General features: G+C 46.8%; 44 protein-coding genes (1 of these 44 running past the window's edge). 35 read left to right on the top strand and 9 right to left on the bottom strand.

Annotated features, from left to right (window positions below; genetic code table 11):
* Positions 1–62: 62 nt before the first annotated feature.
* A complete protein-coding gene (locus B5F34_RS11640) occupies positions 63–2,174 on the bottom strand; it encodes a BT4734/BF3469 family protein (protein ID WP_087339140.1) in 2,112 nt (703 codons plus the stop codon).
* Between the two features lie 238 nt (positions 2,175–2,412).
* Here B5F34_RS11640 and B5F34_RS17375 point away from each other — a divergent pair, with 238 nt between their 5' ends.
* The 23 genes from B5F34_RS17375 (at position 2,413) to B5F34_RS11755 (ending at position 27,102) form a co-directional block, all read left to right on the top strand.
* Positions 2,413–2,658, top strand: a complete 246-nt coding sequence (locus B5F34_RS17375) for a hypothetical protein (protein ID WP_140393002.1) — start codon at positions 2,413–2,415, stop codon at positions 2,656–2,658.
* Positions 2,659–3,061: 403 nt separating this feature from the next.
* Positions 3,062–4,624, top strand: a complete 1,563-nt coding sequence (locus B5F34_RS11645; RefSeq protein ID WP_087339143.1) for an ATP-binding protein — start codon at positions 3,062–3,064, stop codon at positions 4,622–4,624.
* 434 nt (positions 4,625–5,058) lie between these two features.
* On the top strand, positions 5,059–5,496 hold the full coding sequence (locus B5F34_RS11655; RefSeq protein ID WP_087339149.1) for a hypothetical protein: 438 nt from the start codon (positions 5,059–5,061) through the stop codon (positions 5,494–5,496).
* A 328-nt stretch (positions 5,497–5,824) separates the two neighbouring features.
* Positions 5,825–7,621 carry a Coenzyme F420 hydrogenase/dehydrogenase, beta subunit C-terminal domain gene (locus B5F34_RS11660; protein ID WP_087339152.1) on the top strand — a complete coding sequence of 599 codons (1,797 nt, stop codon included), beginning with the start codon at positions 5,825–5,827 and terminating at the stop codon, positions 7,619–7,621.
* A 27-nt stretch (positions 7,622–7,648) separates the two neighbouring features.
* The gene (locus B5F34_RS11665) at positions 7,649–7,882 is read left to right on the top strand and encodes an acyl carrier protein (protein ID WP_087339155.1); all 234 of its coding nucleotides are present in this window, start codon (positions 7,649–7,651) and stop codon (positions 7,880–7,882) included.
* Positions 7,879–8,628: an SDR family oxidoreductase gene (locus B5F34_RS11670; RefSeq protein ID WP_087339158.1), complete on the top strand. Its 750-nt coding sequence runs from the start codon at positions 7,879–7,881 to the stop codon at positions 8,626–8,628. The genes B5F34_RS11665 and B5F34_RS11670 overlap by 4 nt, the downstream gene beginning before the upstream one ends.
* A gap of 5 nt (positions 8,629–8,633) precedes the next feature.
* Positions 8,634–9,680 (top strand): ketoacyl-ACP synthase III, encoded by a 1,047-nt coding sequence (locus B5F34_RS11675; protein ID WP_087339161.1) that lies wholly within the window; start codon positions 8,634–8,636, stop codon positions 9,678–9,680.
* 53 nt (positions 9,681–9,733) lie between these two features.
* Positions 9,734–9,961 (top strand): phosphopantetheine-binding protein, encoded by a 228-nt coding sequence (locus B5F34_RS11680; RefSeq protein ID WP_087339164.1) that lies wholly within the window; start codon positions 9,734–9,736, stop codon positions 9,959–9,961.
* Positions 9,958–11,178 carry a fatty acid--CoA ligase family protein gene (locus B5F34_RS11685; RefSeq protein ID WP_087339167.1) on the top strand — a complete coding sequence of 407 codons (1,221 nt, stop codon included), beginning with the start codon at positions 9,958–9,960 and terminating at the stop codon, positions 11,176–11,178. Before B5F34_RS11680 ends, B5F34_RS11685 begins: the two co-directional genes overlap by 4 nt.
* Positions 11,175–11,897 carry an SDR family oxidoreductase gene (locus B5F34_RS11690; RefSeq protein ID WP_087339170.1) on the top strand — a complete coding sequence of 241 codons (723 nt, stop codon included), beginning with the start codon at positions 11,175–11,177 and terminating at the stop codon, positions 11,895–11,897. Before B5F34_RS11685 ends, B5F34_RS11690 begins: the two co-directional genes overlap by 4 nt.
* 105 nt (positions 11,898–12,002) lie before the next feature.
* On the top strand, positions 12,003–12,122 hold the full coding sequence (locus tag B5F34_RS18085; protein ID WP_343224315.1) for a hypothetical protein: 120 nt from the start codon (positions 12,003–12,005) through the stop codon (positions 12,120–12,122).
* A gap of 1 nt (position 12,123) precedes the next feature.
* Complete coding sequence (locus B5F34_RS11700; RefSeq protein ID WP_087339173.1) at positions 12,124–13,050, top strand: aldo/keto reductase; 927 nt, start codon at positions 12,124–12,126, stop codon at positions 13,048–13,050.
* 210 nt (positions 13,051–13,260) lie between these two features.
* Complete coding sequence (locus B5F34_RS11705) at positions 13,261–14,793, top strand: polysaccharide biosynthesis protein (RefSeq protein ID WP_087339176.1); 1,533 nt, start codon at positions 13,261–13,263, stop codon at positions 14,791–14,793.
* 62 nt (positions 14,794–14,855) lie between these two features.
* Positions 14,856–16,004, top strand: coding sequence for a polysaccharide pyruvyl transferase family protein (locus B5F34_RS11710; protein WP_204245603.1), 1,149 nt, complete (start codon positions 14,856–14,858; stop codon positions 16,002–16,004).
* 8 nt (positions 16,005–16,012) lie between these two features.
* Positions 16,013–17,167 carry a UDP-N-acetylglucosamine 2-epimerase (non-hydrolyzing) gene (wecB, locus tag B5F34_RS11715; protein WP_087339181.1) on the top strand — a complete coding sequence of 385 codons (1,155 nt, stop codon included), beginning with the start codon at positions 16,013–16,015 and terminating at the stop codon, positions 17,165–17,167.
* A 97-nt stretch (positions 17,168–17,264) separates the two neighbouring features.
* Positions 17,265–18,332 carry a glycosyltransferase family 1 protein gene (locus B5F34_RS11720; protein ID WP_140393003.1) on the top strand — a complete coding sequence of 356 codons (1,068 nt, stop codon included), beginning with the start codon at positions 17,265–17,267 and terminating at the stop codon, positions 18,330–18,332.
* A gap of 184 nt (positions 18,333–18,516) precedes the next feature.
* Complete coding sequence (locus tag B5F34_RS11725) at positions 18,517–19,527, top strand: O-antigen ligase family protein (RefSeq protein ID WP_140393004.1); 1,011 nt, start codon at positions 18,517–18,519, stop codon at positions 19,525–19,527.
* 6 nt (positions 19,528–19,533) lie between these two features.
* A complete protein-coding gene (locus B5F34_RS11730) occupies positions 19,534–20,412 on the top strand; it encodes a glycosyltransferase (RefSeq protein ID WP_087339189.1) in 879 nt (292 codons plus the stop codon).
* 56 nt (positions 20,413–20,468) lie between these two features.
* On the top strand, positions 20,469–21,581 hold the full coding sequence (locus tag B5F34_RS11735) for a glycosyltransferase family 4 protein (RefSeq protein WP_239448933.1): 1,113 nt from the start codon (positions 20,469–20,471) through the stop codon (positions 21,579–21,581).
* Positions 21,574–22,656 carry a DUF1972 domain-containing protein gene (locus B5F34_RS11740; protein ID WP_087339192.1) on the top strand — a complete coding sequence of 361 codons (1,083 nt, stop codon included), beginning with the start codon at positions 21,574–21,576 and terminating at the stop codon, positions 22,654–22,656. Before B5F34_RS11735 ends, B5F34_RS11740 begins: the two co-directional genes overlap by 8 nt.
* A 130-nt stretch (positions 22,657–22,786) precedes the next feature.
* Positions 22,787–23,014, top strand: a complete 228-nt coding sequence (locus B5F34_RS11745) for a hypothetical protein (RefSeq protein ID WP_087339272.1) — start codon at positions 22,787–22,789, stop codon at positions 23,012–23,014.
* A 415-nt stretch (positions 23,015–23,429) separates the two neighbouring features.
* Positions 23,430–24,509 (top strand): Wzz/FepE/Etk N-terminal domain-containing protein, encoded by a 1,080-nt coding sequence (locus B5F34_RS11750; RefSeq protein WP_087339196.1) that lies wholly within the window; start codon positions 23,430–23,432, stop codon positions 24,507–24,509.
* A gap of 274 nt (positions 24,510–24,783) precedes the next feature.
* Positions 24,784–27,102 (top strand): SLBB domain-containing protein, encoded by a 2,319-nt coding sequence (locus B5F34_RS11755; protein WP_162609331.1) that lies wholly within the window; start codon positions 24,784–24,786, stop codon positions 27,100–27,102.
* A 99-nt stretch (positions 27,103–27,201) separates the two neighbouring features.
* On the opposite strand, the gene B5F34_RS11760 is transcribed toward B5F34_RS11755, so the two are convergent.
* From B5F34_RS11760 to B5F34_RS11770, 3 genes are read right to left on the bottom strand one after another with little or no spacing between them, the layout of a single operon-like run.
* Entirely contained in the window at positions 27,202–28,386 is a 1,185-nt protein-coding gene (locus B5F34_RS11760) for a class I SAM-dependent rRNA methyltransferase (RefSeq protein ID WP_087339202.1), read from the bottom strand.
* Between the two features lie 29 nt (positions 28,387–28,415).
* Positions 28,416–29,051, bottom strand: a complete 636-nt coding sequence (locus B5F34_RS11765; RefSeq protein WP_087339205.1) for a 3'-5' exonuclease — start codon at positions 29,049–29,051, stop codon at positions 28,416–28,418.
* 13 nt (positions 29,052–29,064) lie between these two features.
* Entirely contained in the window at positions 29,065–29,631 is a 567-nt protein-coding gene (locus B5F34_RS11770; protein ID WP_087339274.1) for a DUF5063 domain-containing protein, read from the bottom strand.
* A 368-nt stretch (positions 29,632–29,999) separates the two neighbouring features.
* On the opposite strand from B5F34_RS11770, the gene B5F34_RS11775 reads away from it, so the two are divergent.
* Both B5F34_RS11775 and B5F34_RS11780 read left to right on the top strand, forming a co-directional pair.
* Positions 30,000–30,530 carry a methylated-DNA--[protein]-cysteine S-methyltransferase gene (locus B5F34_RS11775; RefSeq protein WP_087339210.1) on the top strand — a complete coding sequence of 177 codons (531 nt, stop codon included), beginning with the start codon at positions 30,000–30,002 and terminating at the stop codon, positions 30,528–30,530.
* 407 nt (positions 30,531–30,937) lie between these two features.
* Positions 30,938–31,567 carry a cytidylate kinase-like family protein gene (locus tag B5F34_RS11780; protein WP_087339213.1) on the top strand — a complete coding sequence of 210 codons (630 nt, stop codon included), beginning with the start codon at positions 30,938–30,940 and terminating at the stop codon, positions 31,565–31,567.
* 89 nt (positions 31,568–31,656) lie between these two features.
* Here B5F34_RS11780 and B5F34_RS11785 read toward each other — a convergent pair whose 3' ends face one another.
* A complete protein-coding gene (locus B5F34_RS11785; RefSeq protein ID WP_087339216.1) occupies positions 31,657–33,321 on the bottom strand; it encodes a putative transporter in 1,665 nt (554 codons plus the stop codon).
* Positions 33,322–33,612: 291 nt separating this feature from the next.
* Between B5F34_RS11785 and mutA the strand changes: the two genes are divergently transcribed.
* The 7 genes from mutA to B5F34_RS11820 all read left to right on the top strand — a co-directional run bounded on the left by mutA (position 33,613) and on the right by B5F34_RS11820 (position 48,078).
* Complete coding sequence (gene mutA, locus B5F34_RS11790; RefSeq protein ID WP_087339219.1) at positions 33,613–35,484, top strand: methylmalonyl-CoA mutase small subunit; 1,872 nt, start codon at positions 33,613–33,615, stop codon at positions 35,482–35,484.
* A 30-nt stretch (positions 35,485–35,514) separates the two neighbouring features.
* Positions 35,515–35,913, top strand: a complete 399-nt coding sequence (locus tag B5F34_RS11795; protein ID WP_204245604.1) for a GxxExxY protein — start codon at positions 35,515–35,517, stop codon at positions 35,911–35,913.
* Between the two features lie 88 nt (positions 35,914–36,001).
* Positions 36,002–38,149, top strand: coding sequence for a methylmalonyl-CoA mutase (scpA, locus tag B5F34_RS11800; protein WP_087339222.1), 2,148 nt, complete (start codon positions 36,002–36,004; stop codon positions 38,147–38,149).
* Between the two features lie 797 nt (positions 38,150–38,946).
* Entirely contained in the window at positions 38,947–39,846 is a 900-nt protein-coding gene (locus tag B5F34_RS11805) for an AraC family transcriptional regulator (RefSeq protein ID WP_087339225.1), read from the top strand.
* A 365-nt stretch (positions 39,847–40,211) separates the two neighbouring features.
* On the top strand, positions 40,212–42,410 hold the full coding sequence (locus tag B5F34_RS11810; protein WP_239448934.1) for an alpha-L-fucosidase: 2,199 nt from the start codon (positions 40,212–40,214) through the stop codon (positions 42,408–42,410).
* A 46-nt stretch (positions 42,411–42,456) separates the two neighbouring features.
* Entirely contained in the window at positions 42,457–45,474 is a 3,018-nt protein-coding gene (locus B5F34_RS11815; RefSeq protein WP_087339228.1) for a glycoside hydrolase family 2 TIM barrel-domain containing protein, read from the top strand.
* A gap of 465 nt (positions 45,475–45,939) precedes the next feature.
* On the top strand, positions 45,940–48,078 hold the full coding sequence (locus B5F34_RS11820) for a DNA topoisomerase 3 (protein WP_087339231.1): 2,139 nt from the start codon (positions 45,940–45,942) through the stop codon (positions 48,076–48,078).
* A gap of 19 nt (positions 48,079–48,097) precedes the next feature.
* Here the strand turns inward: B5F34_RS11820 and B5F34_RS11825 are convergent, their stop codons facing one another.
* Both B5F34_RS11825 and aroC read right to left on the bottom strand, forming a co-directional pair.
* A complete protein-coding gene (locus B5F34_RS11825; protein WP_087339234.1) occupies positions 48,098–49,459 on the bottom strand; it encodes a dipeptidase in 1,362 nt (453 codons plus the stop codon).
* Between the two features lie 98 nt (positions 49,460–49,557).
* Positions 49,558–50,634, bottom strand: a complete 1,077-nt coding sequence (gene aroC, locus B5F34_RS11830; protein ID WP_087339237.1) for a chorismate synthase — start codon at positions 50,632–50,634, stop codon at positions 49,558–49,560.
* A gap of 764 nt (positions 50,635–51,398) precedes the next feature.
* Between aroC and B5F34_RS11835 the strand changes: the two genes are divergently transcribed.
* From B5F34_RS11835 to B5F34_RS11845, 3 genes are all read left to right on the top strand, one after another.
* On the top strand, positions 51,399–52,736 hold the full coding sequence (locus B5F34_RS11835) for a DUF4925 domain-containing protein (protein WP_087339240.1): 1,338 nt from the start codon (positions 51,399–51,401) through the stop codon (positions 52,734–52,736).
* A gap of 286 nt (positions 52,737–53,022) precedes the next feature.
* Positions 53,023–55,290, top strand: a complete 2,268-nt coding sequence (locus tag B5F34_RS11840; RefSeq protein WP_087339243.1) for a RelA/SpoT family protein — start codon at positions 53,023–53,025, stop codon at positions 55,288–55,290.
* Between the two features lie 25 nt (positions 55,291–55,315).
* The gene (locus B5F34_RS11845) at positions 55,316–57,076 is read left to right on the top strand and encodes a DUF4091 domain-containing protein (RefSeq protein WP_087339246.1); all 1,761 of its coding nucleotides are present in this window, start codon (positions 55,316–55,318) and stop codon (positions 57,074–57,076) included.
* Between the two features lie 85 nt (positions 57,077–57,161).
* On the opposite strand, the gene B5F34_RS11850 is transcribed toward B5F34_RS11845, so the two are convergent.
* Complete coding sequence (locus B5F34_RS11850) at positions 57,162–57,578, bottom strand: MerR family transcriptional regulator (protein WP_087339248.1); 417 nt, start codon at positions 57,576–57,578, stop codon at positions 57,162–57,164.
* A gap of 45 nt (positions 57,579–57,623) precedes the next feature.
* On the bottom strand, positions 57,624–57,671 hold the final stretch of the coding sequence (locus tag B5F34_RS11855) for a M23 family metallopeptidase (protein ID WP_087339251.1). It continues 921 nt past the right edge of the window; the window shows 48 of its 969 coding nt (coding positions 922–969); the start codon falls outside the window, past its right edge — the gene reads right to left on this strand; the stop codon is at positions 57,624–57,626.

Below are 57,671 nucleotides of genomic sequence, written 5' to 3' on the forward strand. Positions count from 1 at the left end.
CGCTCGGGATGACAGAATGATAGTGTCGGAAGAGTTCTCGGACAATCTCCCCCATGGTTCAGTCATAAGCTCCCCCCTCGGGGGGAGTTGAGGGGGCCATGGGGGGAGTTGAGGGGGCTTTGATTGCCTTTTTTGCGCGATTCAATCTCACCGTCGCTCACTTCTTTCACGAGATAACCCCGTTTGCCACCGTCCCTCACGGGTTTGAATCCTAACTGCGACATGACGTGGCCTATTCTGACGGGGCTGAGGGGTTGGCGTAACCCGGTATTGATGCGTTGCAGGATCTGCGCATTGCTCAAAAACACGCCGGGTTCTCCCGTTTCGGGCACCTGATAGTATGTCAGGATGAGGTCCCGCTCCAGGCAGGGCACCTCAAAATGCCGGTTGTGTTCATTCAACTGGTGGATTTCCTTTTCCTCCAGCCAGTATCTGAATCCGTTTTCAGACAGATATTTTGCCTGTGCGTAGATAGCCGGATAGTCCAGAGGATGTTTGTAGGGGTTGTCTATATGTTCCACTTCGAAAGGCATCCAGCGCCGGTTTCCGGTCAGGTCGGTCAGGAAGTGCGGGTTGTTGCCCGTTCCGCAGAGGCTGGCAATGTGCGGCCGGTTTTCCTTGTAGTGCGCGTAGGCGGCACGTTCGTTGATGTGCAAGGTGGTAGCGAGGGCCTTGAGCTGGTTCAGTTCGCGGTCATTCATCTCGTCCAGTTCTTCTAAGCAGACCACGGCAAACTCGGCCAGGGTGAGCAGGTCGTCTTTATTGATGCTCCGGCTGTTGCTTTTCAGATAAAAATAACGTTTCAGTTCGGGGGGAAGCAGATTGTTGAGCCAGGTGCTCTTGTAGATGCCCTGTTGTCCCACGAGCACCAGTATTTCGTGATTCACTACGCGGTCGTCGGTCAGTGCGGCTACCATGGCCACCATCCATTTCTTGAAGAACAGCGGGAACAGTTCTGCTCCTTTGCTGACGTGTACCTGTGCGGCAAGGGCGGCGATGTGGTCGGTTTGTCCGTCCCATTCCGGTAGGGAATCCATATAGGCGGAAAACGGGTTGTAGAGTTCTCTAAAGTCCGATTCGATGACAGCCCGGATGTCCGTAATGCGTACCTGGCATACCTCGGTAGACATTTTCCTCCAGAGGCTGTTGACATCCCGGTCTGTCAGGTCTTCGAAGTGGTTGCTTCCTGCGGGTGCCATTTCATATTTCCCGGTGATGATGTTCTTGCGGAAACGCCCCTGGGTTTGGAGAAACGCCATTATCTCGGTTACGGGCAGGTCCTCATTCCGGTTGCTGCGGCGGCTTTTCAAGTGCAAGGTAGCATGTTCGGCTGTGTTCTGGTAACACGAATGAAAAATGCCTGCCACATCGCCGTCATAGTCTGCAAACTGCTGCACCGCCCATTCGGTGGCAACCTGTTGCGGTATGCCGTATGCATTCATCAGATAGCCTGTCCGCATGATGTATTCATTGTGCCGGTGTGCTTCATACACGATATTTTCGGCTTTCAGTTGCCGTCCGATGGCACGTACCACAGCTTCCATTCTCTGTTTCCCTTTATGTGGAGCACGGGGAGTGCCGACACTCACTGTCACCTTAAAAGGTTCCGCATCCGGTCTGAACCATACATCGGGGTCGTGAGCCAGTCCGCTTAACCGGGTGATGTTTTTGCACTTCTCGTCGTAGGCGAGACCGGTCAGTTGGGCATAATAGCTGTTCATCTGGCTGAAGGCCGCTGCGTAGAGGGTTGAAGGCGAGATGCGCACATCATTGACGGCAGGCACGTACCGGCTGATTACGCGGATGCCTTCCCCTCCGATGGTGATATAGGCCAGGAGGGTATGCGGGTCGTTCCGTATCTGTTGCACGCAGGCTGCCAGCATGTCTTCATCCACATGGTCGAAGTCGGCAAGGCACAGTCCGGTTTCAGCACAGATGTGGTTTTTGGTCTTTCCGCCTTCAAAGCGGACGGCCACGGCAAAGCAAGGGCAGGACGACTTCTCGTTTCGTGCCGCCTTGTCGTTGTGCTGCTTGCGGTAATACCGGTATCGTTCGGTGTGTTCGGCCACGCTGGCCTGGTGTCTGATCATCTCTACGATGTTTTCGAGTGTCTCTTCTGCGGGGCAGATGTCCTGATAGCCTTTAAACAGGCTGAGTTTGTTGGATGTAATCATACGTTTTGTTTCGATTGTATTCAGTTAACATTGCAAAGATGCAAAGGGGATTTAATCCCTGCAAATGACTGTTCAGACAAGATTGGACAGTATTTTACATAAGTTCACTCTTCTTGTGTTTTTGTTGCATTATAAAAGCCCGCAACTTCCCTGCCGTCGGCGCCGGCTCCTCCACGGGACACCGTCTGCCTGCGAAGGATTTGCGGTCATTTGTAAAATTTTTAACAACAAAAACATCATGAAGGAAATGAAAGACGAACCAACAGAAGACCAGTCATTAACCCCGAATGCCCACACCGGTCTGGGCGATTTCATAGCTTGGCTACAGAAGAACATCCCCATTGACCACAGCCTGTTGAGTGGTATCTGCGTAGCCCGGCGCAGCGGCATAAGTCGTACAACATACGTCGCTGTAAAAAAGGGACCCTGTTGCGTGCACTTCCCTATCGCAAGGTGCTCTGCATTTACCGCGACACCCTGCTGAGTTTGGACGAAAGGCAGCAGTTGGAGGTTTTTCGCCGCTGGCTCCAATCCTTGGATGAGATTGAGCCTTAGGAGTTTAAGGTAAACTCTGCACTGGCGGCGTGACAGTTGTGACAGTACTTTTATAACTTTTTTACGCGTATGTACGCGAGAAACGTTTTTATAATCTTATATTACGTATATACGCAGAGAAAGTTGCAAAACCACTGTCACGTCTGTCACGGACGGCACGGTTCTTTCATGTAAAAAGAGCACGTAAAGGGTTAGCACGCTCAAACTTAGGGTTAGCACGCTAAACCTTAGAGTTAGCACGCTAAACCTAAGGTTTATGTGAAAAAAAAGATTGGTCGTCTCAACCGTTTTCATTATCTTTGTGCTACAAAATCCGAAAAAACTTCAGTAGTATGGAACAGCCAAGGCGTTACCCCATAGGGATACAGACATTTTCCGAACTTGTAAACAAGCATTATCTGTACATTGACAAGACGGAATACGTGTACCGCATGGCACACGGCGATTCCAGCTACCTGTTCCTGAATCGTCCGCGCCGTTTCGGCAAGTCGTTGCTTACGAGCACGCTGCATGCCTATTTCGAAGGCCGGAAAGAATTGTTCAAGGGTTTGGCAATCGAGCAGTTGGAGACGGAATGGACACCGTATCCGGTGCTGCATTTCGACATGAGTCTGAGCAAGCATGCGGACCGTGACATGCTGAACCGTTACCTGCACAGCATACTGGAGGATAATGAGAAACGCTTGGGGATTGAACCGCGCGACACGGTAGATGTAAACGTCCGGCTGAAGAACCTGATTATGGATACCTGCGCGAAAACCGGCCGTCAGGTAGTGGTTCTCATTGACGAATACGATGCTCCCTTGCTGGACGTGATGCACGAAGAGAAAGACCTTCCCGTGCTCCGCAACGTCATGCGCAATTTCTACAGTCCGCTGAAAGGCTGTGACCCTTACCTGCGCTTCGTGTTCCTGACGGGTATCACCAAGTTTTCCCAGCTGAGCATTTTCAGCGAACTGAATAACATCCAGAACATCAGCATGCTGCCCGAATATGCCGCCGTCTGCGGCATCACGCAGGAAGAGATGGAAACGCAAATGGACAAGGACCTGGATGTGCTGGCTTCCCGCCTGGAACTGACCCGCGAAGAGACACTGCAACAATTGAAGGATAACTATGACGGCTACCACTTCACGTGGCCCTCGCTAGACATCTACAATCCCTTCAGCTTGCTGAACGCCTTCAGCGAAGGACGTCTGAACTCTTACTGGTTCGGCAGCGGCACGCCCACCTACCTGATTGAGATGCTGAAACGTTTTGATGTATCCCCTTCCGAAATAGGTGGTCGTGAAACGATGGCAGAAGATTTCGATGCCCCCACCGAGCACATGACCGACATTACCCCGCTGCTCTACCAGAGCGGTTATCTGACCATTAAGGACTACGACGGTTTTTCCGGGCTGTTCAACCTGGATATACCCAACCGGGAAATCCGCATCGGCCTCTACCGGAGTCTGTTGCCGCACTACATTCAGGGCAGCAAGATACCGGGCAACACCGTGATTGCCAAAATGTCGGCCTCCATCCGCCGGGGCCACATGGAAGAAGCCCTGCAACTGTTGCAGACCTTCCTGTCCACCCTTCCTTATGCCGGTCAGCCCATGCAGGAGGCACATTACCAGCAGTTATTTTTTGTTGTCTTCAGTCTGCTGGGGGTGCATGTGGATATTGAAGTCCGCACAACCCTCGGACGGGTGGACATGGTGATGCGCACAGCAGACACCCTCTATCTGGTGGAACTGAAACTAAATCAAAGCGCCGAAGCGGCAATGAACCAGATAGACCTGAAACAGTACCCGGAACGCTTTGCGCTGTGCGGGCTACCGGTTGTGAAGGTGGGTATCAATTTCGACAAGGAGAAACGGACGATTAGTGATTGGAAGATTGAGCAGTGAAAAATGCCTTTCATTGTTTGGAGGTTTCCCGATGAATGCATTAATTTGCAGGACATAAGTAATCAATTAGATTTAATTTATATCCAACACAGAGACACGGAGCCACAAAGTTCTGTAACTGTCTGTCGGTAAAAATGACGGGAGGGCACAGAGTCCGCGGCTTCGCCGCATACGAGAGAAGGAAAATTAACTCTGGGAGCTGTGGACAAGAAAACAAAAACTCTGTGTTTCCGTGCTTCTGTGTTTAGTATCAACCGACCAGCCCGTTGAGCGCCGTGCCGTTGACGTATATCGCCCGGATGATGAAGTCGCAAGGCATTTCTCCGGAGGACATAGCCTTGTTTACGAAATTAAGTTTGGATGAGATAAACAGACTTGGGTTATAAATTAGAAATGACAGTAAGATTCGGAACGCAGAAACGCAAAGCATCCCCATGATAATCCTGAAGAAACTGCCTTTTGTCGATACCTTGGCTTCCATGCAGGAGTTGGCAGAGTTGGACACTCTGGTAAACCTGAAGAAACATCTGGCTGCGCTCCACAGTTGGGTTCCCTCCGGCTACCGCAAAGCGGACTACGTTCTGGTAATCCACGCCGGGTTTACCACAGACCCTATGAGGCTGTATCATGCGTTGCCTGTCCGGGAACGGAAATCCGTTATGACCCTGATGGGCATGAAAGCTGATGAGTACCTCACCTGGTCCCTGAAGGAGGACGAGGAATTGGTGATGCAGACCCTCCACTTGGTTATTTCCTACGAAGACGGCAACCGTTGTCGCCTCTATATGCCCGATTGTATTCGCAGGGAACTGGTGCGGGCACAGAAAGCTGAATTCATGCAGTTGCTCAACAGGATGGCGGGATTGAAATAAGGGTACTTTTCAAAAGTAATTTTTATCTGACTCGGTTTGGGGGTACTATTGTTAGTGCCCTTACAAAGTGTATGCCCTGAATTGAGTGCTTAAAGGAATTCTAAAAATACATCATTTTGGGGTGTCTAATTCTGTATAATTGTTTTAAGGTGAACGCTTACAAAAGAAATGCTTAATCGTTCAAGTCAGATATTTTTCATTCGCATATTTTATTAACTTATGTTTTGCAAATGCTCAATTTATTAGTAGTTGGCAAAGTTTCGATTGACTCGTTAACTTGTTGCTTGTCTGCTGCATCTTGAACTTGCAAAAGTTGAATTATTAACTTATGATTCATATAACTGATAAGTCGCAGTGTTGCGGCTGTAATGCTTGTGGTGATGTTTGCAACCACAATGCCATTTCTTTTGTCACAGATATTGAAGGCTTTTGGTATCCCGTGGTTGATAAGGAGAAATGTGTGGATTGCGGGCTTTGCGAGAAGGTTTGCCCGATAGTCAATATAAAAGAATTGAAGAAAAATGACCTGCCCCAGTCCATCTGTTATGCCGCTGAAAATAAGAATCTGGAAGTTGTCTTTGACAGTACTTCCGGGGGCTTGTTTTCAGCGTTGGCGGATATTATGTACCGTGACAAAGGGTATGTAGGCGGTGCAGTCTTCAACGATGACTTTTCTGTCCGCCATTACATTTCCAATGATAAGAATGATTTGCCCAAGCTTCGCAGTTCCAAATATCTGCAAAGTAACTTGGAAGGGTTTTATAGGGAAGTCAAAGGTCTACTTAAAGCCGGAGAGAAAGTATTGGTTTGCGGCACCCCGTGCCAAATGGCAGCCCTGCGTGCTTTCTTGCACAAAGATTACGATAATCTGATTATCGCCGATTTCATATGCCTTGGGATTAATTCCCCGAAAGTATGGCGCAAATATCTGGATTCTTTTGAAGAACGCTATGGACATAAGGTTGTTTATTGCAAGGCCAAGTCCAAGGAATATGGATGGCGGAATCTGACCCAGAAAGTCATTTTGGACAATGGGAAAGCTTATTATGAAACAAGCAGTCAGAACAATTTTACTAAAGGATATCTACAGACGCATGTGTATGCTCGTCCCTCTTGTTATGACTGTAAGTTCAAGGGTTATCCACGAATATCGGATATCACGCTGGCTGATTTTTGGAAAATAGAGGAGGTTGATAAAACCTTGGATAAAAATCTGGGTACTTCATTGGTCATGGTAAATTCTGAAAAAGGCAGACTTTTCTTTGAACGAGTAAAACCTAGGATTAATTACCACGAAGTCCCATTTACCTCTATTGAGTTAGGAAACAGGGCTTTGAAGTATTCGATAACTCCACCTTCTGTAGATAGGAAGCAATTCTTTGAAGATCTGGATAAAATGAGTTTTTTGGATATCGCTGCTAAATATATATTACCAGGTCAGAAAACTTTTAAGCAGAGAATTAAAAACTTGATTCGATATACATTCTGCATATTGCGGAATACGCAATTGCGCCCAAAGCCGGTTTATCAATTTTTACGTTATAATAGTCTGTCAGAAATAATTCATGGAAATATTTTGCTCCCCACCCCTTATTGTGTTATTGACATTCACAAAGGGGCACATGTCATCAAAGAAGGGGTAACTATCCTAGGGCAGAAAGTTAAATTTAAGAAGTCTCATTTGGAAACCCGATTAAGTGTCGCACGAGGTGGAATATTGTCCTTAGGTCCAGGAACTATTATAGGATATGGTGCCGATATCGAAGTGTTTGAGGGTGGTAAGCTCTCTTTTAAAGGGGAGGGTGGTTCCAATCTTAATTTGACAGTTATTTGTGCGAATCATATTGAATTTGGTAAGGGTGTGATGATGGGACGCAATGTGACAGTGCGTGATAACAATGGGTCTCATTATATAAATCGTCAAGGTTATAAGAATTCGAAACCTGTTCTTATTGGAGATAAGGTTTGGTTGTGTGAGTCGTGTACTGTAATGAATGGTGTTATTATTGGAGATGGAGCGATAGTTGGGGCAAAATCTTTTGTTATTCGTAGTGTGCCCCCTTATACAATGGTATCAGGACATCCTGCAGAGGTGATTGATGAGGATATTTTGTGGAAGTATTAAATGTTCTAACTTTTATATATTATAATTATGGAAGAATTGAAAGAGTTTATTTCAAAATTTACCGATTTGTTTGATAATGTAGATACAGACAGTCTAAGCGGTGATACGGAGTTTAGATATTTGGATGAATGGAGTTCCTTGAGCGCTCTGTCTGTGATTGCAATGATTGATGAAGAATACGGCATATCTGTTTCCAGTATGGAAATCCGTAAAGCGGCTACTTTGTCTGATCTGTTTGAATTGGTAAAGTCTAAGAAATGAATGCTACCCCATTTTCTTTAGTCGGTAAGACAATCCTAATAACGGGTGCTTCATCCGGTATCGGTCGTTCAACGGCCATAGAATGTTCTAAAATGGGAGCTCGGCTGGTTATCAGTGGGCGTAATGAAAAACGTTTATGTGAAACTTTCCGTGCATTGGAAGGTGACGGTCATTCATATATAATGGCAGATTTATCAGATGGAAGTCAGCTGGATGAACTGGTAGAGCAATCGCCCACGTTGGATGGTTTAGTCAATAATGCAGGCATTACGGAAACGCTTCCTACGCAGTTTATTAAGCAGGAAAAACTGATTCATGTATTGGAAGTCAATACAATTGCTCCTATTATGCTTACCCAGAAACTGCTCAAGGCAAAAAAAATAGGACGTGGATCCAGTATTGTTTTTACAGGTTCCATCAGTGGAACCTGTGTGTGTGGGGGGGGGAATGTACTTTACTCCACATCCAAAGGTGCCATACATGGCTTCATGAAAAATGCCGCGCTGGATTTATCTGTGAAAGGAATCCGTGTGAATGAAGTGTGTCCAGGCATGATAGATACACATATTTTAGATAATAGTTCCATTTCGTCTGATATGCTGGAGGTTGAAGCCGGTCGTTATCCCATGAAGCGGTTTGGAAAGCCGGAAGAAGTGGCATACGGCATTATCTACCTTTTGTCGGAAGCATCTTCTTTTGTAACGGGTACAAGCCTTGTGATAGATGGTGGTTTTACACTGCAATAAGATATATGAAAACAATAATAGACAATATTTCGATTCAATCGGTGGTTTCCTGGTTGCCGGAAAATGTGCTTGAACTGCGTACTCTCGGAAAGTTATACGGGGAGGCAGAGGTGGAAAGTATCATCAAGGCAACAGGTGTGGAACGGGTGCGGATAGCTGATTCCGGTATGACTTCATCGGATATGTGTCAGAAAGCCGCAGAGTATCTGATTAAGCAGGATGCAATTGATAAGTCTCAAATTGACGGCTTGGTGTTCGTGTCTCAGACAACGGATTATATACTGCCTGCTACTTCCATTTGTCTGCAAGACCGTTTGGGCTTGTCTCAGGACACTGTTTGCATGGATATTCATTATGGCTGTTCAGGTTATATTTACGGTTTGTTTCAGGCTGCCTGCTGGATTCACTCCGGTATGTGTACGAACGTATTGGTCTTGGCAGGAGATACATCAACTCGTATGATCAATCCTATGGATAAATCCTTGCGCATGGTATTTGGTGATTGTGGAACTGCTACGCTGGTATCTGTTGGAAGTTCTCCGATGGGGATTCATATTCAGTCGGATGGCAGCGGCTTTGACCGTTTGATTATTCCTGCTGGAGGATTCCGTATGCCTTCATCACCATTGACAGCAGTGTTGGAATACGATGAAGACAAGAATGGAAGGACTCAGAATGATTTGTACATGGACGGTATGGCCATATTCAGTTTCGCCATCAATAAAGTTCATAAAAACATTAACCAACTTCTTGAGCTAATGGGATGGAAAAAGGATTCTGTGGGTTTGTTTGCTTTGCATCAGGCTAATTCATTCATGGTCAGCCACATTTGCAAGAAGTTAAAGGTTCGTCCCGAACTCACACCTGTTCATGTGTCGAACTATGGTAATACAGGTCCAGCTACTTTGCCTTTACTTTTTTCCGATTTGTGCGGGAAAGGCATTTATGATTTATCCAGGGTTGTAATGAGCGGATTCGGAGTCGGATTGTCTTGGGGAAGTATAGCGACAGACATGCGTAGTACCCGCTTTTATGAACCGGTCAATACATAAGTGTCATTTATCTAAAATATAAAGAATACATAATCAATAAAATCTATAAATTTATGAGAGAAAAGATATTTGATATCATCAATCAGATCCGCATTTCAAAAGGGTTGTCTGCCTTGTCTGCCTTGTCGCCGAAAGATAATTTGAGGAACGACCTCGGACTGACTTCCTTTGACTTGGCTGAACTTACTGTGCGTATAGAGGATGAGTTTGACATTGATATATTTGAAGACGGCATAGTGAGTACAGTAGGTGAAATATATGAAAAATTGGAGCAAGCATGAAAGATATTTTTCTGATTGATGGAAACAGAGTCTTTACATACGCTGATTTGTTGACGGAAGTGAATAGGGAGCCGTCTTATTTCCCATTGTTCAAGACCAATGATTTGTTTGCCTATTTTTCTAATCTGGTAAAGGCACTGATAAACAATGCTTCGTTAACCCTGTTGGATTCAGATTTGAATCCGCAGGAACTGGAAGGAGTTGATGAACATCTCATTAATAGGCCGTTTCCTCTGTCATTGAAGACTTTTGAATCAATGGAAGATCTTGTTTCAGCTTTGTGTGTATCTGCTTCTCATATTGTTATATTTACTTCTGGCACGACAGGACAACCTAAGCGGGTAGAACATACAGTTTCAACCCTAACTCGTGCAGTACGTGTGGGTGAATGGCATGCTGATGACAGATGGGCTTATGCTTATAATCCAACCCACATGGCAGGTTTGCAGGTCTTTTTCCAGGCTTTTGAGAATAAGAATACATTGGTCAATGTGTTCCATCTTTCGCGTAGTGAGGTGTACCGGTGCATTGAAAAATATTCCATTACCCATTTGTCTGCCACTCCTACTTTTTACCGTCTGTTGCTTCCCTATGAGAAGGCATATCCCTCAGTCCGTCGGGTTACATTAGGCGGTGAAAAAAGTGATCAGTCTTTGTATGGCACTATCCATATGATATTTCCTAGTGCAAAGATAAATAATGTTTACGCTTCAACGGAAGCAGGAACGCTTTTTGCATCTCGGGGGGATTCGTTTCAAATACCAGAAGCATTTAGGGATAAGTTTCGCGTAGAAGACGGAGAACTCCTGATACATCGTTCTTTGTTGGGAGAATCAGACAGCTTCTTGTTTGACAGTGATTATTATCATTCGGGCGACATGATAGAGTGGGTTGATGCAGAGAAGGGAATTTTTCGCTTTAAAAGCCGCAAGAACGAGTTAATAAATGTGGGTGGTTATAAGGTTAATCCGGGAGAGGTGGAGGCTGCTATCAACAGTATGGAAGGTGTCTGCCAATCGTTAGTTTATGGTCGCCCTAATTCAGTTTTGGGGAATATCCTTTGCGCAGAAGTTCAGTTGGAAGGAGGTACCTCCTTGAATGAGCTGGATATCCGCCGCTATCTTCAAACATGCCTTCAGGATTTCAAGATTCCAAGGCGCATAAAATTTGTAGAAACAATATCATTGACAAGAACAGGTAAACTTAAAAGGTTATGAACTATTTGGTAACGGGATGCTCACGCGGAGTGGGCTTGAAAATATGCGAAGTGTTGATTCGGGAAGGACATACGGTTTACGCCGTGGCCCGTTCATATACAGAAGAATTCAAGGCGTTGGAGGCAGCTTCCGATGGACGTCTGTTCTTTAAAAGTGTGGATCTTTCAATTCCTTTTGATATTCGTCAGACATTCTTTAAGGAATATCTGACAAGTAACATTCGTCTGGACGGTTTTGTAAATAATGCTGCTGTTGCTTATGATGACATTGTGACGAATCTGAATGCAGACCGTCTGCAAGCAATGTATGCAGTCAATGTGTTCACGCCGATGATGATTACTAAATATGCCATCCGCCATATGCTCCTTCACAAAAACAAGGGCAGTATTGTACATATTTCATCCATCAGTGCGCATACCGGATATAAGGGATTGGCTATGTATGCATCTTCTAAAGGTGCGCTTGAGGCTTTTTCAAAGAATACAGCAAGGGAATGGGGCGGAGTCGGTATCCGCTCGAATGTGGTGGTGCCTGGATTCATGGAAACGGCTATGAGTTCGACTCTAACGAATGAGCAGAAAGACCGGATCTATAAGCGTACATCATTGAAAGCAGCGACAAGTATAGAATCAGTAGCTGAAACGGTTGCATTCTTATTGTCGGAGAAAGCCAGCTCTATTACAGGGCAGAATATTTACGTGGATAATGGTACGATATAATGGTACACAAATTTATGTTGAACTCCATTCGCAAAGTGTGTGCCTTACTAGAGGAGAAATTTTTATATCAATCTGGAGAATACCAGTAATACCGTTTTATCAACGATGTTTATAGAATTGAAGGATTGTCTGAATGCCAGGGTCATAAAGAACGGCATGAAGGTGATGATAACAGAGTTTGGCGTGGGACTGAACTGGGGTGGAACTGTCTTAAAATTTGTTTAAGATGAATGATTTGCCAACTATTATTTTAAATAATGGAGTATCTATTCCTTCAATAGGAATGGGGCCTGGGATACTTGGTTATTCCGCAAGGGATAGTAAATCTTATACTAACCCATTGTGCCAATTCTCTTATAGAGTCTATAATAAGATTTGTAGATATCCCAAATTGGTGAATAATTACGTAAATGCCATAATTAATTCATTTCATGTAGGCTTTCGTTTGATAGACTATTCGTCTTCTTATGGTGATGGGACATTAATAGGAAAAGCTATCCGGAAAAGTGGCATTGATAGGAATACGCTATTCCTTACGACAAGGATCAGCAATCAGGTTCAATGGCAAGGAAATATACGGGAGTGTCTGTTTCAACAGTTGAAAGGGATGAATACTGATTATATCGATTTATTGATGTTTCATTGGCCTGTTACAAATGTATATGTTGATACGTGGAAAGAGATGATTAAGTTGTATAAAGAAGGGTATTGTCGTGCCTTGGGAGTTGCTAATTGTCATCAGCATCATATAGAGAAATTGATGGAAGTGGCAGATATAATTCCGGCTGTTAATCAATTTGAGGTTCATCCATTGTTTACGCAAAAAACGCTAATCTCTTATTGCAGGAATTTAGGCATTCAAGTCGAATCTTATACTGCTCTTGCACGAATGGATGACAGATTATTTCGTTTGCCTTCGCTTAAAAATATAGCTAAAAAGTATAATAAAACGGTGGCGCAAATAGTTTTGCGGTGGCATATTCAAAATGATTTAATACCTGTAGTTCGCTCGTTAAATCCAAAACGGCAGATGGAAAATATCAGTATTTTTGATTTCAAATTGTCTAGTGATGAAATGGAGGAAATAGACGGAATAAATATAAATGCTAGAGTGCGTTATGATCCTGATAATTGCGATTTTACCATATTGTAATAAAATGTTAAAAATAATACTTCCTAATTTTATTTATTACGCAAAGGAGCTTCAATGAAGGACTTTATTAAAAAAAATAGTATAATAAATTTTAATTCCCAATTTGTTGTATTATTCGATTTACTCATATTGCTTTTGAACTATTTCATTATTATCGTGTCTGGGATAATTGGTTGGCATTATTGAGTAATCATGGGTTAAAATAGAATTATGACTTCAGTCAATAAGACAATAGCTAAAAATACTATTTTTCTGTATTTCCGGATGATGTTTACGATGTTAGTTACATTGTACACATCGCGCGTGATACTGGATGTATTGGGCATTACTGATTATGGCTTGTATCAGACAGTTGGTGGGGTTGTTGGAATGCTGTCCTTTATTAATGGTGCATTAAGTGGAGGTGCTTCCCGTTTCTTAACTTTTGAATTAGGTGCAGGCAATAAAGATAGGTTGAAAAAGACTTTTTCGACCACTTTGGTAATTCATTTAGGGTTAGCTGCTTTCTTGTTTTTGGTAAGTGAAACTATAGGCTTGTGGTTCTTGTATGACAAGTTGGTTATTCCCGATGATAGGCTATTGGCTGTTGTGCTTGTATATCATTTGTCTATTGCGACGGCTGTTGTAAACTTGTTGACGGTTCCTTACAATGCTAGTATAATTTCTCACGAGTGTATGGCAGCTTATGCCTATCTGAGTATTTTTGAATGTTCGGCGAAGTTATTGATTGTTTATTTGTTGGGTGTTGGCGGTTTTGATAAATTGATAACTTATGCTTTTTTGATTCTGCTGTTGCAAGTAGGAATATGGTTTTATTATATGCGTTATAGTACGTCACGATTTGAAGAAACAAAGTTCAGTTTCTTTTTTGATAAATCCATATTCAAACGCATACTTGGCTTTTCTAGTTGGAGCCTTTTTGCACAAGGCTCTATCGCGTTGAATAGTCAAGGTATTCTATTGTTATTGAATATGTTTTTTGAGCCTGCGGTTGTGGCTGCTCGCTCTATTTCCATTCAGGTGAATATGGCTGCGAACCAGTTCGTTTCCAATTTTCGTATGGCAGTTAATCCTCAAATTGTAAAAAGATATGCAGCCAATGATAAAGAAGGTAGTAAACATTTGTTGCTTGTATCTACGAAATACTCCTATTATTTAATGTGGGTTATTTGCTTTCCGTTATGTTTGTTGGCTAGACCTATATTGGAATTGTGGCTGGTTGAAGTGCCAGATTACACAGTCATCTTTCTCCAATTGATTTTGATACAAAGTCTTTTTCAAGTGTTTGACACTTCTTTTTATACGGCTTTGTATGCAAAAGGACAACTTCGTGAAAATGCATTGATTTCTCCATTGATAGGGTTTATTGCATTCCCTATAATTTATTTGTTGTTTAAGATGGGATATCCGCCGGTAGCTCTTTCATGGGCTATGCTGGTAGTATATGCCTTGTTGGGGTTAGTCGTTAAGCCTTTACTTCTAATTCGGATTGTGAATTATACTTGGGCAGATATTTGGCAAGTCTTTCGTCCTTGTTTGATTGTAACGATAGTATCACTTCCTATACCATTATTAGTGAATTATTTTTGGATTAGCCTCGACAATCTCTGGCAGGATTTCCTTTTGCTGCTGATAAGCATTGTTTGTGTAGGGCTATCTGTTTGGTTTTGTGGGCTGAAACGAACAATGCGGAAATTACTAATTGACAAACTAAAAGTATTGGTTAAAATTAAAAAAGAATAGTATGTTGTTCAATTCATTTGAATTCTTGTTCTATTTACTAAATAGCATTAAATGACTAAATCATGGAACATGTATTATTAATAGGTATCGGCGGTGTCTATAACTACGGGTGTGAAGCCATCGTGCGGGGAACCGTAGAAATTCTGAGGGAAGTCAATCCTCAAATGCAAATAGCTTATGCTTCCTATAATTATGAGGAAGATAAAAGACGTTTGGAAGATTGTGATATCAAAATTATCCCACGTTTCCATGTAAAAAAATGGTCTTTAGCAAATATCATCCGGAAAAGCCTATCCTATGTGGGTATCTACTATTCACTACCTTTCGACAAGACAGGCTGGTTAGACGGTTTTGATACCGTATTCTCAATAGGCGGCGACATGTACACATTATCTTCACAAAACAGATTTGATACTTCATTGCCCACATTCTTACATAAATGCCAAACGAAAGGATTAAAATACATTTTATGGGGCGCATCTGTTGGCAAATTTGAGAAAAACCCGAAAGCGTTAAAATTCTTTTCCAAACATCTTCCGAAAATAGACTTGATAGTAGCAAGAGAGAATAATACGGTTGAGTATCTGTATTCTTTAGGTGTGGGTGAGAATTGTGAATTGGCTCCTGACCCTGCATTTTTCGTCAAGAATCCTACAAAAAAGATTTCATCCCATACCGGTACGGTCATAGGTATAAACCTCAGTCCGTTGTCGGCTCTTTATGAATATGCAGACTTAGAGGTGGCTGTCCAAAGGCAATCGGAAGCTTTAGCTCGACTGATTGATGCGATGCAGTGCCATCTTTTGTTGTTGCCTCATGTCCTTTCACCTTATATGAATGATAACGATTTGTCCTATATGCGCCTGATTTATGCGAAAATGCCTAAGGAGTATCAGTCTAGGACACAGATTGTGGAATCTGATCCGGGATTTGTTGGCATTAAGAACTTTATTTGCCAATGTGATTTTGTTATTGCAGCACGTATGCATTGTGCGATTAACGCCATAACGATGTCAGTGCCAACGCTGTTCTTGTCGTACAGTGAGAAGGCTAAAGGCATGGCTGAATTTGTTTATGGGACAAAAGAGGCGGTTATTGGCTTGACTGAATTTGAAAATACAACTGCTGTCGTAAATAAATTGAAAAATTGGAAATATACTTCACGACTGGATGAAATACAGAAGTTTGATTTTACTAAAATCCTAAAATAAATCACTCTATGCAGAAAAAAGTAATGCTAGTTTTCGGAACCCGACCTGAAGCCATTAAAATGGCTCCCTTGGTGAAAGAGTTCCAAAAGTATCCGGATAAGTTTAAGACCATTGTATGCGTGACCGGCCAACACCGCGAAATGTTGGATCAAGTCTTACGCATTTTTGAGATAGTTCCGGATTATGACTTGAACATCATGAAACAAGGACAGGATTTGTATGACGTGACCTCGCGTGTTTTGTTGGGAATGCGGGATGTGCTGAAAGAAGTACAACCGGACATTGTATTGGTGCATGGCGATACCACTACTTCCACGGCAGCAGCCTTGGCCGCATTTTATCAACAAATCCCTGTAGGCCATGTAGAAGCAGGATTGCGTACACACAATATCTACAGCCCATGGCCGGAGGAAATGAACCGCCAGTTGACGGGACGTATCGCTACCTATCATTTTGCACCAACTCCATTGAGCAAACAGAATCTGTTGGCTGAAAATGTGAAGCTGGAACAGATTGCTGTCACAGGTAATACGGTGATAGATGCCCTGTATATGGTGGTAGACAAAATCAAGTCAAACAAAGAGTTGGATAAGGAACTGGAGGAGATTTTACTTCGTTCCGGTTATGATGTCAACAGACTTTCAGATGGGAAGAAGCTGGTCTTGATAACCGGACATCGTCGTGAAAACTTTGGCGATGGATTTATTTCCATGTGCAAGGCCATACAGACATTGACACAAAAGTATCCGGATGTAGACTTTGTGTATCCCATGCATTTGAATCCCAATGTACGCAAACCCATCCACGAAGTATTCGGTAAGGATTTATCCCATTTGGGCAATATGTTCTTTATTGAACCATTGGAATACCTGTCCTTTGTCTACCTGATGGAGAAATCAACAATTGTGCTGACGGATAGTGGCGGTATTCAAGAAGAGGCACCGGGGCTTGGCAAACCGGTACTGGTAATGCGAGATACGACAGAAAGGCCGGAAGCATTGGAGGCAGGTACGGTGAAATTGGTAGGAACGGATTTTGACAAGATTGTAAACGAGGTTTCGGAGCTGCTGACCAATCAAGGGTATTATGAGAGGATGAGCAAGGCGGTGAATCCTTATGGGGATGGGAAGGCTTGTGGAAGAATAGTGGAATTTCTGGAATGAGAGATTCTTTCTTTGAACTAATATAATTATTTATACTTCAGTGTATAAGGATAATTTCCTGAAATTTATATATTAAAGAAAGCTTGTTTTTATTAGAATGAGTAAAAGAATTTTGTATTTGATGCATATTCCTTGGGGTTGGATTAAGCAGCGGCCTCATTTTATAGCAGAAGGTCTAAATGATAGATATGATGTGACAATTATTTGCCCAAGATCATTTAAAGCTTATCCATCAAACAATACGCATGCTAAGGTTGTCGAACTATTTCGTTTGCCATTTGAACGCTTTTCTTTTGTGAGGATAATAAATAGGAATCTATATAATCTTCAAGTTAAAAAATACATAAAAAGAAATGATTGCATTTGGTTTACTTCTCCTTTAATGCTTCCTCAAAGGATGTATAAATATTTAGAAGGTAAAAGGGTTATCTATGATTGTATGGATGATATGTTGGAATTTCCAGATTCTAATAAGGAAATAGTAATTCAATTGGAAAGGTCATTATATAAAAAAGCTGATGCCGTTTTTTGTTCTTCTGATTATCTGCTTTCTGTATTAAAAACTCGATATTTTGATAGGAATAACTTATTTGTCGTAAACAATGCTGTACGGGATTCTCTTCCTTGCAGTGTAGTAAAAAATACGGGTTTAATCCCTATTGGTAAAGGGGTGAAAATGGTATATATAGGTACAATATCAGAATGGTTTGATTTTGAATTGATAATCTTTCTACAGAAAAATATACCTAATTTGGAATTATATCTTTTTGGTCCAAAAGATATAGAAATTCCAAGTGATACAAAAATACATTACTGTGGGATTATTCAACATGATATTGTATTTTCTGTAATGGATGAGGCTGATATTTTAATTATGCCCTTTAAAGTGACTCAATTAATTTTATCAGTAAATCCAGTTAAGTTGTATGAATATATACTTTCAGGTCGTCCCTGTCTTGCTCCTTTATATACTGAGAGCTTGAAATTTGGTGAATATGTTTATTTGTATAAAGATATGGAGGATTGTTTGAATATAGTTAAGAATATTATTTCCAGCGGATTTTCTCCTTTGAAAACAAAAGAGGCTTCTCAATTATTTGTAAAATCTAATACATGGGGCGAGCGATTAAAGCAGATAGATGCTGTTTTAAATATAATATTGTAGTTATATGAATAATAGGCTATTGATAAGTTCTATTGATTACAGCTTGTTTTATGCGATATTCTTGTTGTATTCATGTGGATTCTTATTGAATGAGATCTTTAAACATTATTCTCTTCCGCCGGTTTTTACAGTTTTGCGTATCTTTCTTATTATAGTGCTATTTTTTCGAATAATAAGTTTGAAGATGGCGGTTAATCAGAATACTCGTTTTTTAATCCTTTTAGTTTGTTGCTTATCTATCTATTATTTGACAATATGTGTGCCTAATGGCGATTTTTTGATAGGATTAAAATCTTTACGAATATATGTAGAGCCATTAATGTTTGCATTGATGGTATATATATATCGTCATAATGATATGCCGATGAAATATCTTCAACAGATTTATATAAAATCTGTGTTAATAACGGCACTTATAAGTATAGTATTTTATATTATATATTGGACGGGGCATATAAATTATTTTATCTCGGAAGTTCCTTTGACTTCTTTCTTGTCAGGGGGGATAATATTTCGTTCTTATTTGCCAATAGGCTGTCCAAATCAATTAGGTTTATTCTTACTAAGTGGAATTGTCTTGGCATATTTATCTGAGATAAAAAAGAAAAAATGTGTTTTAATCTTTTTGACTATATCGCTTATTTTAACAATTAGTAAAAGTGCAATATTGGCTGCTTTATTTTATTTTGGTCTTCTATATTGTGGTAAATTTCGGAATATCAGAAAATTGATTGTTTTTTGGGTCCTATTGTTCTTTTGCTATTTTATTATTGAATTATATTTTCCAGATACTCCATTTTATATTTATATTACAAATTTGTTTTCAGGGAATGACCCTTCTTCGAATGGGCATATTGCTTCGCTACAAGATGCTATAGAAGCTTTTCCGGAGTATTATTTGTTTGGTTATCCTACTGGGACTGTTGGGGCAAGAGTTGAAACTATTTACAACGTGGAAAGTTCTTTTTTTATTTTAATGTATGATAAAGGAATCCTTTTTTTCCTAATTTATATGTTCATCATGTTTATGTTGTTTGCAGATTCTTTGAAGGTTAAACCTATTAGAATATATATATATGCAATTATGCTAGCGCTGTCTGTTTTGCCCACTATTCAATCATTGGAATGTTTTGCTTTAATTTTAGTATCTCCATTATTGTTATCAAGAATAAAAATTGTTAGTTGTAATATTTAAATAATTATGAAACAGATTTCTGTTGTTATAGTCACATATAATTCTGAGCGATTAATAGATGAATGTTTGAATTCTTTGTTCCAATATAATGATATAGGAGAGAATCTAGAGGTAATAATTGTAGATAATTGCAGTCTCAATGCAACTTCTTTTCTACAAAGAGTAAATAGGCTTTATCCTAGTGTAATTACGATAGAAAATAGTGGTAATAATGGCTATGGGCAAGGTAATAATGTGGGAATTATGGCAGCCAAGGCATCTATTGTAATGATAATGAACCCGGATGTTCGTTTAAAGGAGCCTATATTTAAGAGAGCATTGGAGCTTTATAATACTAACAATAAGTTGATTCTATTAGGAATGCAGCAATTTCAAAGTTTATCATTGAGTTCTTTGTCTTATTGTTGTGATTGGCTTTCTTCGAATTGTTTTACAATGTTACTAGATAAACTATTGAATAAGTATAATATATTTATTCCTAAATTTCAATATATAGCAGGGGCTTGTTTTTTTATTAAGAAATATGAATTTGAACAAATAGGATTGTTTGACGAGCATATCTTTATGTACGGAGAAGAAGTTGATGTGAAACGGCGTTTGCAAAAGCAATATGGTACCTATTGCATTAGATACGCTCCAAAGTTATCTTATATTCATTTAATTCATGGCAGACAGACATCGTTTAATTCGTTTAAATGTTCAATAGATTCTTTAGAGTATTTGTGTAATAAATATAATTGCGAAATCAAATCTTGTTTGAAGAATCAGAAAGGACTTTTGAAAGTGTTACGTTACTGGTATAAAATAAAAAAGGATGTAAATAAAGTGGAATATTTTTCTAACTGTATAGATGAATTGAATAAGCGTGTTGAAAATATATCCTAATAATTATATTATATAAATAACTTCTTAATCTTTTGGCTAATTTCACTGCTTTTTTTATGATGAAAATTCTGTTTCAGTCTCGTAAGACTTTGTTTACAGCTCCAGGTGGAGATACTACGCAAATTTTGAAGACTAAAGAGTTCTTAGAAAAATTGGGTTGTCACGTTGATATTACACTTGATTTGGAACCAGATGTTTCAGATTATGATATTATTCATGTTTTTAATCTGATGAGGCCTCAAGAACTGTATTTGCAAGTAAAAAATGCTAAACGGCAAAATAAGAAGGTCGCTTTATCTACGATATATGGTCCATATGTAGAGTATGAAAAGAAAGCACGAGGAGGTTTTTTGCAATTGCTTAATCAGTTCTTATCTATTACACAAATAGAATATCTAAAAGTAGTTGCGCGTGCTGTTTTAAATGCAGAATTTAATAAAGGAACATTTTTTTATTTATTGCATGGTCATAAAAGATTGCAAAGAAAAATTATTAGTTTGGTAGATGTTTTTTTGCCTAATTCTGATTCAGAGATGTTTCGTGTTGCATCTGATTTTAACATGCATCACTATAATTATGTATCTGTTCCTAATGCGGTTGATATAGCAAAATTTGATTATGATAAAGTCGTTATAGATAAAGAATATGAATGTTTCCGTGATTGTATTTTGTGCGTATCAAGAATAGAAGGACGTAAAAATCAATTGAATATAATAAGAGCCGTTAAGGGTTTGCCATATAAATTCGTATTTGTAGGGAAAGCAGGGGCGAATTTTAAAAAGTATTATGAAGAATGTAAAAATGAAGCCACTAATAATATGTTTTTTTTAGGGCAAATAGATCATGAAAAGTTACCACAATTATATAAACTTGCGAAAGTACATATTTTAGCTTCTTGGATGGAAACTCCGGGTTTGTCTTCTTTAGAAGCTGCTATAATGAGAACAAATATTGTAGTGACTAAGAAGGGAGATACGGAAGACTATTTTGGTGAGTATGCTTTCTATTGTGAACCTGATGATTTGACTTCGATTCGGAATTCAATAATTCAAGCATTTAAGTCTCCATTTAGATATGAATTACTAGAGAAAATTAGGATGAAATATAAATGGGAGGACACCGCTTTGGCGACTTTACAGGGATATAAGTTAGCTTTAGGATATGAGTAAGCGCGTAGCAATTATTGGTACAGTGGGTGTACCTGCCAATTATGGAGGCTTTGAGACTTTGGTGGAGAATATCATTGGTGACAATGCTTCTTCCAATATCGTATATACGGTTTATTGCAGCAGTAAAAGTTATCCTCAGAAGATTGTCCAATATAAAGGAGCTTCTTTGAAATATATTCCTTTACAAGCCAATGGGAGTCAAAGTATTTTATACGATATATTTTCTTTAATAAAGGCGACCAGGCGAAGTGATGTAATCCTTGTGTTGGGAGTTTCCGGTTGCTGTTTCCTTCCGGTTTATCGTTTTTTTTCAAAGAAAAAATTGATAATAAATATCGACGGTTTGGAACATCGCCGCGATAAATGGGGGAAATGGACACGCCGTTTCCTAAAGTTTTCCGAGAATATGGCTGTAAAGTATGCCGATGTAATAGTTTCAGATAATAAAGGTATTCAAGATTACGTGAAGGAAGAATATGGAAAAGAATCGGAGTTGATTGCTTATGGCGGTGACCATGTTTTATGTGATGTGTCTGATATTCAAGAAGACATATTGCAACAGTATGGTCTGAAAAATACGGAATATTCTTTCTCGTTGTGTCGGATTGAACCGGAAAATAATGTCCATGTTACTTTGGAGGCTTTTGCACGTTCAGGCAAATATCTTGTGTTTGTGGGTAACTGGGAACGTAGTTCCTATGGAAAAGAACTGTATGCAAAGTATAATTCTCTGCCTAACATTCAATTATTGTCTTCCATCTACGATCTAAGCGTATTGAATGTTTTGCGCGGTAATTGCCATTTTTATATTCATGGGCATAGCGCAGGTGGAACAAATCCTTCGTTGGTGGAAGCAATGTTTTTTCATAAGCCGATATTAGCTTATGATGTTGTTTATAACCGTGAAACAACGGAAGGAAAGGCTAACTATTTTTCTTCAGAGAATGAGTTGCTGAACTTGTTAAATATGCCTTATGCAGACTATTCTGCTAATGCAGATGCGATGTTGGAAATCGCAAAAAGACGTTATTGCTGGATGTCAATTGCCTGGCAGTATGAGAATTTATATGAATGATTATTTCTTCTGTTGTCATTATCGGTGATCCTATCACTTAGTGAGACCCTTCGACTGTGCTCAGGGTGACAGGAAAAATGGAATAACATGTAATTTTCTTAACTTTGTTCTGACTATAATGATAAATGGTATGGAAGCAACAGTTTTTAATCCTGTTCAGCAACATCTTCTGAAGATGTTTGCTTATGACGGTTCGGAGGAACGGCTTTCCGAAGTAGAAGAGGTGCTTTCCCGCTATTTCTTTGACAAACTTGATGAGAGTCTGAACAAGGCTTGGGAAACCGGTGGGCTTAGCCAGAAACGTCTGGATGAGTTGAGAAACGTGGATATCCGAAAATTGTTGAAGGATGAAAAATAGAAGGATCGGGTTGGATACCGCACTGAACCTGAAAGATTGTCCATTCATTACAAGGTAGAGGAGGCATCGGCAGGAGAAGTAAAATGGAATGCTTTTCATTGAATTTGCAGACAAACTTTAGAGCCTGTCGTACATTCTTATTTGCGCTGTCTTACTTCGCGAAGTCGAAGGGACTCACATAGCGTTTAGGGAGATGTTTCGACTTCGCTTCGCTTCGCTCCCTTAGACAGAGAAAGCGATTTTTTAACGAACTCTGAATATTGTCTAAAAGAAATTGTGTTTCTTCTGAATCCGTTGAATATATAGTTATTTTAAGCTTAAGATTGCATTGTAATTTTATTCCCCTGGCCGGTTTCCCTTGATTCCGGCGGGGGGGGGGTGTGCATATATTAACCAATTCAATCAATAAATATTTATGGATCAAAACCAACAGGCTGCCGAACAGGAAATCGACCTGCTCGAACTGGCCAAGAAGTTGTGGCAACGCCGCAAGACTTTCTATAAAGCGTTTGGCATCGCCGTCGTGGTGGCTCTCGTCATCGCTTTCAGCTTGCCGAAGCAGTATGGCGTGACGGTTACTCTTTCGCCGGAGTCGGGCGAGAACAGCACGGGTGGCAACCTGGGCGGCATCGCCTCGATGATAGGCGTGAACCTGGGCGGAAGCGAGACGGATGCGCTGAACATCACGCTTTTTCCGGACATCCTTTCGTCCAACCCTTTTGCCTTGGAGCTGTATGGGATGCCGGTGACGGTGGAGGACGGTGAAGAAACCACGTCCATGCCACTGAACGAGTACATGGAATCCCAAAGCAAGCCCTGGTGGGGCTGGCTGATGAGCCTGCCCGGCAAGGCTGTGGGAGGCATCCTTTCCCTGTTTAAGGACGAAGAGGAGGGGAGTGCTGCGTTGAATCCTTTCCGTCTGTCAAAGGAAGAAACACTGAAGCTGGAAGCCATCAAGCACTCCATGTCTGCCACGGTGGACAAGAAGACGGGCATCACGACCATCACGGTGACCCTTCAGGACCCGCTGGTGGCGGCTACCGTTGCTGACAGCGTGGTGCGCAAGCTGCAGGACTACGTGACGGACTACCGGACGCGTAAGGCCATTGACGACTGTGCCTACTGGGAGAAACTGTACACGGAACGCCAGTCGGAATACTACACGGCGCAGCAGAAATATGCGGCATACGTGGACGAGAACAAGGGACTGTACACGCAGAAGTCGAAGGTGGAGGGCGACCGCCTGCAGAACGACATGAACCTGGCTTACCAGGTGTATAGCCAGACCGCCCAGCAACTCCAATTGACGCGCGGCAAGATTCAGGAGGCGAAGCCCGTGTTTGCTGTGGTCAATCCTGCCACGGTGCCGATTAAGGCAGCCAGTCCGAAGAAGCTGATGATTCTCGTCGGTTTCGTGTTCCTGGCCTTCTGCGGTACGGCGGGATGGATTCTCTTCGGGGAAGACATTTGGGGTAAATTGAGAATTAAAAATTGAGGATGAAGTGATATTAACACAGAGACACAGAGGCACAGAGTTTTTTTCTTGTTCACGGTTCACAGGGTTAATTTCCCTTCCGTGTGTGGCGAAGCCGCGGACTCCGTGGTCTCCCTGTCATTTTTCCGACAGACCGTTACGGAACTTTGTGTCTCTGTGTCTCTGCGTTTGATATAAACCATTGATTACTTATATAAATATGAGAAAGAACAGACTATGGATATTCCTCCTGCTTCTGCTGGCAGGCGGGGGCGGCAGCCTGTGTGCCCAGTCAATGAGCGACAGCCAGGTGCTGGAGTATGTGAAAGAGAGCGTGCGTCAGGGCAAGGAACAGAAGCAGATAGCCGCCGAGCTTGCCCGCCAGGGCGTTACTAAGGAACAGGCCCTCCGGGTGAAGGAACAGTATGAACGGCAGAACGGTACGGCCGCTTCTACCATGACTGGTACGGACCAGAACGAGGCCCGCCTGCGGGAAGAGACCAAAGACGGGACTTCGGCGATGCTGGACGAACAGCCTACCACGCAGGAACTGGCGCAGGAAGAGCAGGTGTTCGGCCGCAATATCTTCAACACGCGCAACCTGACTTTTGAGCCGAACAGCAACCTGCCCACTCCGCCCAACTACCGGCTGGGTCCGGGCGACGAGGTGGTGATAGACATCTGGGGGGCAAGCCAGAACACCATCCGGCAGACCATCTCCCCGGACGGTACGATCAACCTGCAGGAACTGGGGCCTGCCTACCTGAGCGGCATGACCGTGGAGGAGGCCGGCCGATTCCTGAAAGCAGAGCTGGGTAAGGTCTACAGCAACGAGAATAACCAGATACGGGTGACGCTGGGCAACACGCGCACCATCCAGATCAACATCATGGGTGAGGTGGTGCAGCCGGGCACGTATGCGCTTTCCGCCTTCTCGACCGTGTTCCATGCCCTGTATCGTGCAGGCGGCGTGAACCGCATCGGCAGCCTGCGCGATGTGCAGCTGGTGAGAAACGGCAAGAAAATCGCTTCGGTGGATGTGTACGACTTCATTCTGGAAGGCCGTGTGCAGTCGGACATCAGTCTGCAGGAAGGCGATGTGGTCATCGTTCCCGCCTATGAGTCGCTGGTGAAGATGAGCGGCAAGGTGAAGCGTGCGATGAAGTTCGAGATGCGGAAAGACGAGACGCTGGCCACGCTGCTGGACTATGCCGGTGGCTTCGAGGCGGATGCCTACACGAAGACGGTGCGCATCGTGCGGCAGAACGGCGAGGAATATGAGGTGCGCACGGTGGAGGAGAAAGACTACCCGGTGACGGAGCTGCGTGACGGCGACGTGGTGACGGTGGGTGCCATCCTGAACCGTTTTACCAACAAGGTGGAGATAAAAGGCGCGGTCTACCGTCCCGACATCTACGAGCTGGACGGCAAGGTGAACACGGTTCGTGCCCTGATAGGGCAGGCGCAGGGCCTGATGGACGATGCTTTCACGAACCGTGCCGTGCTGCAGCGCCAGCGTGACGACATGACCTCCGAGGTGCTTGCCGTGGACGTGAAGGCGCTGATGGAAGGCCGCATCCCCGACATCCCCCTTCATAAGAACGACATTCTGTATATCCCCAGCATCCACGACCTTCAGGACTTGGGCAGTGTGACCATCACGGGTGAGGTGGCCAGGCCGGACAGCTATCCCTATGCCGACCGCATGACGCTGGAAGACCTGATTATCCAGGCCGGCGGTCTGCGTGAGGCTGCTTCTACGGTGCGTGTGGACGTGTCGAGACGCATCAAGGACCCGGAGAGCCTGAATGCCACGGACAGCATCGGCCAGATGTTCTCCTTCGCGCTGAAGGACGGCTTCGTGATAGACGGCCAGCCCGGTTTCGTGCTCCAGCCTTACGACCAGGTGTTCGTGCGCCGCAGTCCCGGCTACCAGGTTCAGCAGAACGTTCGTGTGCAGGGCGAGGTGGTGTTTGGCGGTACTTACTCGCTGACCAGCCGTGCCGAACGCCTGAGCGACCTGGTGAAGAAGGCCGGCGGCCTGACAGCTACAGCATACGTGCGCGGCGCCAAGCTGACCCGCGTGGCCAACGACGACGAGAAGCGCCGCATGCAGAGCGTCATCGAACTGATGGGGCGTGAGCTGGGTCAGGGCACGCTGGACTCCTTGGGCATCCGCGTGCAGGACACCTATACCATCGGCATCGACCTGGAAGCTGCGCTGGCCCGTCCGGGCAGCGACAAGGACCTGGTGCTTCGCGAGGGTGATGTGCTGCAGGTGCCTGAATATACGAACACGGTGAAGATAAGCGGTGCGGTGATGGTTCCGAACACGGTATCATACGCGCAGGGTGAGGGTGTGAAGTATTACCTGAGCCAGGCGGGCGGTTACAGCCAGCACGCGAAGAAGAGCAAGAAATTCATAATCTATATGAACGGTCAGGTGGCCAAGGTGAAAGGTCGTGGGCGCGGTCAGATAGAACCTGGCTGCGAGATAGTGGTGCCGAACAAGAAGAAACGGAACGGTGCCAACCTGTCGGCCATCCTGGGTTATGCCACTTCGTTTGCCTCGTTGGGCACAATGGCAGCCTCGATAATGAATCTGGTGAAATAACGCCGTTCGGCAGACATAGCTTATTAAAAACGCCGCTATCCGGAAATGCAGAAGTGCGTCTCCGGATAGCGGCGTTTTTGGTAAGTAGTTGCTTACATTTTACTCCACGTAGAGCACCAGTCCCTTGAGATATTCCCCTTCCGGGTGATAGATATTCACCGGATGGTCGGCAGGCTGGGTCAGTTGGTGCAGGATGCGTACACTTCTGCCCGACATGGCGGCTGCCGTGAATACTGCCGTGCGGAACTGTTCCTTGCTGACAGCCTGCGAGCAGGAGAAGGTGAAGAGTATGCCGCCGGGTTTGATTTTCCCGAAAGCCCGTGCGTTCAGTTTGCGGTATCCCATCAGGGCGTTGCGGAGAGCATCCCGGTGCTTGGCAAAGGCAGGCGGATCCAGCACGATGAGGTCGTAGGCATTGTCGTCCATTTGTTCCAGGAATTTGAAAGCATCCTCGGCGAAAGCCTTGTGGCGCGGATCGTCGGGGAAGTTCAGGCCGATGTTTTTGTTGGTCAGTTCAATGGCCTTGGCCGAGCTGTCTACCGAATGTACCGACAGGGCACCGCCTCTCATGGCATACACCGAGAATCCTCCGGTGTAGCAGAACATGTTCAGCACCGTGCGTCCGTGTGCATACTTTTCCAGCAGGGCACGGTTTTCGCGTTGGTCTACGAAGAAGCCGGTTTTTTGTCCTTTCAGCCAGTCTATGTGGAAATTCAGCCCGTATTCAGTGGCCACGTTATCTGTGCTTCCTCCTTTCAGGAAACCGTTTTCCGGAAAAAGGTCTGCCTTGTAGGGGAGGGTCGTTTCCGATTTATAGTAGATGTTATCCACCTCGCCTTGCATCACTTCGGTCAGTGCTTCTGCTATCTGCATGCGTTCCATGTGCATACCGGCTGAGTGAGCCTGCATGACGGCAGTGCGCGCATAGATGTCAATCACCAATCCCGGCAGGTTGTCGCCTTCGCCATGTACCAAGCGGTAGGTGTTGTTGTCGGTACGTCCGATGAGGCCGATGCTGCGTCGCATTTCGCGGGCTGTGGCCAGTTTACGCCGCCAGAAGCTGTTGTCTATCGTTTCGTCCTCGCGGAATGTGAGTACCCGCACGGCGATGCTTCCTATCTGGAAATGTCCGCGGGCGATAAAATCTTTCTTCGATGTATAGACTTCTACGATTTCTCCTTCTTCGGGCTTTCCGTTGATGCGTGCAATGGCGCCCGAGAATACCCACGGGTGAAAGCGTTTCAGCGATTCTTCTTTGCCTGGTTTCAGGTAGACTTTATGCATAAGTAAGTATTTTAAATTTTAATGGGAATTCAAGGGGTCTGGAGTTGAGGTGTTTGTGGGTCGTCCGCAATCATGAAGTCGCCCGTGCGTTTCAGTTCCTCCAGCCGGTTGTAGATGTTGAGGCATGCCCAGGCATCAGTGGCGGCATAGAGCTTTTGCGGTTCGGTCAGCCTGTCCGCTTCCCAGTTGGTGAGTTGTTGGTTTTTTGATATTTTTTCGCCGAAGAGTATGCCGTATATTTTCTGCAGGCTTTTGTCTTCAATGCCGAAGACTCTGACGTATTCTTGCAGTTCGATGCAGGCACGTTGTTCAAAGGGAGCCCGCTTGTGCAGCATCATGAAATCGTCTTTCAGCGACAGGCCTACTTTGGTGACATTCGGGCTTTCCAGCAAGTTGATGATGGGCAGCGTCAGTCCGGTCAGGTTGAGGCGGAACAGAAAGCAATGGTCTTCGGAGGACACTTGCAGGAGTGCAACCTTATGCGGCCGTCCTTTGGAGAACGAGGGACGTGTTTCGCTGTCGATGCCCACAATCTGGTATTGTTTCAGAAAGGCCACGGCTTTTTCTGCCTCCCACGGGGTCTGCACTACGTGTATCTGTCCGGGGAAAGTGACCTTCGGCAGCTCTTTCAGTATTTCTTTGTCAATGCTTCGTTGGATAATCATGGGTTGCAGTATTTTATTGTGGAGCGAGGTCGAACTCCGTGTCCTCATCATACAGTTCGTCTTCGCCTTGTTGGTATCTCACTTCATGCAGGGCGCGCAGCGTGTTTACTAACTTCTGTCCCCAATAGAGGCGGAAGTTTTCCTGGCAGATGGCCAGTGCGTCGTGCATGGTTTCGTTCAGTCCCAGTCGGAAGACGAAGATGAAGTTCTTGATATCCTGGTAGATGTCGGCCAAGTCTTCGGAGATGTAGCGCGTGATGGGTTGGTCGCTGTACTTCATGTCTTCTACAAACACATCCAGATAGTCGTCTTTTTCTGCCAGAATGCCAGCTACGGTCATGCGCAACACTTCGTAGGTTTCTTCCGTGACGCATTCTTCGGGCATCTCTTCGCCTATGGGTTCGCAGGGTGGCAGCAGAGTCGCTTTCAGATAGAGCAGGGGGAGTATCTTCAGCGTGGTGTCAACAAAGTCCGGACGGCGCACCCCTTCAGCCTGTTCCATGTATTTACAGAACTCGGCGGCTACGGTGACAAATTCGATGACGTTCCGGTCGAATATCGTTTGGCTTTCTTTCTTCATGATTCTGAATTTGATTTGCAAAGATAAGGGAATTTGGGGGGAAGCGCAAATTTCGTTCTTACAAAGTTTTCTTAAACGCGGAGACGCGGAGACACGGAGACGCAGAGTTCCGTTATTTCCTGTCGGAAAAATGGCGGGAGAGACGCGGAGCTCACGGCTTCGCTGCACTGGAGAAGGGAAAATAACTCTGTGAGCTATGGAGAAGAAAACAAAAACTCTGTGTCTCCGTGCCTCTGTGTTTAGTGTCATTTAATTTTGCACATTTACTTAATCTGATTTGTGTCTCTGCGCTCCTTAATTTATTATGAAAAAAGGATGGACGGTATGGCAGAAAAAACTATCTTTGCTTTTGTTTGCGATAAGTAAAGATGAAAGATAAAATTTGTGTACAGGTTTATCATGCTCCCTGCGGGGATTTGCGGGTAGGCTCCTGGAGAGATTGCCTGTGTCTGTGCAACTGGGTGCATGAGAAGCATCCAGGACGGGTGGACAGACGTTTGCAGGCTTACTTGAAAGCTGATTTTGAGTACCTTCCTACGCCGGTCACTCGTGAGGCTGTCTGTCAGTTGGAGGAGTATTTCAGCCGGAAAAGGCAAGTCTTCGACCTGCCTCTGCTTGAGGTGGGAACAGCGTTTCAGAAAGATGTCTGGAAACGGTTGAGGGAAATTCCATACGGACAGACTTGGACTTACGCGGCATTGGCTGCGCAGTTGGGGATGCCGTCTGCCGTCCGTGCCGTGGCTAATGCGAATGGGGCCAATGCGCTTTCTGTCTTCATACCCTGCCATCGGGTGATAGGTAGCAACGGTGCGCTGACCGGGTATGCAGGTGGCACAGAGGCTAAACTTTTTCTGTTGGAATTGGAGCGGGACGGGATGCTGGATAAAGGGGGGATGTAAACTCCTTATGCCGGACGCTGATGTCGATGTATAAGGACGAATTATCTGGTAGGTCCTTTGTAGAAAGATGCCAGGCTATAAGCAGCCGACTGCCGGGGTATAAGCAGCGGGCTTGTTATATGTTAGAAATAACATGCTGACAGTCAACAGAATAAAGGTTGTGCCATTCATGGATCCAGCGTTTAAGTTACTCCAATAGCAGAAAAACTGCCGCATAATATCCGGAAAATAAATGGGGGGATTGTCTGATAATTCCTCTATATTTTTTAAATTTGCCCTTGACAAACAGAGAATCGTTTAAATCCCGTTCCGGCCAGTCGCCCCGAATAGGGTTGTGACTGCACCAGAAAAGTGATTTAAACAGTGCTCTATATGTTTTCTGCAAATAAATATGGAGGAGAATAGATATGGATAATAAGTTCGTAGTAAACATTGGCCGTCAGTTGGGCAGTGGCGGTCGTGAAATTGGTGAGAAACTGGCCGCGCGTCTGGGCATATCTTTTTATGACAAGGAGCTTATCCAACTGGCTTCGGAAGAAAGTGGCCTGTGCAGTGAGTTTTTTGAGCGTGCCGATGAGCGCCCTGCCCAGGGATTGGTGGGGGGATGGTTTGGCATGCGCTTCCCGTTTATAACCGACGGCACCATACCTGCCAATAACTGTTTGAGCAACGATTCGCTGTTTAAGGTGCAGAGTGATGTCATACGCCGCCTGGCTGCCGAGAAGTCGTGTCTGTTTGTGGGCCGTTGTGCCGACTACATCTTGCGCGAGCATCCGCGCTGTGCCAATGTCTTTATCTCATCGACCAAAGAAGACCGGATAGCCCGCCTGTGTCGTATTCATGGTTTTGGCGCACAAGAGGCTGAGGCAATGATGGCGAAAGCCGACAAGAAGCGTTCGGAGTATTACAATTATTACAGTTACAAAACGTGGGGGGCAGCGGCTTCCTATCACCTTTGTGTGGACTCGTCGGTGCTGGGCATTGAAGGAACGGTGGACTTTGTAGAAGAATTCGTGCGTAAGAAACTGGCGCTTTAGGCGTAGGTCTTGTCTGTGAAACAGAAGAGACTGCCTGGCAGTGAATGTGTGCCGGGCAGCCTCTTCTGTTTTTTATCGGTTTCCTGCTCTTACATCATGGTCAGCAATATCATTTGCCCTGCCAAGATGCGCAGGAACATGGTGAGCGGGTAGACCGTAGAGTAGCCTACAGACGGTGCTGTGTTGCCGGCTACCTGGTTGGAGTAAGCCAGTGCAGGAGGGTCGGTAGTGGCACCGCCTATAAGACCCATCAGGATAAAATAGTTTACCTTGAAGAATCCGCGGGCGAACACGCCTACAATCAGCAACGGAATGACGGTAATCAGGAAGCCCCAGAGCACATACAGCATGCCATCGCCCTGCAGTACTGTCTGCACGAATTGTCCACCTGCGTCAATACCCACGCTGGCAAGGAACAGTACCAGACCAATCTCGCGCAGCATCAGGTTGGCACTCATCGTAGTGTAAGTGACCAGTTTCAGCTTATATCCGAAGCGGCCAATCAAAATGGCTACCACCAGCGGACCGCCGGCCAAGCCTAATTTGACGGGTGTCGGCATGCCGGGGAAGGAAATAGGCAGGCTGCCTACCAATATACCGAGGAACAAGCCGACAAAGATGGTGACAATGTTCGGTGTATCGAGCCTCTTCAACTGGTTGCCCAATACGAGGGCTACACCGTTGACGGCATCCTGCTGGCCTACCACCATCACACGGTCGCCTACCTGAAGTGTCAGGTTGGGAGCGGCGAAGAGGTCCATGCCCGAACGGTTGACACGTGTAACTGTTACGCCGTAGGTGCTGCGGAAGTGCATGTCGCCCAGCTTCTTGCCGTTGATTTCAGATTTGGTTACAAGGATGCGTCTGGATACCATCGGCATATCCTGATGTTCCCAGTCTACATCTACCTCACGGCCGATAAAGGCTGAGATGGCTTCAGCATCTTCTTCGGAACATACCATATAGAGCTGGTCGCCTATGTGGAATTTGGTGTTCTGGTCGGGGATGGAGACATGGCCTTCGTGACGGATGCGGGTACATACGAAAGGACGACCCAGAAATTCCTTGACCTGAAGCAGCCGCTTGCCGTCGATGGACTCGTTGCGTACCTCCAGCGTCATCAGGTGCGGCTTCTGTTTCTCATCGTCCTCGCTGTGGCGCAAGGCCTCTTCTTCCTTGTTGAAGTCCACGCGGAAGATGTAGCGGATGGCAATGATGGAGCCGATGATGCCCAACACGCCCAGCGGGTAGGCACAAGCATAGCCCAAGGCAATGGGGTCGCCCGTGTATTGCAGTTGGTTCAGGGCCTCCTGCGCAGCACCAAGTCCCGGTGTGTTGGTGACGGCACCGTAGAGGATACCGATCATCATTGGAAGCTCGACACGGCCGTTGGCTACGAAGTAAATAGTGAGGGCCACCACAATGTTGAGCACTACAATCATGACTGCCAGCAGGTTCAGTGTCATGCCGCCTTTCTTGAAAGACGAGAAGAATGACGGACCTACCTGCAAGCCGATGCAGAACACGAACAGAGTCAGACCGAACTCACGTAAAAAATGAAGGATGGGCGTGGATACCGTGAAGCCGAAGTGCCCCATCAGAATGCCCATAAACAGGACGAATGTCACGCCCAGCGAGATACCTGCCACCTTGAGTTTGCCCAGCAATACGCCTATCGCTATCACAAAGGAATAGAGGAAGACGATGTGGGCTACGGATGACGGGTCCCATAACAAACTGTTTAACCAATCCATAGTTTTTATAATGTTAATGATTTTGATTCGCGGTTAATGCCCGCAAAAGTACGCAATACGCACGAAGATGCCAAGTTTTTTAGCAGAAAAAAGAACTTCCTCATCTCCCTGTCGGTCTTATCCGGAGGTGCGTGGAAACCTTCTGCCTGTGTGGGGGATGCAAACGGACGCAACTTTCGCACAAAGTTGAAAAAAGTGAGCAATAGATGGTCCCACAATCGACTTATTCCTTATATTTGCAGAATAAAGTGAAATCACACTTATTTCAACCTACATTATAATAAATAAATTATGGCAGAAAACAAAGAAAAACTCTTCTCCGACTTTCCATCCGTCAGCACTCAGGAATGGATGGACAAAGTCACGGCCGACCTGAAAGGTGCCGATTTTGAGAAGAAACTCGTTTGGCGCACAAACGAAGGATTCAATGTGAAACCTTTCTATCGCCGTGAAGACCTCGAAGGGCTCCGCATCACCGATGCTCTGCCTGGTGAGTTCCCTTATCTGCGCGGCACGAAGAAAAACGACAATTCCTGGCTTATCCGTCAGGACATCCGTGTGGAAGACCCTGCGGAGGCCAATGCCAAAGCACTCGACATCCTGAATCGGGGCGTGGACTCCTTGGGCTTCAGCATCAAGGCCAAGCAATTGGATGAGGCTTATCTGGAAACTCTACTCAAGGACATTTGCGCCGAGTGCGTGGAACTGAACTTCTCCACTTGCCAGGGACATGTGGTCGAACTGGCTCATCTGTTAGTGGCTTATTTCAAGAAGCACGGATATGACCTCTCCAAGCTCCGTGGCTCCATAGCCTACGACCCGCTGGGCAAGATGCTCTCCAAAGGCAAGGAGCGTACTCTCATGGCCGAAACGGGCAAGGCGTTGCTGGATGCCACTGCCGAACTTTGCGGCTATCAGGTGCTTGGCGTGGACGCGTCTTTGCTTTGCAATGCCGGTGCCTATATCTATCAGGAACTGGGCTATGCGTTGGCGTGGGGTAATGAGTATATGAATGCCCTGACCGAAGTCGGTGTGCCTGCCGCTACGGTGGCCAGAAACATCCGGTTCAATTTCGGCATCTCTTCCAATTACTTCATGGAAATCGCCAAGTTCCGCGCTGCCCGCATGCTTTGGGCAGACATTGTAGAGCAGTATCTGGGCGAGGGCGAATGCAAATGTGCCGCCAAGATGCACGTACATGCCGAGACTTCCAAGTTCAATTTGACGCTCTTCGATTCGTATGTCAACCTGCTCCGCACACAGACAGAGGCCATGAGTGCGGCTTTGGCAGGTGTAGACTCCATGACGGTTCTGCCTTTCGATGCCGCCTATGAGACTCCCACCGAATTTTCCGAACGTCTGGCGCGCAACCAGCAGTTGTTGCTCCGCGAAGAGTCGCACTTCGATAAGGTGGTCGACCCGGCCGGCGGTTCTTATTACATTGAAAACCTGACAGCTTCTATCGCCGCCCAAGCCTGGAAACTCTTCCTGGCGATGGAAGAAGAAGGCGGATTCTATGCTGCTGTCAAGGCGGGTAAGGTGCAGGAAGCTGTCAATGCCAGCAATAAAGCCCGCCATGAGGCTGTTGCCCGCCGAAAGGAGATTCTCTTGGGTACCAACCAATATCCCAACTTCACCGAACTGGCCGGCGAGAAGCGTCCGATGGAAGCCACATGCTGCTGTGGAGGAGGCCATGAACATACGTGTGAGAAAGACTGTGCTTCGCTCGACTTCTCGCGTGCAGCCAGCCAGTTTGAGGCATTGCGTCTGGAAACGGAGCAGAGCGGCAAGCGCCCGAAGGCCTTCATGCTTACCATCGGCAATCTGGCCATGCGGCAGGCACGTGCCCAGTTCTCGTGCAATTTCCTGGCCTGTGCCGGTTATGAAGTTATCGACAACTTAGGCTTTGCTTCCGTTCAGGAAGGCATCGATGCTGCTATGGCTGCCAAGGCCGACATCGTGGTGCTCTGCTCCAGCGACGATGAATATGCCGAATATGCCATTCCTGCCTTCCAGGCTTTGGCCGGGCGTGCCATGTTCATAGTGGCAGGGGCTCCCGCCTGCATGGACGAGCTGAAGGCTGCCGGCATCGAGAACTTCATCCATGTCCGTGTCAATGTGTTGGAAACACTGAGAGAATACAATAAGCAGTTATTAAAGTAGAACACAGAGACACAAAGTCACAGAGTATTTATGGATATACTGCAACGGGATTATTACAATGCTTTGAGCAATAAAATTATCGGAGCAGCTATTGATATCCATCGGGAATTAGGACCGGGACTATTAGAGACAGTGTATGAGGCTTGTTTGATAGCTGAGTTACATGACCGCGGATTGCAGGTTGATAGTCAGGTTGAACTTCCTGTTTATTATAAGGGGCATAAGTTGCATAAGGATTTCCGGATAGATTTATTGGTGGAGGATAAGATTATTGTAGAGTTGAAAGCTGTGGAAGAATTGAAAGATGTTCATGAAGTGCAGTTGGTCACCTACTTAAAGTTAGCCAATAAGAAATTGGGATTGCTTATCAATTTCAATGTTCCTGTGTTGATGCAAGGAGTTAAAAGAAGAATTAACGGTTATTTTTGAACGAGAATAATTTTGACTCTGTGTCTTTGTAGCATAAAACATTAATCTTTGTGTCTTTGTGCCTCTGTGTTTAAATGGAAAAAGAATTATGAGAAAAGATTTCAAGAACATCGATATATATGCCGACTTCAAGCCCGCCAACGGGGCAGAGTGGCAAAAAAACAACGGCATCCATGCAGATTGGAAGACGCCGGAACACATCGAAGTGAAGCCTGTTTATACCAAGGAAGACTTGGAAGGCATGGAACATCTGGATTATGCTGCCGGCATTCCGCCTTATTTACGCGGACCGTATTCCATGATGTATACCTTCCGTCCGTGGACCATCCGCCAGTATGCCGGATTCTCCACTGCCGAAGAGTCTAATGCATTCTATCGCCGCAATCTCGCCAGTGGCCAGAAGGGTTTGTCTGTTGCTTTCGACCTGCCTACACACCGTGGCTATGACCCCGACAATGAGCGTGTGGTGGGCGATGTAGGTAAGGCTGGCGTGTCTATCTGCTCGTTGGAGAACATGAAGGTGCTTTTCGAGGGTATTCCTTTGAATAAAATGTCCGTTTCCATGACGATGAACGGTGCCGTGCTGCCCGTCATGGCTTTCTACATTAATGCCGGTCTGGAGCAGGGCGCCAAGCTGGAGGAGATGGCCGGTACCATCCAGAACGACATCCTGAAGGAGTTCATGGTGCGCAACACTTACATCTATCCACCCGCATTCTCCATGAAGATTATTTCCGACATCTTCGAGTACACCTCGCAGAAGATGCCTAAGTTCAACTCCATCTCCATTTCCGGCTATCACATGCAGGAAGCCGGTGCCACGGCCGACATCGAACTGGCTTATACCCTGGCTGACGGTCTGGAATATCTGCGTGCCGGTGTCAATGCCGGGTTGGACATCGATGCCTTTGCCCCGCGCTTGTCTTTCTTCTGGGCCATCGGAACCAACCACTTCATGGAAATCGCCAAGATGCGTGCTGCCCGTATGCTGTGGGCCAAGATTGTGAAGCAGTTCAACCCGAAGAATCCCAAGTCGCTGGCACTGCGCACTCACTCACAGACATCCGGCTGGTCGCTCACCGAGCAAGACCCCTTCAACAACGTGGGACGTACCTGTATCGAGGCCATGGCGGCTGCCTTGGGTCACACGCAATCGCTGCATACCAATGCCTTGGACGAGGCCATCGCTCTGCCTACCGACTTCTCCGCCCGCATTGCCCGCAATACGCAGATTTATATCCAGGAAGAGACTTACATCTGCAAGAACGTCGACCCGTGGGCAGGTTCTTACTATGTGGAGTCTTTGACCAATGAGATTGCCCACAAGGCATGGGAGCATATTCAGGAAATCGAGAAACTGGGCGGTATGGCCAAGGCCATTGAAACCGGCTTGCCCAAGATGCGCATCGAAGAGGCGGCTGCCCGCACGCAAGCCCGCATCGACAGCGGCACGCAGACCATCGTGGGCGTGAACCGGTATCGCTTGGACAAGGAGGCTCCCATCGACATCCTGGAGATTGACAATACGGCCGTGCGCCAGGAGCAGGAAGAGAACCTGAAGAAGCTGAAAGCCAACCGCAACCAGGCTGAGGTGGACAAGGCGTTGGATGCTATCACCGAATGTGTCAAGACCGGCAAGGGCAACCTGCTGGAGCTTGCCGTCGAGGCTGCCCGGGTACGTGCCACGCTGGGCGAAATCTCATACGCATGCGAGAAAGTTGTAGGACGTTATAAAGCAATCATCAGAACCATATCAGGCGTGTATTCATCAGAAAGTAAAAACGATGCAGACTTCGCCAAGGCATGTGAACTGTGCGAGAAGTTTGCCAAGAAGGAAGGTCGCCAGCCGCGTATCATGATAGCCAAGATGGGCCAGGACGGGCACGACCGTGGTGCAAAAGTAGTGGCTACGGGTTATGCCGACTGCGGTTTCGACGTAGACATGGGTCCGTTGTTCCAGACTCCGGCCGAGGCTGCGCGCGAAGCGGTGGAAAACGATGTTCATGCCGTGGGCGTATCGTCGTTGGCTGCCGGTCATAAGACGCTCATCCCTCAGCTGATTGCCGAACTGAAGAAGTTGGGCCGTGAGGACATCGTGGTGTTTGCCGGTGGTGTCATTCCTCCGCAGGATTATGATTTCCTCTATCAGGCAGGTGTGGCTGCCATCTTCGGGCCGGGTACTCCGGTGGCCAAGGCTGCTTGTCAGATATTGGATATTCTGATGGACGAGGAATAATCGTTCTGTCGGTAGCCGGAAAAGTAGAGGGTATTCCCGAAAGGGGGTACCCTTTTTGCGTATGCTAACCTTGAGGTTTACGCTGCTAACCTTGAGGTTTACGTCGCTAATATGGACGTTTATGCTGGAATGGAACACAGAGACACGGAGTTTATTTCTGAAGAGGGGGAGAGTGCACGGAGCGAAAGTTTTGACTTCGTGTCTCTGCGCTCCATTTCTTCTTTCCCGGAAACTGCCTTCACGCTTACACCACCCGCTGAAATTTTGTGAATCAGATGGTTATGGTGAAAGATACATCCTTCACACATCTTTCACACTTTGATTTTACTTAAATAGTGTTATATAAGCCTTCCTTATGGAACAATTTGTATATTTCCCAGAAAGGTTATATCTTTGCAGAGTGTTTTTCATAGTATTAGATTTTAAGGTTAACAAAGGTTGGGCTCAGCGGAGCCCTTTTTTTATGTCTGTATGCATGCGATTCCCGTTTGCCTCCATGCCAGAAAGCAGTATATACATATATTTATAAACTACATTTCCAAGCTCTTTGACGCCGATTGCCAAGCTCTAAGCATCGCGGTGCCGGACTATGGGGAGCATGGTGCTTGTCACTTAGAAACAACCGTCTGTCTGCCAGAGAGATAGGGATTTTGTAATAACCGGTTTTCTAACTCCCGGCGGGCAGTGGTATGCATGGCTCTGAACAACAGGGAGAGAAATGCGTGGGGATGTCTCGGGAAAAGCATAAAAGTTATATCTTTGCAGGGTGAAACGAACTTGCATAAGCAGATGGAACGATGGACGGTGTGTGTAACCATAAGATTCTCTTCTCCGAAGCGCTCAGGGATTTGGTAGAATTCCTGAGGCAGCGACGTTTGGCCGATGTGTTCCGTTTTGTATCTTTTGTACCGGGAGAATCGTACGGTCCGCACAGTCATCTGCGCATTGAACTGAATTACGTGAAGAAAGGTTCGTGCCGGATTCTGTTGGAAGACGAAAGCGTGTCGTTTCAGGAAGGCGACCTGATGCTGCTTCCCTCCCATGTTTCCCATAAGTTTGAGGCGGGCGAGAAGGGATGCACCCTGATGCAGCTTGAATTTCTGCCGGATATATTTTGGCAGTTGAATTCTCTTCAGCCCTTGTCGGTAGAAGAGCAGGGCACTTCCTTTGCTGCTCCCTTATGGAACCTCTCCGAACAGAAGCGTCTGCTGAAGATGGTGGATGACATACGGATTGTGCAGGAAGTTCGCTCTGTCATCAATGAGCTACAGCAGCAGGAGGAAGGGTATGAATATCTGGTGGTCTTGTCGTATGCCGAGCTTATGGTGCTGATTTACCGTTACATGGTTCGCCATGCATTCCCGTCCGGCATGAACAGGGTCTTGCAAAAGGCTGTCGGGTATTTGAGGCTGCACTATGCTTCGGATGTGACGATGGCCGACGTGGCTGCACATACCGGGGTGAGCGGGCGCTATCTGAGGAAGATTTTCTCTCAGGAATTCCATCTGTCGCCTTTGGGCTATCTGCAACGTATCCGGATAGACAAGGCTGTGGAATTATTGAAGAATACGGATTTGTCAGTGAAAGAGGTGGCTTATCTCTGCGGCTACCATTCGTCTCAGTATTTCTCGCGTGTCTTCAGGCAGTATGCGGGAGTCCTCCCGCAGGAAATCGGACGGGGAAAGGAACGGAAGTAGTTCCATTTTGTGTGGTTTTTCTTCTTGTCTGTTCCGTTTTCTTTCTAAAAATAGACATGGGAGAGTTTGTGAATATAGTTTGTGTTGCTTAATTTTGCACGTGACTTTTCTATAACCTGTTTATGTATATCGTGAAAATGAAATATATCTTGTTGCATATCGCTGCCTGTCTGTTGCGTTGTCTGTCTGTGCCCGTTCATGTTGCAGGGCTCAGTCCGCTGCGGGCAGCCTGTGTCGGCAACAGCATAACATCCCGTGCCGACATGTCCTATCGTGAGCCAAACGACAATAATTATTTTTTAGACAGAATAGATATGAAAAGTAAAACTTTGTTTTTCAGCACGCTTTTGCTGGGTGCTTGGGCAATGCCTTTTATGGCTCAGGCGCAGGAGAAAGCGGGTGCAGGGGAAGATATTCCCTTTGCCAACACCATTTGTATTGAGGGCGACAGTCCGGAAGTTATCATTGAAAAGGCGGCTCATGTGGTGCCGACAGACAATCAGTTGTCTGCTCTCCGCAATGAGTTTATCGCTTTCATTCATTTCGGTCCCAATACCTTCAGTCGCCGTGAGTGGGGCACGGGCAAGGAAGACCCCTCTCTTTTTGCCCTGAAAGATTTGGATACCGACCAGTGGTGCCGTGCGATGAAGTCAGCCGGTATCAAGATGGTCATCTTTACTGCCAAGCATCACGACGGTTTTGTGCTGTGGCAGAGCCGTTATACGAAACACGGCATCATGTCTTCTCCTTTCCGCGACGGGAAGGGAGACATTCTGAAGGACCTTTCGGAATCTTGCCGGAAGTATGGGTTGAAGCTGGGTGTCTACCTTTCTCCCGCCGACCTGTACCAGATAGAGAATCCCGAAGGGCTCTACGGCAATCTGAGCAAGTACAGCGAGCGCACCATTCCCCGTGAAGTTCCTGGCCGTCCGTTTGCTGACAAGCGTAAGTTCAAGTTCGTGGTGGACGATTACAACGAGTATTTCCTGAACCAGCTTTATGAACTGCTGACCGAATACGGCCCCATCCACGAGGTGTGGTTCGACGGTGCTCATCCCAAGCGCAAGGGTGGCCAGACCTATAACTACCCGGCGTGGAAGAAACTGATTCACGAGCTGGCTCCTGAAGCGGTCATCTTCGGCCGTGAGGACGTGCGCTGGTGCGGCAACGAGGCCGGCGGAACCCGCGACACAGAATGGAACGTGATTCCTTACAGCGAAAATCCTGACACGACCAGCCACTTCCCGGACATGACGGATACCGACCTGGGCAGCCGTGAGCAGCTTTATAAAGGTAAATACCTTCACTACCAGCAGGCCGAGGTGAACACCTCCATCCGCGAAGGCTGGTTCTACCGTGACGACACGGACCAGAGGACCCGCAGTGCGGACGATGTGTTCGACATCTACGAGCGTGCCGTGGGTGGTAACGCCACATTCCTGCTGAACATCCCGCCTAACCGCGAGGGACGTTTCTCGGAGACGGACGTGAAAGTGCTGGAGGAAGTCGGCAAAAGAATCCGTGAGACCTACGGAACAGACCTTCTTGAAGGGGCATCGGGTCCGGAAGAGGTCTTGGACGACAACGATGATACGTACATCATGCTGGACGGTACGAAGACATTCACCGTGACCATGCCCCAGCCTGTCAAAATTAACCGCCTGATGCTGCAAGAAGCTGTGGCCCGGAGAAGCGAGCGGGTGGAGAAGTTTGCGGTGGATGCCCGTGTGGACGGTGCATGGAAGGAAATAGCCACTTCGACAAATATCGGCTACAAGCGTCTGCTTCGCTTCCCCGAAGTGGTTACTGACGGTCTCCGTTTCCGTCTGCTGGCCTCCCGTATGTCTCCGTCCATCAGCCATATCTCTGCCTATTACTATGCAGCCAAGGCTCCCCAGCTGGAGGTGGTGCAGGATGCTCAGGGCGTAGTGACTATCCGTCCCAAGCTGCAGGATTTCGGCTGGAAGTCGCATAATCAGAACGCTTCCGAGAATCTGAATGCAGGTTACAAGATCTATTACACGACAGACGGTACCACGCCAGACGAGCACTCTGAGGTTTACAGCGCTCCGGTGTCTGTGGGCAACTGCACGCTGAAGGCCGTGGCTGTGCTGGACGGCGAAGCCGGAGCGGTATGTACGGAAAAGTTGGGTTATGCCAAGTCTTCCTGGAAGCCAGTTTCGGCAAGCAGTGAAACGGAGAACCATCCCCTGTCGGCTGCTTTCGATGCCAACCCGAACACGTACTGGTCTTCGGCAGAAACAGCCCTTCCCCACAGTCTGACCATCGACTTGGGAGAGGAAAAGTCTCTTTCCGGATTTGCTTACACCCCACAGACCCACCAGCGTAAGGGTATGATGGCCAAAGGCACGGTGAGTGTGAGCAGCGATGGCAGTCAATGGAGCAAGGCAGTCGACTTTGAATTCGGTAACCTGGTAAACGATCCTACCAAGCGCTTCTGCGACTTCACGAAGGCACAGAAGGCACGTTACGTGCGCATTGAAGTCACCGGCATCGAAGGAGGAGGAAACAGTGTGTCTGTGGCGGAGATTGACTTGTTCTGATACGGACTGAAACTTGTGAACTAACCACTAACAAACTTATCTGCTAATGCAAAAACTTCTTCTGAATGCTTTTATATGGGCGGCTCTCTCTGTCGGACTGGAGGGAGCGTTTACGCCTGTTCGGGCGGCAGATGCTGAAAAGGAAAGTCGTTCTTATTGGTTGCCCGATTATGTGCGTGGCGTAGAAAATCCGGTCATATCCCTGAATGGAGAATGGGAATTCCGATATACGGCCGACAGCCCGTGGACCTCTATCGAAGTGCCGGGTGAAGCCGCCATGCAAGGGTATGCCATCCGGCATGATGCACCTTTCTGTTATCGGAGGATGATTCATGTTCCTGCCGATTACCAGGGAAATAAAATCATCCTTCGTTTTGACGGGACTTACAGCAAAGCCCGGCTTTATGTCAACGGTACCTTGGTGCGTGAGCACAACGGTGGATTTACCCGGTGGGAAACAGACATTACTCCCTACGTGAAAGCCGGGGCAGACAATGAGCTGATGCTTGAACTGACGGACCCGTTGGATGACATTTCTTATGCTTCAGGCTATGCCCACCATCCAGTTGGTGGTATCCTGCGGGATGTGACCCTTTTTGCCACCCCCAGCGAGTCTGTCTGCAACGGGGCATTTGTCACCGATTTGGACAGTCTGTATCAGGATGCCGTGTTGAGCTTTACCGGTGAGACTGGCGATGCCCGCCGTATGTCTGTGCGTCTTTCGCTTTTTTCTCCTGAGGGCGATAAGGTGAAAACGGTTTCCCGGCGCATGGAAACAGAAGACGGTGTAGCGAAAGTTGAAATGGCTGTGTCCTCTCCCCGGAAATGGGATGCCGAACACCCGCATTTGTATAAAGTGAAACTGGAGGTGCTGAAAGGCAATAAAGTGACTGCCAGCTATACGAAACAGGTGGGGTTTCGCGAAGTGGAGGTGCGTGGCAACCGCATGTTGGTTAATGGTCAGCCCGTGAAGTTGCGCGGGGCTTGCCGGCACGACATTCATCCTTTGCTGGGCAGGGTAGCTACCCCTGAAACGGACAGCTTGGATGCTGTGCTCTTCAAGGAGGCCAATATGAATTTTGTCCGTACTTCGCATTATCCTCCTACGGAACGATTTGTAGAGTTCTGTGACCGGTATGGTATCTATGTGGAGTGTGAGACTGCCGTCTGCTTCGTCAATACCCACCGCCAGAAGAACTATGCACCGGGAGCCACACAAGACAACCCGGACTATGCCGACTGGTATAAGTCGCAGTGCGTGGAGATGGTTCGTACCATGCGTTCTCATCCTTCTGTCTTATTCTGGAGCATCGGCAACGAAAGCACTTACGGTAGCAATTTCCAGTTGTGTTATGATTACGTGAAACGCACAGACAAGACACGTCCGGTCATTTTCAGTTATCCCGGTTCGACACCCCGCGAGAAGAAGATTTATGATATTGTCAGCATGCACTACCAGGATGTATACGGCAATCTGGACCAATGGGGCGTTTCTACCCGTAACTTCCAAACTCCCGGTATGCCGGTCATTTTCGATGAATGGGCTCATCCGGCCTGCTACACATATTCTACGTTGCAGACCGATCCCAATATCCGTGAATTCTGGGGAAAATCGCTGGACATGATGTGGAGTGGCCTGTTTGATGCCCCCGGTGGACTGGGAGGAGGCATCTGGGGCTATGTGGATGAAACTTTTGCCCTGCCGGAGCCTAAGGTGGGCGATGCTTTCTGGAAGGAGTTTGCCCATACGGCCAAGCCCGAGGGATTCCGGGGCAATTGTGTGGGCTATGGTGAATGGGGCATTGTAGATGTCTGGCGCAGAAAGAAACCGGAGTTCTGGTCTACCAAGAAAGCTTATTCGCCGGTAAGGCTCTTGTCGGACGATGTCATAGCATTTACTCCGGGCATGCCGATAGCGTTTACGGTGTACAATCGTTTTGACCATACGGACCTGGACGAGATAAAGGCTTTTTATTCTTGGCGGGGACTTCGGAAAGAAGTGGCTTTACCTTCTGTATCTCCTCATGCCAAAGGGGTGTTGAACATTCCCGGCGAGGATTGGACGGCAGGTGAGTCTTTGCGGGTAGAATTTTGCACAGCCGATGGCGAACTGATAGATTCTTATCAGTTGGCATTAGGCTATAAGCCGGTGGCTTATCCGGAGTTGTTGGGAACCGGTACGGATTTGAAGGTAGAAGAAGATGACGCTTTTGTTGTGTTCGAGGGGAGTCGTTTTGAAATACCGTTCAACAAGACTACCGGCCTGATAGAAAATGCCCGGGTAAACGGGGAAGTATGGATTGAGCAAGGACCATTCCTCAACCTGTATGTCAATCTGAACCATTTGTCGGGGGCAGAAGTCCGTAAGATAGCCGACCATTATGAGGTGGCTGCAACCGATTGGGAGAAAAAATCCTTCCGTTGGGAACAACGGGCAGATGGCGTTTATGTCTATCTGAGCGGGACATACCGGCAGATAGAAGTCGGTTTGGTCTTTAAAATCACTGCCTCGGGTGAGATGACTGTAGATTATACGGTAGACGGTGCTCCCAATGGGTATGTGCGTGAGTCGGGGCTGGCTTTCCGGTTGTCAGGTTCCTTTGACCGCCTGTGCTGGAGTAGGGATGCTTATTGGAATGATTATCCCTCCGATGCCCTTGCCGGAAACGAAGGAAATGTGCCGCTTTTCAACCCCGATGTGCCTGCTTACGGGCAGAAACCGGATGGGCCATGGGCTTTGGATACGCACAATTATTATTATTGGGCAGACAAAGGAGCCAATTGCCGGCAGCCCCTTACTCAAGCGGCAAAAGGGATGAAGGAGAATATTTACTATTATTCCTTGGAGTCGGCAGGTGGTGCAGGCAGATTCTCTGTGCTTTCCACCGATGCGTCAGCGGCTTGCCGCATCCATAAAATGGCCGACGGGCAGTTGGTGCTTTATGCCAACAACCGTTGGGATTACCCAGAAATAGCCTGGGGAAATTATTGCCGACAGCTGGAAGCTTTGCCTTGCTATGGGCGAATCGCCTTTCAGTTTAACAAACCGACTAACTCCGATTAGGTTTCCAGAAAGAGCTTCCTGAGGCGATTCGGCTGTTTGCCAGTATGTCATCCGGAACAAAGTGAAGCATCTCCTCCCGGCTTTTGGCGGGTGGGGGATGCTTCACATGCTTTATAAAGGCAGGCTTCCGCATACGCTCTTTCGTGCGTATCTGCCTCAGGGGCTCTGCCATAAGGTCTTGAGAAGCGAATTATGTCGTAATTGGTTGTCATTCAGTAGACTGTCGGGGGAAACACATTCTCTGCATCACCTTCACGGCATACACTGTCTGCCTAAGCGCGTACAGCGCCGCTTCTTATATATACGCCGTTTGCTTCCAAGCTATATGCTGCTGCCTGCTTCAGTATAAGCTTTCCAGTGCCGGGCAATAGAAACATCTCTGCTTCTTCCCAATCCGGACAAGTCCCGAATTAACTGATATTTTTTTGTATCTTTGTCCCCCGAATAGTAAGACTTGAATACAGAATGATAGTTTGCATTGCCGAAAAACCTTCCGTGGCGCGCGACATAGCCGACGTGCTGGGGGCAAGGGAGAAGAAAGACGGATACATCGAGGGAAACGGTTACCAGGTGACGTGGACCTTCGGACACCTCTGCACACTGAAAGAGCCGCACGAATATACGCCCGACTGGAAGCAGTGGCGGCTGGAGTATCTGCCTATGATTCCGCCACGTTTTGGCATTAAACTGATAGAAAACCCCACCTATGAACGCCAGTTCCGAGTCATCGAACGCCTCATGCAGCAGGCCGACATGATTATCAATTGTGGCGATGCCGGGCAGGAGGGGGAGCTCATCCAGCGCTGGGTGATGCAGAAAGCAGGGGCACACTGTCCCGTGAAACGCCTGTGGATTTCTTCGCTCACCGAGGAGGCTATCCACGAAGGGTTTGCCAAGTTGCGCGATGCTTCCGATTTCCAGCCTCTTTATGAAGCCGGGTTGAGCCGCGCCATCGGTGACTGGCTGCTGGGCATGAACGCCACACGGCTTTATACCATGAAGTATGGGCAGAACCGGCAGGTGCTGTCTATCGGGAGGGTGCAGACGCCTACCCTGGCGCTGATTGTAAACCGTCAGCTGGAAATAGAACATTTTGTGCCTAAGCAATATTGGGTGCTGAACACTCTTTACCGGGAAACCGCGTTCACCGCGCTGGTGAAGAAAAGTGAAGAAGAACTGATTCTGGATGCGGAAAAACAGAAGGGACTTCCTGCCGGACAGAAGCCCAAGAGGGAGGAAGACAACCGTGGCATTGAACCGATTACGGACAAGGCGCGCGGCGAAGAGTTGCTGGCCCGCATCAAGGATTTGCCTTTCACGGTGACTGCCGTGACCAAGAAGGAGGGGAAGGAAGCGCCGCCGCGTTTGTTCGACCTGACTTCCTTGCAGGTGGAGTGCAACCGGAAGTTTGCCTATTCTGCCGACGAAACACTGAAGCTTATCCAGTCGCTCTACGAGAAAAAGGTGGCTACATATCCTCGCGTAGATACTACTTTCTTGAGCGATGATATTTACCCCAAATGTCCAGGTATCCTGAAGGGATTGCGCGGATACGAAACGCTGACCGCACCGCTGGAGGGACAGCATTTGCCTAAATCGAAGAAAGTATTCGACAATTCTAAAGTGACCGATCACCATGCCATTATTCCCACCGGGCAGCCTCCCGTTAATCTGACAGATATGGAACGGCGGGTGTTCGACCTTATAGCCCGGCGGTTCATTGCTGTTTTTTATCCCGACTGTAAATTTGCCACAACAACCGTGTGGGGAGAGGTAGACGGCATTGAGTTTAAAACTTCCGGCCGCCAAATTCTGGAACCCGGTTGGAGAGTGGTCTTCGCTGCTTCGGCTGCTGCAGACGACAAGGACGAGAAAGAAGGAGATGCCGAACGGGTATTGCCCGTTTTTGTAAAAGGCGAATGCGGACCCCATCAGCCCGACTTGGTGGAGAAGTGGACCCAGCCTCCTAAGCCTTATACGGAGGCCACTTTGTTGCGCGCCATGGAGACGGCAGGTAAGCTGGTGGATAACGATGAACTGCGTGATGCCCTGAAAGAAAACGGTATCGGTCGCCCGTCTACCCGTGCCGCCATCATAGAGACACTGTTTAAACGTAACTATATCCGCAAGGAACGCAAGAACCTGATAGCAACCCCTACGGGTATAGAACTCATACAGACTATCCACGAAGAACTGTTAAAGTCGGCCGAACTGACAGGTATTTGGGAGAAAAAACTGCGCGAGATAGAGAAACGGACGTATGATGCCGCTCAATTTCTGGAAGAACTGAAGCAGATGGTGCGCGAGATTGTGGCAAGCGTATTGGCCGACCACAGCAACCGTCGTATTACCGTGCAGGCCTCTGCGTCTGAAAAGAAATCTGCTCCTAAGGAAAAAAAGGCAGAAGCCCCCGTAAAAGAGCCTAAAAAACGGGCTCCGCGGAAGAAGAAAACCGAACAGCCTGTTGTATCTGCCGAAGGGGATGCATGCGTGGGCAAGCCTTGTCCTTTGTGTGGAAAAGGTGTGATTATCAAAGGAAAAACGGCTTACGGTTGCTCCGAATGGAAAAACGGATGCACGTACCGGAAGCCGTTTGGCAGTTGATGCACGCTTTGTGTGTGCGTTACATACTTCCGTAGTTCAGGTAGAATTCCGTGACGGCCACGATGCCTTTGTGCAAGATGTCCAACGGTATGTTTTCGTTGGGCGAATGAATGGCATTGCTCTCCAAACCGAATCCCATCAATACAGTCTTGATTCCTAACACCTGCTCGAAGGTTGAGATAATGGGAATGCTGCCTCCACGGCGTACGGCCAGCGGCTTTTGTCCGAAAGCTTTCTCAAAACCTTTCTCGGCAGCCTGGTAAACAGGCAGCGTGATGGGGCAGACGTAGCCCTGTCCGCCGTGCATGGGGGTAACTTTTACCTGCACGGTATCCGGAGCAATGGCCACGATATAGTCGGCAAACTGGCGTGAAATCTTCTCGTGGTCCTGGTGGGGAACAAGCCGGCACGATACTTTGGCGTATGCCTTGGACGGGAGTACCGTTTTCGAACCTTCGCCCGTATATCCTCCCCAGATGCCGCAGACATCGAAGGAAGGTCGGCAGCTATTGCGCTCCAGTGTGCTGTAGCCTTTTTCGCCCGCCAGGGCTTTTACTCCTATGGCCTGTTTGTATTTTTCTTCGTCGAAGGGGATGCGGGCTATCATGTCGCGTTCGGCCTGGGGCACTTCTTCTACATCATCGTAGAAACCGGGCACGGTGATGCGGCCGTCTTTGTCTGTAATCCGGGCAATCATTTGGCACAGTACGTTGATGGGATTGGCCACGGCACCGCCGAAATGGCCGGAATGCAGGTCACGGTTGGGTCCTGTTACCTCTATTTCCCAGTAGGCCAGTCCGCGCAGGCCGGTGGTGAGCGAGGGCAGGTCGGCACCCAGCATACTGGTATCTGACACAAGAATGACATCGGCTTTCAGCAGTTCCCTATGCTCCCGGCAGAATCCTTCCAAGCTGGGAGAGCCGATTTCCTCTTCCCCTTCGAAGATGAATTTCACATTGACGTTCAGCAGACCGTTCTTTGCCAAATATTCGAAAGCCTTGACCTGAATGAACGACTGTCCTTTGTCGTCATCGGCACCGCGTGCCCAGATATGTCCGTCGCGCACTTCGGGTTCAAAGGGGGCACTTTTCCACAACTCCAGGGGTTCGGCGGGCATCACATCATAGTGGGCATAAACCAGCACGGTTTTAGCATCGGGATTTACGAGTTTCTGTGCAAAAACAATCGGGTTTCCTGCCGAGGGCATCACATGGGCTTCGTCTGCTCCGGCTTCCAGCAGGAGCTGCCTCCAGCGTTGGGCGCAGGCCAGCATATCATCTTTATGTTCGGGTTTGGCACTGATGCTGGGAATGCGGATAAGGCTGAACAGTTCGTCAAGCATCCGCGGCTCGTTGTCTTGGATATATTGTTTAATGGACATGGGTAGAAGTTATTTATTGAGCGCGGATTACGCGGATAATTGGAGAGAGTATGGTGTACTTGTCCGTGAAATCCGTGTAATCCGCACCCATGATAGGTCTATAACTGGGTCATGCGGTCAATCAGGTAATAGTCCAGCATGGTCATGGCAGCCATGGCTTCCACGATGGGTACGGCGCGCGGCAGTACGCAGGGGTCATGCCTTCCGCGTGCTTTCAGCGTGGTGTCCTGTCCGTCTAAGTTGACAGTGTGCTGTTCCATCAGTACAGTAGCTACAGGCTTGAAGGCTACGCGGAAGTAGATGTCTTCGCCGTTGCTGATGCCGCCTTGTATGCCGCCCGAATAGTTGGTGCGTGTTTCGATACGTCCGTTATGGTTGTAGAACACATCGTTTTGTTCCGAACCTTTCATCTTCAGTCCCTTGAATCCTTCGCCGTATTCGAAGGCTTTGGCAGCATTGATGCTCAGCATGCCCGAAGCCAAAGCCGCTTGCAACTTGCCGAATACAGGTTCGCCCAATCCGATGGGCACACCTTGGATAACACAAGTCACCACGCCGCCTATCGTGTCGCCCTCTTCCTTCACCTTATATATATATTCCTCCATTTCCTTGGCTTTTTCCGGGTCCGGACAACGCACAGGGTTGGTTTCGATGAGGCTGAGGTCATAGGCCGTATAGTTTTCTTCCAGTCGGATGGCTCCTACCTGCGAGGTGTAAGCCGTGATGTGCATGCCCAACTGGCGTAAAGCCAATTTGGCCAACGCTCCTCCTACCACCCGGGCAATGGTTTCGCGGGCCGATGAGCGTCCGCCGCCCCGGTAGTCGCGAATACCGTATTTCAGCTTATAGGTATAGTCGGCATGTGAAGGCCGGTAGACACTCTGCATTTCGCTGTAATCGCTGGAGTGCTGGTTTTTGTTCCATACCAGGAATCCGATGGGGCTGCCCGTAGAGCGTCCTTCGAAGACGCCCGACAGAAGTTCCACCTTGTCATCTTCCGAGCGCGAGGTGGTAATACGCGACTGTCCCGGCCGGCGCCGGTTCAGTTCTGCCTGCACAAAGTCCATGTCTATTTTGACACCCGCGGGAAATCCGTCTAATACGCCTCCGATGGCCTTGCCGTGTGATTCCCCAAAAGTGGTAAGGCGGAGGAAATTACCGAATGAATTAAACATACTTCAAATGCTTTAAAGGTTGATAATTAGGCTGATGCATTGGTCTCCCGGTAAAAAGCGACGTTTGCTCTTTGTAAAGTTAGTCATTTTTTCTGAAAAAAGCTCAGTTTATGGTAGTTTTTTTGTGCATTTTCCTTTGAAAGGCCGGAAGGTGCCGGAAATGCCGAGTGACGAATGCGGAATCTCGTCCTGAGAAAGCTGCTGTCTTGTCCGGTGAAGTGATTGGGAATGTTCGGTCTGCGTATGATGTATATCGTTGGTAATCAGTGCCCCAGTCCTTATATATAAGCAGCACGCTGCTTATGGCCCGGCAGTGCGCTGCTTATCGCTTGGAAATTTCTCTGGAAGGGCTTATCGGCAAACGGGCTTGTACATACGGGCATCAGCATAGGGTATAAACAGTTTAAATCACTTGGATGCTTGTTCTGGTAGTGCCTTTGCCGAACTTTGTCTTTTCCTTTCCATTCTTTTTCTTATCGCAGGGAGATGAGAAACTGGTTTCCGCCTTGCTGTTTGCCCTTCGTATGTCCTGTTTTTGTCGCTTATTGTGCTATTTTTCTTCCGTTTTAAACGTATTTTTGCTTTTGGATAATATCCGTTTTCTGTTTGCTTTATTGGATGTGTCTTAAAAAAAGACCACCTATTTTATAAAAAAGACTTGTTTGCTTGCTATAAAAAGCGTTACTTTGCACCCCAGTTTAAAAAAGGGAAATCTAACGGCCTATAGAGGCCATTTATTAACTAAACAAATGTTTTAAAGAAGTATGAAGAAAAATTGGCTTTATTTATTTGCGCTGATTTGCTCTGTGGCTTTGTTCACGGCTTGTAGCGATGATGAGCTCGCAAATTGGCAAAAATTGCCAACAGAAAGCATTTCGGCAGAGAATTTGACATTGACTACAAATTCTCAGACTCAGGCAAACGCGAGCGTGACATTGTCTATGACAGATGCTCAAAATGGTGTTTTGACATTGACTAATGCAATCCGCGGATTAGATGAAGTGTCTGTTAATGTAACAGCTACAGAACAGACTGATGGATCTTTCTCTTTCCAGGGAGCTACTTCTGTTCCTATGACAAAGGCTGTTGCGGATTTAATTAACTCTATTGATGTAACAGTATCTGGAACTATTACTCAGGAGGGAACTGCTACGGTGGATGTGACAACAGCTGCCGATGGCTATTTGGTGAAAAAATGGAATTTGTGTGATGCTACTTACACAGATATTTTGAATGTTATCTACGGAGCCGCTAAAATAAATTGGGAAGCTGATTATATGACGGCTTCAGGTGTTAATCCTGCTACTAATATTCAAGCTATCGGAACATTGGCTTTGCATGCTATCATGCAGCAGGTTTTGCGTGATGTAGAATTTAGAGCTGACGGTTCTATTGTTGCAAGTTATGCTTCTGAAATTAATTTGACTCAGGAATCCATTATGTCTGCTATATTTGGTGGCGGCGTTGATGTGTCTACAATTGAATGGGTTTCTTCTCCGGCAAATTTGGCATATTGGTATCCTTCAGGCGATAATATCAATGTTGTCCTTGATATTCCTGCCATCATAGCTCAAGCTACTCAGGACCAAGGTGGAGATTCTAGCATAGGTGAAACAGTGATGTCTGTTTTGGAAATGTTGCAAACAGCTACTCCTGCTGAAATAAAATCAACATTAAATGGATTGTTGCAGTCTGTAGGTCAGGGAACAGTTCTGGCTGAATTGGATCTGAATCAGATAGCAGATGAAGACATCACTGAGTTGATGAGCTATTTAAATAATGGTTTCCCCTTAAAGTATGATATTACTACTCCGGTGTTGGGTGACGATGTTACAACGGTGAATGATGTTTTTGTTTACCTTGACAAAGATTTTATGGATATTCTGATGCCTGCTTTGAAACCCGTAATAGCTTCACCTGATTTTGAAACAATGGTAAGCGAAGCTGTGGGGTCTTATTGGGTACTGTTGAAAATGGTACTTGGTATCAACTCCTTGGCTGAAATTAATGATGTCTGGGATGCTACCAGCTTATTCAAGGTTGGCATTGATTTGACGGATGGTTCCTTTAAGTTGCCAGAAGCAGAAACCTCTGCGGAATAAAGTAAATAAGTAAAATAAAATGTAAAAAGGAGGACAAACTGATTGCTTGTTCTCCTTTTTTATTGGCTTTGCGGATTGTTGGTTGTTGTTTATATATAATGGAAATGCTAGAGTGAAGTTTTTGTGTATAGGTATAGGATATTCGAAAATTCAAGAATTATACAAAGATTAAAAAATAGTCAAACATTTTTTTTGCTGTAATCGCTTGTCCGCTATCAAATAATGCTTATTTTTGCAAAACTCTTCGCAGTAATAAACCAGAAGAGGGATTAAAATGTATTGAACCATGGAAGAGCATTTGAGTCTGAAAGAGAAGGAACAAGCTGAAGAAGCAATGATACAGCAGGCGTTCCAGGAATTGCTGAATGATTATCTGTCTACGAAGCATCGCAAGCGGGTGGAAATCATCACCAAGGCATTCAATTTTGCCAATCAGGCCCACAAGGGCATCAAACGACGTTCGGGAGAGCCATATATCATGCATCCCATCGCCGTGGCTAAGATCGTGTGCAATGAAATCGGACTCGGCTCTACCTCCATCTGTGCAGCCCTGCTGCATGATGTGGTGGAGGATACCGACTATACGGTGGAAGACATTGAAAACCTGTTCGGACCCAAGATTGCACAGATTGTAGACGGACTGACCAAAATCTCCGGAGGCATCTTTGGTGACCGTGCTTCGGCGCAGGCCGAGAATTTCAAGAAACTGCTGCTCACCATGAGCGATGACATCCGTGTCATTCTTATCAAAATAGCCGACCGGTTGCACAACATGCGTACGCTGGGTTCCATGCTGCCCAACAAACAATATAAAATTGCCGGCGAAACCCTTTATATTTATGCCCCTCTTGCCAATCGTCTCGGCCTGAACCGCATCAAGACCGAACTGGAAAACCTCAGCTTTAAGTATGAGCATCCCGAAGAATATGCCGAGATAGAGAAGAAACTGGTCGCCACGGCAGCCGAACGTGACAAGGTGTTCCGTGAGTTTACCGCTCCCATACGTGCGCAATTGGATAAGATGGGGTTGAAGTATCATATCCTGGCGCGTGTGAAATCCATTTACTCCATTTGGAACAAAATGCAGACCAAGCATGTGCCTTTTGAGGAAATCTATGATATTCTGGCCGTGCGCATCGTATTCAAACCGAGAAAGTTGGAAGAGGAACTGAATGACTGCTTTGATATTTATGTGGCTATCTCCAAAATATACAAACCTCATCCCGACCGCCTGCGTGACTGGGTAAGCCATCCCAAGAGCAACGGCTACCAGGCCTTGCATGTTACGTTGATGGGCAACAACGGGCAATGGATTGAAGTGCAAATACGCAGTGAGCGGATGGATGATGTGGCCGAGCAAGGCTTTGCTGCCCATTGGAAGTATAAGGAAGGAGGAGGCAGCGAGGACGAAGGCGAACTGGAACGCTGGTTGCACACCATCAAGGAGATATTGGATGATCCACAGCCCGATGCCATTGACTTTCTGGATACCATCAAGCTGAATCTTTTTGCTTCCGAAATATTTGTCTTTACCCCTAAGGGAGAACTGAAAACCATGCCGCAGGATGCGACGGCGCTCGACTTCGCTTTTTCTCTTCACACGGATATTGGCACACACTGCATCGGTGCCAAGGTAAATCACAAACTGGTTCCCCTGAGTCATCGTCTGAAGAGTGGTGACCAAGTGGAAATCCTGACTTCCAAGTCGCAACGCGTACAGCCGGAGTGGGAGGCATACGCTACTACGGCCCGTGCTAAGGCCAAAATCAGCGAAATCCTGCGCAAAGAGGCCAAGGTCAACCAAAAGAAGGGAGAGGAACTTTTGACCGAGTTCTTGCAGAAAGAGGGGGTGCGCAACGACGAGTCGGCCATAGACCGCCTGACCAACTTGCACAATTTCCACACGCCCGATGAACTGATGGTGGCCATTGGAAGCGGCAAATTGGTATTGGGGGATGTCGACCGCAATCTCTTTAAGGAGAAGCAAGGGAAAAATTGGAAGAAATTGCTTTCTTTCTCTTTTGGCAAGGAAGCCAAAGATAAGGAGAAAGAAGTGAAAGAAGAATCTCAACCTGTCGGTAAGACCGAGAAAATAGATACCAAGCAGATATTGAAGCTGACCGAGGAGGCTATCTCTAAGGAATATGTCATGGCAGAGTGTTGTCATCCTATACCGGGCGATGACGTCTTGGGGTATATCGACGAACACAATCGCGTCATTATCCATAAACGCCAGTGTCCTGTGGCCGTGAAGCTGAAGAGCAGCTACGGTAACCGCATCATAGCTACCCAGTGGGATACGCACAAGGAACTTTCTTTCCTTGTTACCCTGTATGTGGAGGGCATTGATGGGGTGGGAGTGCTGAATGAAGTGACACAAGTCATCTCCCGCCAGCTTAATGTCAATATCCGTAAGCTGAACATCGATGCCAACGACGGTATCTTCGAAGGCAAAATACAATTGTATGTGCATGATGTAGACGATGTGCGCGCCATCTGCAACAATCTGAAGCAAGTGCAGCATGTCAAACAGGTGGCACGTATTGAGGACTGAATTAATTATATCCTAATACTAATTTATGAAACGAACATTTGTCTTTACTCTGCTGTGGGCATTCTGCCTTGCTTGTTTTGCCCAGCAGACTTTAGAGAGCTATGAAGAACTGACAGACACTAAGCCGCATGATGGTCCGGAAGTATGGAGCCAGATAGGCACTCCTGTTCAGTTAAGTTGGGGAAGTGTGGATATCCGCTACAAGAAGTTGGATGTGCCCGATGTGAAGCAAAGCAGCCGTCTGCGTAAGAAGGCCTGGAAAGGTGAACGCATACATGCGCAGGCTGTATTGTGGACAAATAAGGACTTGAAGAATGTTACGCTGAAGATGGTTAACTTGAAGAGCGGTTCGTCGGTTATTCCTTCATCGGCTGTCAGCACTCACTTTGTGCGCTATGTGATGACAGACGAACTGAATCCGGGTGGTGGAGGCTGCGGCCATCGCGAAAACAAGGCGGAATGGGATTCCTCGCTCGTGGCCGATATGCTCGACATTGCTCAGGAATTGGATATCAAGGCTAACAGCACCCGTCCTATCTGGGTGAAAGTGTGGGTGCCTGCCGATGCTAAGGCGGGTAAGTATCGTGGTACGCTGACCGTGTCGGGCGAAGGCATGAAACCAATGGACTTGACGCTGGAAGTGGATGTGCTGAACCGTACATTGTCTGCTCCGAAAGATTGGGAGTTTAACCTCGATTTGTGGCAGAACCCCTATGCGGTGGCACGCTATTACAATGTGCCTTTGTGGAGTAAAGAACACTTTGACCTGCTGCGTCCCGTCATGAAGATGCTGGCCGATGTCGGGCAGGATGCCATTACCGCAAGCATCATGTACAAGCCGTGGAACGGACAGACGGAAGACCATTACGACAGCATGATAGGTCGCATGAAGAAGCTTGACGGCACGTGGAGCTACGATTATACGGTGTTTGACAAATGGGTGACCTTTATGAAAGAAGACATTGGCATAGACGGCCTGATAAGCTGCTATACAATGATTCCGTGGGCGTTGCGCTTTGACTATTACGACCAGGCCACCAGTCGCATCCAGTTTGTAGAGGCTAAACCAGGCGAGGAAGCCTATAAGGAATATTGGGTAACATTCCTCAAGGATTTTGCCCGTCATCTGCGGGAGAAAGGCTGGTTTGAGCAGACCTCCATTTCGATGGACGAGCGTCCGTTGGAAGACATGAAAGCGGCTATTGCTGTCATCCGTCAGGCAGATCCGGAGTTCAAGATAACTTTGGCTGGTAACTATCATGAAGAAATTTTGGATGACCTGTATTATCTGGCTATCCCTTACGGCCATAAGTTCCCTGCCGAGGTGAAAGCACGGCGTGCAGAGAAAGGCCAAATCAGTTGCGTATATACCTGCTGTACGGAGACTTTCCCCAACATCTTCACTTTCTCTGACCCTGCCGAAGCGGCTTGGACACCCATTCATGCAGTGGCAGGTGGTTACGACGGCTTCCTGCGTTGGTCTATCAATTCCTGGACAGCCGACCCGTTGCGTGATTCCCGTTTCCGCACATGGGCTGCCGGCGATACGTACAGCATTTATCCCGGTCCGCGTAGCAGCATACGCTTCGAACGTCTGATGGAAGGCTTGCAGGATTGCGAGAAAATCCGCCTGCTGCGTGAAGAATTCAAGTCCAAAGGTGCTACCGGTAAGCTGAACCGGCTGAATAAAGTGCTGGCGAAGTTCACACCTGAAGGAATGAAGGAAGGCAAGCAGACGGCTGCCGAAATGGTGCAAGAATTGGATGCTCTGTTGAATTCGCTGTAATTCTTCCTTTTTGAAGATACGGAGAGGCACAAAGACGTGAAATCCTTTGGGAGGAAACTTTCAGGTCTTTGTGCCTCTGGTGTATTTATTCTTCTGTGTCTTTTTCTTCTTTCTGGGCGGTTTCAATGTTCTGTTTCAGTGCTTCCATACTTTCGTAAGTAAAGCAGTTGAGCGCATCGCGCATGTTTACAAGCTCTTCACGGATGGCTTTGAGCCGTTCTACCACCTCAAAACTTTTCAGGGTACCTTCTCGATTGTTCTTCAGGCGTTGGCGGGCTCCTTGTAGGGTCATGCCCCGTTCCTTGACCAAATGATAGATCAGTTTGAGTGCTTCAATGTCTTCGGCACTGTATTGGCGTATGTTCCTGCCTGCGCGTTTGGGTTTGAGTTGTTGGGGAAACTCGTCTTCCCAGTAACGTAGCAGTGACTCATTCACTCCCAGCATTTGTGCCACTTCGCTGATGGAGTAATACAGTTTCAGTTTCTTGTCTTTATTCTGCACGTTGGATTCATTAATGGGGTTAATAGTTGGTGGCGATATGTCTTGTCAGTCCATCATCTTGCCGTGGTTGGCTGCCAGTTGAATCATTCGGTC

The sequence above is a fragment of the Mediterranea sp. An20 genome (assembly GCF_002160055.1).
Lineage (GTDB): Bacteria > Bacteroidota > Bacteroidia > Bacteroidales > Bacteroidaceae > Bacteroides > Bacteroides avicola.

Coding starts and splice junctions, on each gene's coding strand:
- B5F34_RS11640 (WP_087339140.1), bottom strand. CDS start 2,174: ATGATTACATCCAACAAACTCAGCCTGTTTAAAGGCTATCAGGACATC.
- B5F34_RS17375 (WP_140393002.1), top strand. CDS start 2,413: ATGAAGGAAATGAAAGACGAACCAACAGAAGACCAGTCATTAACCCCG.
- B5F34_RS11645 (WP_087339143.1), top strand. CDS start 3,062: ATGGAACAGCCAAGGCGTTACCCCATAGGGATACAGACATTTTCCGAA.
- B5F34_RS11655 (WP_087339149.1), top strand. CDS start 5,059: ATGATAATCCTGAAGAAACTGCCTTTTGTCGATACCTTGGCTTCCATG.
- B5F34_RS11660 (WP_087339152.1), top strand. CDS start 5,825: ATGATTCATATAACTGATAAGTCGCAGTGTTGCGGCTGTAATGCTTGT.
- B5F34_RS11665 (WP_087339155.1), top strand. CDS start 7,649: ATGGAAGAATTGAAAGAGTTTATTTCAAAATTTACCGATTTGTTTGAT.
- B5F34_RS11670 (WP_087339158.1), top strand. CDS start 7,879: ATGAATGCTACCCCATTTTCTTTAGTCGGTAAGACAATCCTAATAACG.
- B5F34_RS11675 (WP_087339161.1), top strand. CDS start 8,634: ATGAAAACAATAATAGACAATATTTCGATTCAATCGGTGGTTTCCTGG.
- B5F34_RS11680 (WP_087339164.1), top strand. CDS start 9,734: ATGAGAGAAAAGATATTTGATATCATCAATCAGATCCGCATTTCAAAA.
- B5F34_RS11685 (WP_087339167.1), top strand. CDS start 9,958: ATGAAAGATATTTTTCTGATTGATGGAAACAGAGTCTTTACATACGCT.
- B5F34_RS11690 (WP_087339170.1), top strand. CDS start 11,175: ATGAACTATTTGGTAACGGGATGCTCACGCGGAGTGGGCTTGAAAATA.
- B5F34_RS18085 (WP_343224315.1), top strand. CDS start 12,003: ATGTTTATAGAATTGAAGGATTGTCTGAATGCCAGGGTCATAAAGAAC.
- B5F34_RS11700 (WP_087339173.1), top strand. CDS start 12,124: ATGAATGATTTGCCAACTATTATTTTAAATAATGGAGTATCTATTCCT.
- B5F34_RS11705 (WP_087339176.1), top strand. CDS start 13,261: ATGACTTCAGTCAATAAGACAATAGCTAAAAATACTATTTTTCTGTAT.
- B5F34_RS11710 (WP_204245603.1), top strand. CDS start 14,856: ATGGAACATGTATTATTAATAGGTATCGGCGGTGTCTATAACTACGGG.
- wecB (WP_087339181.1), top strand. CDS start 16,013: ATGCAGAAAAAAGTAATGCTAGTTTTCGGAACCCGACCTGAAGCCATT.
- B5F34_RS11720 (WP_140393003.1), top strand. CDS start 17,265: ATGAGTAAAAGAATTTTGTATTTGATGCATATTCCTTGGGGTTGGATT.
- B5F34_RS11725 (WP_140393004.1), top strand. CDS start 18,517: ATGGCGGTTAATCAGAATACTCGTTTTTTAATCCTTTTAGTTTGTTGC.
- B5F34_RS11730 (WP_087339189.1), top strand. CDS start 19,534: ATGAAACAGATTTCTGTTGTTATAGTCACATATAATTCTGAGCGATTA.
- B5F34_RS11735 (WP_239448933.1), top strand. CDS start 20,469: ATGATGAAAATTCTGTTTCAGTCTCGTAAGACTTTGTTTACAGCTCCA.
- B5F34_RS11740 (WP_087339192.1), top strand. CDS start 21,574: ATGAGTAAGCGCGTAGCAATTATTGGTACAGTGGGTGTACCTGCCAAT.
- B5F34_RS11745 (WP_087339272.1), top strand. CDS start 22,787: ATGGAAGCAACAGTTTTTAATCCTGTTCAGCAACATCTTCTGAAGATG.
- B5F34_RS11750 (WP_087339196.1), top strand. CDS start 23,430: ATGGATCAAAACCAACAGGCTGCCGAACAGGAAATCGACCTGCTCGAA.
- B5F34_RS11755 (WP_162609331.1), top strand. CDS start 24,784: ATGAGCGACAGCCAGGTGCTGGAGTATGTGAAAGAGAGCGTGCGTCAG.
- B5F34_RS11760 (WP_087339202.1), bottom strand. CDS start 28,386: ATGCATAAAGTCTACCTGAAACCAGGCAAAGAAGAATCGCTGAAACGC.
- B5F34_RS11765 (WP_087339205.1), bottom strand. CDS start 29,051: ATGATTATCCAACGAAGCATTGACAAAGAAATACTGAAAGAGCTGCCG.
- B5F34_RS11770 (WP_087339274.1), bottom strand. CDS start 29,631: ATGAAGAAAGAAAGCCAAACGATATTCGACCGGAACGTCATCGAATTT.
- B5F34_RS11775 (WP_087339210.1), top strand. CDS start 30,000: ATGAAAGATAAAATTTGTGTACAGGTTTATCATGCTCCCTGCGGGGAT.
- B5F34_RS11780 (WP_087339213.1), top strand. CDS start 30,938: ATGGATAATAAGTTCGTAGTAAACATTGGCCGTCAGTTGGGCAGTGGC.
- B5F34_RS11785 (WP_087339216.1), bottom strand. CDS start 33,321: ATGGATTGGTTAAACAGTTTGTTATGGGACCCGTCATCCGTAGCCCAC.
- mutA (WP_087339219.1), top strand. CDS start 33,613: ATGGCAGAAAACAAAGAAAAACTCTTCTCCGACTTTCCATCCGTCAGC.
- B5F34_RS11795 (WP_204245604.1), top strand. CDS start 35,515: ATGGATATACTGCAACGGGATTATTACAATGCTTTGAGCAATAAAATT.
- scpA (WP_087339222.1), top strand. CDS start 36,002: ATGAGAAAAGATTTCAAGAACATCGATATATATGCCGACTTCAAGCCC.
- B5F34_RS11805 (WP_087339225.1), top strand. CDS start 38,947: ATGGACGGTGTGTGTAACCATAAGATTCTCTTCTCCGAAGCGCTCAGG.
- B5F34_RS11810 (WP_239448934.1), top strand. CDS start 40,212: ATGCCTTTTATGGCTCAGGCGCAGGAGAAAGCGGGTGCAGGGGAAGAT.
- B5F34_RS11815 (WP_087339228.1), top strand. CDS start 42,457: ATGCAAAAACTTCTTCTGAATGCTTTTATATGGGCGGCTCTCTCTGTC.
- B5F34_RS11820 (WP_087339231.1), top strand. CDS start 45,940: ATGATAGTTTGCATTGCCGAAAAACCTTCCGTGGCGCGCGACATAGCC.
- B5F34_RS11825 (WP_087339234.1), bottom strand. CDS start 49,459: ATGTCCATTAAACAATATATCCAAGACAACGAGCCGCGGATGCTTGAC.
- aroC (WP_087339237.1), bottom strand. CDS start 50,634: ATGTTTAATTCATTCGGTAATTTCCTCCGCCTTACCACTTTTGGGGAA.
- B5F34_RS11835 (WP_087339240.1), top strand. CDS start 51,399: ATGAAGAAAAATTGGCTTTATTTATTTGCGCTGATTTGCTCTGTGGCT.
- B5F34_RS11840 (WP_087339243.1), top strand. CDS start 53,023: ATGGAAGAGCATTTGAGTCTGAAAGAGAAGGAACAAGCTGAAGAAGCA.
- B5F34_RS11845 (WP_087339246.1), top strand. CDS start 55,316: ATGAAACGAACATTTGTCTTTACTCTGCTGTGGGCATTCTGCCTTGCT.